Origin of the sequence: Spiroplasma phoeniceum P40 (genome assembly GCF_003339775.1) — a bacterium.
GTDB classification, from domain to species: domain Bacteria; phylum Bacillota_I; class Bacilli_A; order Mycoplasmatales; family Mycoplasmataceae; genus Spiroplasma; species Spiroplasma phoeniceum.
In genome coordinates, this window is record NZ_CP031088.1 from 115,344 (window position 1) to 173,014 (window position 57,671).

A 57,671-nucleotide genomic window follows, 5' to 3' on the forward strand; every position below is an offset into this window, starting at 1 on the left:
ATTACAACCACTTTCTAATTTATTTTTTATCATTATACTATAAATATGCTGTCACATAAAAAAGGATTAAATTTAATCTAATACACATTTATTCCAATTTAAGTTATAATTATATATAGATATTAAAGAGAAGCGGGGAGTTAGAATGGGAGTACCAACATTTTGTCCAATTCATTTAAAAATTCATGAATGTTCAAAAAATAGTAATAAAGCTATTTCAAGAGCAACTGAAAATAAGATTAAAGCAAAAATGAATCGAATGCTAAATCCAACTAAAACTAGTAATGAACCTATTAAACCAGCAGTAGTTGAAAAGGGAACAATTCAATATATTTTAGAAAATGCTAAAAAAAATAATGAAAACATTAAACACAAATTAAAAATTCCAAATGAAGATGGAAAAGCGATTGGTGTTGATGAAAATGATATTAAAGCAAAAATGGCTCGTTTACGTGCTGCAGTTACTAACCAACAAGAAGTAGGTGAAAGAAATAATAATAATTTATCTTCCCCTACTCGTACTAGTAAAGTTGAACCGACTATTATCTTAACTGCAACAGAAATTGAAGCTTTAATTGAAAAAGCTGTTGTTAAAGCAATCGCAAAAGAAAAAAATAATGAAAAGAAAAGGGGAATTAAATCTTTTTTTATTCTCCCCTTTTCTTTTCATTGTTATGATTGAATATATTTCGTTTGGCTATGTAATAAGTATTTTATTTCTTTTAATTTTTGATCATTTAATAACACATCTTGGTGGTATTTTTTATTAATTTCCTTAATTAATTTATTTGTTTTTATTTGTTGTAGTATCTGGTTGTTTAATATCTTCATAATCAATTAAGTCATATTCAAAATTTGTTTCATTACCAATTTGTTTTAATTGATTATGTTCAAAAGTTAGCTAAATCTTTAATCGTATGAATTCCAATTTCTTTTAAACGATGAGTTGCTTGTTTACCAATCCCAAATATTTTATTAACCGGTAATGGTTGAACTAAGTCAGTAACATCTTCTGGCCGAATTAACGTAATTCCCATTGGTTTTTTCATATCACTAGCAATTTTCTAGTGATTTATTATATGAAATACCAATACTATTTGGTAATCCAATATTTTAAATAAATATCAGTTACATCAATATAACACTCATCAATTGAAGCCACTTCAATTTTATCAGTATAATGCATACTAATAAAATCAAATAATTTTTGCGCAAAATCAACGTATAAACCAAAATCTTGCTTAACAATTTCAAGGTCCTGGCAAATTTCTTTTTCCTTATATAGCGGCATTGGATTATTAATGCCTAATTGTCGTGCTTCATAATTCGCTGTTGTTACAACTGCTCGCCGTGAAGAATTAGCAACAACAAGTGGTTTTCCTTGAAAGTGGGGATTAGCAACTTGATGACAACTAGCAAAAAACTATTCATATCAATATGAAAAATAACTTTCATTCTTTCTCTCCCCTATTTTAATTAACTGATCAAAAATTAGAAGAAATAAAATACTTATTACATAGCCAAACGAAATATATTCAATCATAATAATGAAAAGAAAAGGGGAATTAAATCTTTTTTTATTCTCCCCTTTTCTTTTCATTATTTTTTTCTTTTGCGATTGCTTTAACAACAGCTTTTTCAATTAAAGCTTCAATTTCTGTTGCAGTTAAGATAATAGTCGGTTCAACTTTACTAGTACGAGTAGGGGAAGATAAATTATTATTATTTCTTTCACCTACTTCTTGTTGGTTAGTAACTGCAGCACGTAAACGAGCCATTTTTGCTTTAATATCATTTTCATCAACACCAATCGCTTTTCCATCTTCATTTGGAATTCCTAATTTGTGTTTAATGTTTTCATTATTTTTTTTAGCATTTTCTAAAATATATTGAATTGTTCCCTTTTCAACTACTGCTGGTTTAATAGGTTCATTACTAGTTTTAGTTGGATTTAGCATTCGATTCATTTTTGCTTTAATCTTATTTTCAGTTGCTCTTAAAATAGCTTTATTACTATTTTTTGAACATTCATGAATTTTTAAATGAATTGGACAAAATGTTGGTACTCCCATTCTAACTCCCCGCTTCTCTTTAATATCTATATATAATTATAACTTAAATTGGAATAAATGTGTATTAGATTAAATTTAATCCTTTTTTATGTGACAGCATATTTATAGTATAATGATAAAAAATAAATTAGAAAGTGGTTGTAATTAATGAACATTTTTATTTTTCATCGTGATTTTAGAATTGAAGATAATCTTGGTCTTGCTCAGTTGGCTAATGAAGAAGATAAAATTTATTTATTATTTATTTTTACAAAAGAACAAATAAAAGCAAATAATTATTTTTCACCTCGTAGTTTTCAAGCAATGGTTCATTGTTTAAAACAATTAAGTAAAAAGGTTCATGTTAATTTTCTAAAAAGTGAAAATGAACAAACCGGAATTAAATTTTTATTAGACCAAGGTTATAAAATTAATAAAATATATACAAACCGTGATTATACAACATTTGCTCTTAACCGAAGTAAAGCAATGCGTCAGTTATCAAAAGAATATAATTTTATTTATCGTGAATTTGATGATTATGTATTAATAGAACCATTAACAATAAAAAGTACTCAAAATGGATATTATACTGTTTTTACACCATTTTGAAATAAATTAAAAGGACATTTTAACGATAATAAGATTGTTCCTTATAAGGTTAAATCCTTTTTGCCCCAACAATTAAAAAATATTGAGATTTTACAAGACATTACAAATGTTAAATCTAGTGATTTTAATTTACCATTAGTAGCTGAAAAACTTAAAACAGCAATTTTTCAGTTAGATCAAAACTATCATCAAACTCGTGATTTTGTTGATTTAGAAACTAGTACAGCAAAAATTAGTACTGCTTTAAAATTTGGTGTTATTTCAATTCGACAATGTTATCTTTGAAGCATTGAAAAATTTGGTGTTTTTGATAACGCTTTTGCGCGCCAATTAGCATGGCGAGATTTTTATTATCAAGTAACTTATAATGCGCAATTACATCAACAATGATCTTTTAGTGAAAATTGAAATAAAAAAATAACAATTGACTGGACAAATAATCCAGAATGATTACAAAAGTGGCAAAATGGTGAAACTGGTTATGATTTAATTGATGCTGGAATGAAAGAGTTAAAAGAAACAGGGTTATTACATAATCGAGCAAGAATGGTTTGTGCTTCGTTTTTAGTTAAGAATTTACAAATTGATTGACGTAAGGGCGAACAATATTTTGCTCAACAGTTAATAGATTATGACCCTATTATAAATCAATGCTCATGACAATGAGTAGCAGGGACGGGATTTGATGCTCAACCATTTTTTCGAATTTTTAATCCTGAGTTACAACAAAAAAAATATGATCCAACAGCAAAATATTGTAATAAGTTTTTAAAAAACCGCCCCACAATTAATAAAATTGTTGATTACAAAATGTCTGTTAAAAAAGCGTTAGAAATTTATAAAGGTAAATAACTAAAATTATGGAAAAATGCTAGCAAAGTTAATATTTTTATTTTGTATCGTGTATATTCAAGTTCCAAATTTATATCTCTTGTTAATCTGATGATAACATCATTTTTAACAAATGCAACTCTTTTTTTAAAAAAATAAAATATTTTATAAATATAACTTAATTTAACCATATTTAAGCACACTAAAAAAATAATTTATTAAATTTTATATTAATAAATTTATTTAATATTCTGTAAAAATACCTCCTTAGATGTTTTTCAATTTAAACACGGTTGGAGTTTATCATTTATTACATTATTAACTACTCAATCAATTTGTTTTTGACTAAAATTATTAAAATCAGCAATAGTTAAAGAACGATTACAAAAAGTTAAAACTTGGGAGATTGAATTAATTGAAGAAACAATTCTTACAAAAGATAACAATTAGAGTAAAAGGAAAAGAAAAAATATTTTTTAGCACAATAACCTATTAATGTTTACACTTTCAAGTTATAATATAAGGAGTATCAGTTTATTTTATTATTTAATAGTAGAGGATGATTACGATGATATTAGGAAATAGTGAAATAGCCTTTATTTTAATTGGATTTTTTATTGCGATTAATATTATTATATTAATTTTTTTAATTTTATCTTACCGAAATATTTTAGTTCCAATTCCAAATTTAAATAATGCTCCAAGTCAATCAATGATTTCATTAGAAGTAATTGATCGCTATTTAACGAAAAAGAAAATTACTGGTTTAAAAGTTGTTCGTAAACAGGTCCAAGTTTTAATTACACATTCTTATAAAAAGAAAACATTTTATATTAATGATTTACAATTATTTAATCAGTCTTATTTTTTATCAGGGATGGGATTAGATTATGTTTTAGGGCGAACATTTTTTGCAACCCAATTATATTTAAAAAATAAACATGTTCAAACAATGCATTTCTTATTATATTTGGCTCCACCATTATTATTGTTATTCTTTCTTATCGTCTCATTATTTACAATTATTTTTATTGCTATTCTAAAAACTAATCCCGCCTTGTTAGACCATAACAATTTCTTTTACTTTATTAATCGCTATGGAGTCTTAAATTTATTATTAATTTTTATTATTGCAGCATATTTAATTTTATTAAGTTTTAATGGCCATTTTAAGCAAAATTTAGAAAATTGATATGAAACAGAAATGCGACCATTTGTTAAAAAACAGTTTCCGGAGTTATATGATGATTGAATTATTGCTCGTAGTTATTCACGGAGTATTCAGTTTACATATATTTTTGGTTATAATTTTATTTTTAAAAAAATTTATAAATATACAGGACCCTTTGGCCTTTAGTAAACATCTTGGCGGTATTTTTTATTAATTTACTTAATTAATTTATTTGTTTTTATTTGTTGTAGTATCTGGTTGTTTAATATCTTCATAATCAATTAAGTCATATTCAAAATTTGTTTCATTACCAATTTGTTTTAATTGATTATGTTCAAAAGTTAGCTAAATCTTTAATCGTATGAATTCCAATTTCATTTAAACGATGAGTTGCTTGTTTACCAATCCCAAATATTTTATTAACCGGTAATGGTTGAACTAAGTCAGTAACATCTTCTGGCCGAATTAACGTAATTCCCATTGGTTTTTTCATATCACTAGCAATTTTCTAGTGATTTATTATATGAAATACCAATACTATTTGGTAATCCAATATTTTAAATAAATATCAGTTACATAAATATAACACTCATCAATTGAAGCCACTTCAATTTTGTAAGTATAATGCATACTAATAAAATCAAATAATTTTTGCGCAAAATCAACGTATAAACCAAAATCTTGCTTAACAATTTCAAGGTCCTGGCAAATTTCTTTTTCCTTATATAGCGGCATTGGACTATTAATGCCTAATTGTCGTGCTTCATAATTCGCTGTTGTTACAACTGCTCGCCGTGAAGAATTAGCAACAACAAGTGGTTTTCCTTGAAAGTGGGGATTAGCAACTTGATGACAACTAGCAAAAAAACTATTCATATCAATATGAAAAATAACTTTCATTCTTTCTCTCCCCTATTTTACTAAAGGCCAAAGGGTCCTGTATATTTATAAATTTTTTTAAAAATAAAATTATAACCAAAAATATATGTAAACTGAATACTCCGTGAATAACTACGAGCAATAATTCAATCATCATATAACTCCGGAAACTGTTTTTTAACAAATGGTCGCATTTCTGTTTCATATCAATTTTCTAAATTTTGCTTAAAATGGCCATTAAAACTTAATAAAATTAAATATGCTGCAATAATAAAAATTAATAATAAATTTAAGACTCCATAGCGATTAATAAAGTAAAAGAAATTGTTATGGTCTAACAAGGCGGGATTAGTTTTTAGAATAGCAATAAAAATAATTGTAAATAATGAGACAATAAGAAAGAATAACAATAATAATGGTGGAGCCAAATATAATAAGAAATGCATTGTTTGAACATGTTTATTTTTTAAATATAATTGGGTTGCAAAAAATGTTCGCCCTAAAACATAATCTAATCCCATCCCTGATAAAAAATAAGACTGATTAAATAATTGTAAATCATTAATATAAAATGTTTTCTTTTTATAAGAATGTGTAATTAAAACTTGGACCTGTTTACGAACAACTTTTAAACCAGTAATTTTCTTTTTCGTTAAATAGCGATCAATTACTTCTAATGAAATCATTGATTGACTTGGAGCATTATTTAAATTTGGAATTGGAACTAAAATATTTCGGTAAGATAAAATTAAAAAAATTAATATAATAATATTAATCGCAATAAAAAATCCAATTAAAATAAAGGCTATTTCACTATTTCCTAATATCATCGTAATCATCCTCTACTATTAAATAATAAAATAAACTGATACTCCTTATATTATAACTTGAAAGTGTAAGCATTAATAGGTTATTGTGCTAAAAAATATTTTTTCTTTTCCTTTTACTCTAATTGTTATCTTTTGTAAGAGTTGTTTCCTCAATTAATTCAATCTCCCCAGTTTTAACTTTTTGTAATCGTTCTTTAACTATTGCTGATAAGGATAGTAAACTACCATTATTTAATTTTATTTGTAACAATTTTTTTCGTTCTTCATTATTGGTGTCAGCTGCTAATTTTAATAAACGCAAACGTTGTTCATAATTTAAATTATTGGGATCTAGCACATCCTCATCTTTAATAAAGATTGCTTCTTTTTTACTTGCATCAATATTTATTTTAGCATTTTTTAAGATATTGCTCATTGTTAATGGTTCATTGTCTAAGATTTCATCTGAAATTAGCGGTATTCCATCATTACTATTAGATAAGTATAAATTATCATTATTTTTACCCTGTACTTTTGAAAGTAAAACTGTATTATTAAAATATTTTTGGTCAGGATAAACCTCATCACCGCCAACGCATGGAGTGGCATCTAGTACAACTTGAGCTGGTTTATTTAATAATTCTTCTAATGATTTAGGAGCATAAAAACTATATTTTCGGCGTCCTTCAATCCGTTGTTCTTGAACTCGGTTTCGTAGAACATCTAATTTACGCGTAATTAAATTAGCTTTTGATTTTTGCCAAAGATCATAAATTTGATTAAAATCAAGTGCTGGAGTAACCATATCATTTTCATTAAATGGAACAAATTGATTCTTATTATTTAAATTTAATTCATCTAAATCAGTTAATTCTGTTACTTGCTTAATTTCTGCCCCTTCTATTGGTTGAAATTCAGAATAATCTAATTTATCATAATTATCATTGTGATCAAAAACATCATTTTGAACATTATTTTGTTTAACATTAAATTTATTATTGTAATATGAATATGTCTCAAATTCATTTGTTAATCTAATAATTTTATCAACAGAATTTTGATTATTATTTAATATCGTTTTATCTTGCAAAATTGAAGTTGGTCGTTTTGCTGGATCAAATTCATTTGGGTCATAATCATCTCAATAATCAATTACTTTTTTATTATTTTCCATTATTAAAACCCCCATACTTTTTTTACCTATTTATTATACTATAAAATTAAGGTAAAAAAAGGGTTCAGATAGATCTCATTAATAAAATATCTGGTTTTTAAATAATCATTGATTAAGTCATTAATTAGTGCTATACTATGAATGTTATTAAACTTATATCAAATTATCAAAACTATATTAACAATGTTACTAGAAATACGAGTGTTAAATATTTATGTCTGTTACTGTTTTTTTACATACCAAATATCTTAAGTTGTTTAAATTCGAGTACTAACCACCTCTGTGCTTTATTTTCATTTTTTTATATCAAATATATTATACCACATACATTTTAAAGATTACAAGAAAATAACAAAAATAATAAAAAAGAAAACATTATTTTATTTTGCGGTCCTTAGTAATTAAATATGGAAAAGATAATGTTATTAATACTGTAAATAAAATAGTAATTAATAATGTAAAATAAAATGAATAAATTATCCGCGTAATTTATTAGCGGTAATTTATTCAATATTGTTTATTTTGAGCGTAGCGAACACGCAGAGCGTGACGCGATATTTAAAAATTTTGAAAGGAGATATATTATACCAACTTGATTAAAGACAATATTTAGTGTTGTTATTATATTGGGGATTTTTGCTTGAATTGGTTTATCAATTTATCAAAATATAGACAATTTTAAAATTGTATTGTAAAGATGCAATTAGGTCAATCAACCCTTATTAATTTGATAATATACCATTTATCAAAAAATGCAATATTTTTTCAAAAAAAAATTATTTTTTTAAATATAAGTTAATATTTAAGCACGACAAAAAGAAAAGTTTGCTACAAATATATAATTTATATTTAAAAAAATTAAATATTAATATTTTGTAAAAATACCTCTTTGGAGGATAATCAACCTAAACTCGGTCGCGGCTTTTCATTAATAATTTTCATAACTTTATTAATTTCTTTTTGAGTAACAGTATTAAAATCAGTTCCCTTAGGTAATTACACGGGCGATTACCGCTTACAGAACGATAACATAAAATATATTTATTCATTTTTATTATCTCCTTTATTATTTACAATATAATAATTAATAAAGTGCTGTACTCGTTGGTTATGTGTATATAATTTAGGTAATTCATTTCATATTTTTGCTTGTTCTTTATTTAAGTAAACATTAATATTTCTAATTACAACTTGATGATTTTTTGTTTTCATTTTTAAATAACCTTTTATAACAAACATAATGCATTACTTTATTATTTTTAGAAACAATATTACCATAATTAATATTTTTATTACATTCATTACATTTTATTTTAATAGAATAATGTTGGTTGAACATACTTTAATCGCTCCTTTGTTAATTTATAATATTTTTCATTAATTTCTATTCCAATTCAACGCCGATTTAATTGTTCACAAGCAACTGCTGTTGTACCACTTCCTAAAAAACAATCTAATACAATATCTCCAACTTTACTATGCTTATTTATTTGTAATTTAATTAAATTAATATCTTTAATAGTAGGGTGTTTTATATTTTCTATAAATTGATTATTACTATTAGTAATTTGATAAATAGTTTGCATATCTTGATTTCAAACATTACTATAACTAATTGGGTTTTTGTAAATATATAAACATAATTCTTTATCTTTACGATAGACACTATTACTAGGTGCATCATTTGTTTTTTTTTTGTAAATTATTAATTCAAACTTTAAATTATAATTTTCTATTTCAATTAAATAATTCTTTTAATTGTTGTTTTGATAAATAAATTATAAAATTTGGTTTTTTAATAATTCGTATTCACTCCTTAAAATATGATGGTATATCAAAACTACTAATAAACTCACCTTGTAAAAATTCAAGTTCTCTTTTACGGATTTGATATTGAATATTAGAACAATTAGGATCCTGTATTTTTTTTAAATTATATTTAATATGTTTTTCTTTATTTTCTAATTTTTTAGCAATATTAGGGTAAAGGTAAGGTGGAACAGTTAATATTAAATCAATACTTTTGTCAGATATTGTTTTTAATATTTCTAAACTATCACCGAAATATAACTGACCTAATTTAGTTTTCATAATTAGCAATAATAATCGCATCTCGTAAATAATTACTTATTTTTTGATTATTATATTTTCAACCTTTACCATATTGATAAGTTAAATTAGTATCTTTTTCAAATTTTCATAAACAACTATCATTATATTTACTTAAATTTTTAATATTTTTAACAACTGATTTAGTATATTTTGGTGATACTCAATTAATGTCACCTCAAAACTGTTTTTGTAAAACACCTAATAATCTCAATAAATCATCGCGGTCTTTTGAACCATTAGCACTTGTTGGTAAACAATCTTCAATATTAATAATCTCGCCTGATCGCTGATATTCTCAAATAATCTGGTAGTAAGAAAAAAGTTGAGTTTTTATAAAAAATATAAATAAAGTAATTAAATACAAATTAAAGTAATCGCTTATAAGAGCGATTTTTTTAATTGCATTATTCATTAGATAGTACCTTTAAAATTGTTGAATTATTTTTTCTAATTCAACAATTCTACTAGATAAATTTGTATTATCTATAATTAATTGATTTTTTGTTTTATTAGTTATTTCAATTAAAAATTAACCTATTTTCCCTACAAATTAGTTAATTTTTATAATTTCCTTTCTGTGATTTATTATATTTTTTCGGTTTATTAATAGAGATAATGAGATATTTAAACAACTAATAATATCATTTTTAATAAATGTACTATCTGATGAATAATGCAATACTAAAACTTAATATTTTGATGCTTAAAGATGGATAACTCATCTATGGTACGAAGCCTTAAAGAAAGTGTGAAAGCGATTGGATTTACTACTCCTATTTATTTATTTAATTCTCGGCGGAGTTAGTCGCCCGCGAAATGTCAGAGCGTGTGTTTTTGGCTTGTTTCATAAAAAGAGTGCTGTTAAACCGAAAAAAAACAATATCGGACACTAAAAAACAAGAGGGAGGAACTCCTCCAAAAGGTTATTTTCTTTATATAAAGTTGTGTAGGGATGGATGAAGCGTAATTAATAACTGGGTAAGATGTTTTTTTGTTTATTTCCGTGGGGGGTAAACTCTATCAAAATATCCTATCCGCCCCCGCTCACCCCCAAAGTGAAGCGGGCAGCGAAGTAATTAAATACTAAAATAAATTATCTACTAAATATCAAAATATTAACCAATAAAGGAATATTATGTTTTTTTACAGAAAGGAAAATATTTAATGAAAACATTACAAGATTTAATTAAAGATTTAACAGGAGTTACTGTTGAAAATTGAAAAATAAGAGAATATTTAAGAATTGAAACATTAGATTTAGAAGATACCAATTTAGAAGAGGCTAATTTAATTGATGCTGATTTAAAAGGTTCTAATTTATATAGGAGTGATTTACGATGTGCTGATTTATGAGTTGCTAATTTACGAGATGCTGATTTAAAAGATATTAAAATCACAAAAAAACAATTAGAGCAATTAATTGTTATTGATGAGGATGAATAATGAATATAACAGAATCAATTAAATTTGACAAACTAAAAGAAGAAAATTAAGCACTTAAAAAAGAACTTGATGAATTAAAACAACAAATATTATATAAAGAAGATTTTACAAATCAATGTTTAATGTGTTTTTATGATAGTTGTCTTAATAAAGGGCATGCCATATTTTGAAAATATTTATTAAAAGATACTTTTGAATATTACAAATTACCTAGTAAGGATGTGAAATATGAAAAAGTTAAATAAAAAAACTATTAACAAAATAAATGAATTAATGCTCAGAAGTTATCCAGTTTCAAAAGACAAAATTACTGATGAACACTGAACATTAGGTTTACGCAAAAAGAATTAAGGAGTATAGATAAAATGACAGAATATAAAAGTTTGTATATTAATAAAACTTGAAATGAAATAACAACATCATTTGATTGAGTTAATTGTCAACCTATTAATTGTCGTATTTCACATCATAAAAAACATTATGATTTGCAATGTTTAGAATGAGCAAAAATGTACTTAAATTTATTTAAAGACAAGTGAAATCTTATTGCTTCTTATATGGAACATTACAAAATTAACGATATTTTAGATTTAGCATCAGATGGATGAAAAATATTACAATTTGAGAAAAAAATAAATCAAGTAAATTAAAATATATTATTGCAATTGACCCTGCTGTAATTGGACAAACTGGTATTATTATTTATAATTTTTTGAAAAAGAAAATAATTAATAATATTACTTTTAATTATAATTCTGAAGAAGAAGCAATAAATAATATGTATTTAATATTAAATGATTTTAAAAATAAAATTTGTTCTTATTTAAGCAAAGTTATTGTAATAATTGAAGATTACCAACTTCATAAAGGTTTAAAAATAAAAAACCCATTATCTACTCCTAAATTTATTGGTGGTTTAAAAGTTTTATGTAAATATTTATTTAATTTAAATTATGTTTTACAATCGCCAGTTGTTAAGAAAAATTATATTTATAAAGGAAATATTAAAATGACAGAGCATGAATTATATGCTTGGAAACATTTACAATATTTTTTATTAAAAGGAGTTGATAAAAATGGCACAAACAAAAAGTAATTTATCTAAAAAATCAATAACTAATAAACCTAAAATAAAAAATAAAAAAGTTAATAAGTTAGAATTAACTGTTAAATTACATGAAAATCCTATTAAAACTAAAATTAAAGCACTTGTTGCTGGTGGCGTTGAAGTTGATGTTTGTTCGGCTAAATGTCAGTGAGACGGATTAAATTATTTCAACATTATCAATATATAACCCATCTGTTTTAACTGAATTTTTGAAATTAAAAAAAACTAAACGCTATTTTTTATCTTTTCGAGTAGATAGTTTTGAAATTATACAAAAAGCGATTAGAAAAAGAACAAATACAAATATTAAAAAATAGGAGGAAAAACAATGGCATTAAAAAATGTAAAATATGTTCTTATCAATGAAGAAAATGAACCAATTAAAAATGAAGATGGTAGTTTAGATATTAAAACTGCTGAAATTATTTTAGAAAATACTGCTGAAGTTGAAGAATTTAATGAAAGTAATTTAGAAAATAGTAATCAACAAATCAACGAATTACAAACAAAAAATACTGAATTAACTTCTCAAATTGAACAACAAACGCTGCAATTAAAACAAATTGAAGTAATTGACTTTATTAATTCTTTAACTGATAATGAAGAATTTAAAAATGTTTTATTAAAATCTTATGATATTAATGATGATATTGAAATCATCAAAACACAATTGCAAAGTGTTTATGATGAATTAATTAAGGTACAAACAGTTAATACTGGTGGAGTACCAAAAACAGAAGAAAAACAAAACAATATTTTAGATACAGACAATGTATTTAATAAATAGAAAGAAGGAATAAAATTATGGCACAAAGTGTTGCTATTCATTCTAAATTATCTTTAATTTGTTGATTAATAGTATTTATTTTGTTTTCTTGTTTTAGTTGTTGTAATTCATCTTCGTTATATTGTGGTATATTATTACAAGCAACTAAACTTGTTGTACTTGTTCGAATTAGAGTGATTGCTCCTAAAAGACTTAATATCTTTTTCATTATTATAATTCCTTTCGTTAAACCTTTTTATATAATTGTTTTAACATACTTGTATATATACAAAGCGTTATTTAAGTTTTTGAAAGGAAAATATTTAATTTATTATATGCAGAGGGGTCAATCTGGCCTCGCGGAAACTTTCTAGAATTTTGTGAAAAATAACTTATTTTTTTGATGGATAAGAACCATAAAACAAAGCATCGTATGGATCGTGGTACATTTTACTATCGGGTATATTTGTTTTGGTATCGCTAAATCTTAATTCACTAATACATTTATCTAAAAATGGTAAATTATCTAATATGCCATATATCTTGCCTTGAACAAACATTTTTCGTATTCATGTTACACGATTAATTATTCCCGCTTCTTTATTAAGTGATGTTTGATGTTTTTTAGCTTTAAACATTTTAATTTTATAACCTAAATACGGGTAAATATCTTCTTGTAATTTTTGCATAAAGTTGTGGGCATTAATGTCATAATGAAGTGTGGCATATTCAAAACCCTCAAATTTATCAAATGTATTAATTATTCATTGTCCGTAATGCTCTACTAATTCATTTAAATTCATTACATTTTTTGGTGTAATAACATTTTCTTCAATTAAATATTTATCATACTCGTTATTTTCATTAATTTTATATCCACTAAATAAAAATACGGTATGGTCTTCGCTTCCATTAGCATAATCAACACCAATTGAATAACTATCAAATTGATACTGTTTTGTATTAGAATTATAAAAATCTTTTAAATTATATTCTTTAATATATTTACGATAATTTCGTAAAACATAAATACTAGGGTCATTGTCGTTATATTCAAATCCGTAATATTCAAGTTCAAATAAGTCTGGTCTTTCTTCTTTGTTGGTTAAAACAAGTTTTTTATTGATATTAGGTATTTTACTTCAAACAGTCCCCATTGTTAATCGTAAATTAAAAACACCTAAACCGTTAAATGCTTGTTTATTTTCTGAGTATATTTGGTTATGTTCTTTTAAAATATTTTTAATTCTTTCATTTAAAGGTGTAGAAACCACACACATTTTGTATTTTTGGTTTTTACAGTTTTGGAAAGTAAATTTTTTTAATTTTTTTAATTGAGGAGTTGAAATTATGCAAACAAAGCAATATTTTATTTTGCAGTCGCTAGTGAAAAAGTATGGTAAAGATAATGTTATTAATACTGTTAATAAGATTGCAAAAGATATTGAAATTAAAAAGTAAAAGAATAAATTATTCCGAGTAATTTATTAGCGGATAATTTATTCAGTAGTGTTTTTAATGGAGAGAAGCGACAACGAGCGGAGCAAGTTTGCAAATTTCAATTTTTTAGTTTTTAGAAAGGAGATGTATTATGCCAACTTGATTAACGACAATATTTAGTGTTGTTATTATATTAGGGATTTTTGCTTGAATTGGTTTATCAATTTATCAAAAAATTAAACAAATTCGAGGAAAGAAAAAAGATAAAAAAGAAATTGAAAGAAAGGAGAGTAATAAATAATGTTAGGTATGTATTTAACAACAGCGTTTAATTTTTTAACAGCACCTACACCTAAAACTATGACTGAGGGTATGACTGGGATTTGAACGGGTTTGACTAGTGCATTATGAAAAGTTAAAGAAGGTATAACAAATATTTTACCTGAGATAATGGTTTTCTTAGGTGAAGCGTGAATTATATTAATTCCATTTGCTATATTTTGTATTATTAAAATCTTAAACTTTTTCCGTGTTATGGTTAAAGGATTTTAATATTTATTATAATCGATTATATCTTAGTTAAGGCACACTAGGAAGTTTTAGTGAAATAATTGTTTTAATTGGTGATACCATTCATGATAATCAAAAAATAGATGGTATCACATTTGTAAAAAATGAATTTATTAAATAGAAAAATGAACTTATTATATTTACTATTAAAGTTCTTAATAGTTATTTTCAGTGTGCCAATTTTTATTATTTTTATATTTAACAATGTTAATAAACAATGTTTATTAACATTGTTTATTAAACATTAAATAAACAATATATTAGCATTATGTATAACATTGTTAATAATCAGTGTTTATTGCAATAAATAAACATTATATAAACATTATTTATAACATTGTTTATTAAACAAATATTTAGTTAGGAGATGATAAAATTGAGTAATTTTGTTAAGAAAAATCAGAATGTAGAAAATTATTTTATTAGTAAGGAATTTATCCCTTTTACAACAGAAAAAGCAAGTTTTATAAATTTGCCTAATCATAATCGCCATATTGGGTTTTGATTGAGTAATAAGTTTATTTATTCGAGTGAAAAACATTCGGAACAAGTAGCAATCGGTTTGATTTATGATAATTCTTACCCTATTGTAAAATATGATGAAAATTTAAAGCGAAATATTTGAAAATATTTAACTGGAACAGAATTAATCAATTTATATAATCAATATAAACAAAATTATTTTACTAAAATGAAAAAAGCTTTATTTTTAAGTGAACCTAAAAAAGTAAAAGCAAATAATAACAATAATAATTTAACAAATTGAAGTGTTGAAAAAGAACAAGAATTAATTAATGATTTAGAAAGTTTAAATTAAATGAGTTTATATGATTATTGAGTTCAATTTGTTAGTTATATTATTGGTGCAAATGCCCCTGAGTTTTTATATGTTATATCGTTTGTGTTATTTATTGTTTTGTTTTTTGGAATGTTTTTTAAACTTATTCAAAAAATGTGGAGTTTTTAAAAATGCAAAATGATTGAATTAAATTAAAAGAGTTTTTTATTCATGTCTTTTTGTTTATAAATAAAACGAATGTTGAAAGTATTACAATGTGGAATTTAACGCAAAATGAATATTTAACTTTAATGGTTGGTGTTTGAATTGTGATTTTGTTTTTAATTTGGTTTTTCTTGTGAATGGTTTTTAAAATAGTTGGGTATTTTAAATAATGAAAAAATTTATATTTTTCTTTAAAAATTGTTGTTATATTAGTGGTTGTATTTATCAAAAGGATTAAAAGTAAATTGATTAGAATATGTTTTATGAAAATATGTTGTTATTGTTGTATATTGTTTTGTTATATTATCTCATTCTTTAAATGTCCAAGATAATTCTTTTATAGGAATAGGATTGTCTAAATTATATTGTTCATTATTATTTTCATCGGTGTATTTTTCATAAAATACTTTTAAACTTTTAGAACGAAACATTGAAACTCTTAAATTATTATATCTTTTATCTAATTCTTTATCAGTTAAGATTTCTTTTTCTTCGGCATGTATCATTTCATCAGTTCACGCTGTTATAATACCGCTACCTTTACCAACTTTACCCATAATTTTATTACCATTGGCATAACCAGCAAAAGCAATACGAACACCACTAGGAAAAACAATTTCTCCACCTTCTTTAACATTTTTAGGTCAAACAATGCCATTTTCATTGTCAGGTCCTAAATCAATACCATATTTATCATATAAGTAATTACATACGTTAATTGTATCTCCAAAAGTAGTATCTTCGTGGGTATTAGCATATCTTCGTAAAATATTAGATGAAGCATCAGTAAAATTACAAGCATAAAATAATTTTTCTGCTATATGATTTCATGTTTTATTAGTACCACGACCAGCAGAAACAAACTTAAAAAAACTTGGTGAAGTAAAATAACGGGCATAACTATCTCCGACAAAGTCTTTAAATACTTCTCAGTCAAAACCAAAATTATAGTCACTAAAATTTAAATCATATTTTTTATTTAAATGTTTATAACTAGTAATTTGTTTTTTATTATTAATTTTAGTAAAGTCTTGCATTTTTTAGATATCCTCGCTTTCAAATGATGGAGTTAAAACAAAATTTGTTAGGAAATTATAAAAAAAAATAAAACAATCGAAACACAAAATGAAGTTAAAAATTTATTAATTAATAGATATAATGAGATATTTAAATTATATCAACAAGGACAAATATTACAAGAATATAAGGTAGTATCAAAATTACCAAAAACAATCAAAACAGAATATGGAAATATTCCTATAAAAAGACGAAGATATGTTAAATATGATGAAAAAAATAAAAAATATATAAATCGTTATCCTTTAGATGAAGAATTAGGATTAAAAAAAATATGAAATAATTGAAAAAAATTTAAAAGATAAATGTATTTCTTTTATGGGTGATGGAAAACGATATAAAGATATTATGCACACAACATAAAATGCTAATATCAGTGAAAAAATAATATCTAATATCTTTAAAAAATCTGATTTAGAAAAAGTTGACTATATTAGAAACAAAAATAACAATAAAATTAAAATTCCAAATAATATTTTATACATTCAAATTGATGGTGCTTTTGAACCAATGTGAGAAAATAAAAAAAGAGTTGAAAATAAAATATTTCTTGCGACTATGCATGTTGGTGTTGATGAAGAAAAATCAACTAAAACAAGAAAAGTAATTAAAAAGAAAAAAGGTGTTTTTCAAATAATGGAAAAAAAATGTTACTAAAAATAAAAAATCTAGTTTTAAAAATTTTATTGACAAAATTTTTAAACTAATGGATACTTATAATATTAATGAAAATACTATAATATTAGTATTAAGTGATGGCGAAAAACAAATTAAAAAAATTTACAAAGTTATAAAAACAAAATATAAAAATAATACTGTATCATATAGTTTGGATAAATTTCATTTAGTAAAAAGATTTAAAAACTTATTTTCATATAGAAATAGAAACAAAATTCATAGATTAAAATATAAATTAGCAAAAATATATTTTTTTACTGGAAATTATGAAGCATTATTAGATTTTTTAATTTGTCATTTACCCCATGTTATTGACAACAAAAAGAAATTTTTATTAGAAACTATTGAATTAATTAAAAATAATAAAGATGGTATTGAAAATCAAGAATTAGAATATAATATTGGTTGTCATGTTGAAGGTGATGTTTCACATTATATTAAAGCTGTTAAGGAGCGTGGTGCAAAAATATATTGTAAAGAAACATTTAATAATATGTTAATTGCTTCGATGTTAAGATTTAATAGCAGAATTAATGAAGTTAAAATTAATAAAAATAAAGAAAAAATTGAATTTAATATTTTTAAATTAAATCAATCTCAAAATCAATTTTTATCTTTATAAATAAAAAACTTTTTAAAATTAGTAATAACTTTAAAAAGTACTTTTTAGTGTGTCAAAATTCATAATTTTATAAAATTATTTATAATATAATTTTTAAAAAAGTTGAATTTTTTATAAATTTTGTTTTCATTTATTCATAAGCGAGACATAATTTGTTTCTAATTACTTAATTTTATTAAAAACCTCAAAATAATATATACTACCAATAATCTCAATAATATAATTATCATGATATTTTCAATCTTTATTTGTAAAATCTAGTTTTTTAATTAATTTATTATCTTCATAAATAACAATAGCAGTAGTACCAGTTCCTGATGGGTCAATCCCTATTTTTATCAAGTTGCTCACTCATCATCATTATTAACTGCTGGTACTACATTTGAGATATCTTCTTCTTTAACTACATTATCGTTAGTGTCCGCTATTTCTGTATAAGATGCGGTATTTCTATTATTTAATAAGGGTTCATCGCTCATCTGCCCTTTATTTTTGGCGACATCAATATCTTTAAATGAAATATATTCAAAATTACCATCTTCTTTAATTTCTTTTTCATCTAAATCAATATCAGATATATCAATCCCAATTTCTAATGCTAATTTACGATATAATTTTGCTTCAACCATTTCTTTTGCTCATTTATTTCAAGGTGAATATTCACTATTTCCACTTGGACTACTATTTTTTAATCTTTCAATATCTGCTTTTCTTAATAAAATACATTGATAATTACCATTTTTATCTTTTGCAAAAGCATAAGCACCAATAATCTCATTATAATCACTCGTATTTGCATTAAAATTAATTTCATGTATTTTAGGACAAGAATTTATATCATCTCATTCAAACTTTTCACCTTTAAATATAATTGCTTTTCTTGGACTATACCCTACTTCTTCAATTCTTTTACAATAAACTTTACTATCAATAACAGTAGTTAATTTATTTTTAAATGGAATAATATTAAAATCTTTACCAAAAATTAATCCTTTATTACTTAATTTAATAATTCCTAATGCTGTTATTTTTGCATTATCAGCAGTATTAACTAATTGTAAATAACTATTACCATTTTTCATTTTTAATTCTTCAAGTGCTAATATATTTTCTTTTACATATTTATATCATTAACTTTTAATTTATATTTAATAATTACACCTTTAATATATTGTTGTAATTCATTTGTTATTTTATTTCACTCCTTTAATTTTTATATTTATTCCTTTAATACCAACTACTTTATTATCAGTATTTGTATCTCATTGTGCTTTAATTGTATTTTTAACTAACTTTTCATCAACAATTAAATATTTAATTAATTGATTTAATTCATATTGATTAGCATTTTCTAAAAAATCATTATCAATCCCTAATACTTCAATATCTTTTATTAATAATTTTTCTTTAATTAAATTAATACCAACTTTTTTTAATTGTATTGGTTCTAATGATTTATCAATTTGCTCAATTTGTTCCATTACACGAATTTGCTCATCTTGAATTTGGTCTATATCAATCCACATATCTGGTGTTAAACTATTTGCTTTTTCAAGTAATTCTTGTTTTTTTAATTCTTGTTCTTTTAAAAACTCTTGTTGTTTTTGTTTACGAGCTTGTGTTAAATTATTATTAATTTCAACTCTGTATCTTTCAATATAATTCCTATAATTAGTAATTATTTTACCAATTATATTATGTTCATCTAATAATTTTTGAATAGGTTCTAATCATTCTTTAAAAACAAAATTATTTTTAGTAATAGCACTTGGAATATCTTTTAAATGTACATCTTGATAACCATTTAATGCATAATGATTAAATATGTCTAAAAATATATTCAGTTAATTCTTATTTATTTTCTTCTTTAAATTTTTGAACATTATATGCTAAAATACTTTCATTTTTAAAATCATCTCCTTTTAAAGGAAATTGAAATGTAATTATTATTCATTATTCATGCTCCTTACTAGGTAATTTGTCATATTTAGAATTATCTTTTAAATCAATTATTTTTTTTCAACCACAAGTTAAGCACCGATTAAAAAAATAATCATCTCCACAATTCATACAATGAGCAAATTCTTTAAAATCTTCTTTATATAATATTTGTTGTTTTAATTCATCAAGTTCTTTTTTAAGTGCTTCATTTTCTGCTTTAAGTTTGTCAAATTTAATTGATTCTGTTATATTCATTATTCATCCTCCTCAATAACAGTTAATTGTTCTAATTGTTCTTTTGTAATTTTAATACCTTTTAAATTAGCACAAGATAAATTAGCATAACGTAAATCAGCACCTTTTAAATTAGCACCCTCTAATTCAGCACCAGCTAAAACAGTACGAGTTAAATTAGGGCAATTTAAAAAAGCATCTTGTAAATCTAATACTTGAATTCTTAAATATTCTCTTATTTTTCAATTTTCAACAGTAACTCCTGTTAAATCTTTTATCATTTCGTGTAATGTTTTCATTTTATAATTCCTCCAATTTTTTATTTTCAATTTCAATTTCATAACGATCCATAATATCCAAACCATAATCTTTATAGCAATCTGGATAGTTATCAAACATTTCATTTAATAAATCTTTTAAATTCATATTATTTATCTCTTTTAATTGTAATTCTTTGTATATTTCGTATTTTAAAAACTTTCTTTATTAATTTGATTAAAAATTTTTTCTAATTCAGCATAAATCATTTGTTTCATAGTATTTTGTCCATATCCATCAAATTCACCATCATTTATTGAAATTAATAATTTAGCAATATTTCTTTTTATTTTTTCCATATTATTTACTTTTTTCACTCAATATCTTTTAAATCAATAATTGCCGTTGATAAGCCATAATTATTATTTTCAATTTTTTCTCGTACTTTTGCTTCTTCTAGTGTGTAATAAGCATAAGTAGTTAAATATTCATTTTTAATAATTAATAAATATATTTTTTCTCTTTTTTCCATAATTTTATTCCTTCCTACTTTTAATCTTTTTAATTATTTTTTTAGTTTTAATGACTTGGATTATTCCATATATTGTAAAAGGTAATGACACTAAGCATGAAATAATATTTATTATGATTATTATTAATGTTCATATACTCATATTTAACTCCTCCTATTTTTTTTATTTAATGCTCAATGTTCATCAGTAATTTCATTGTGGGTAAGGATATATTTATTTTGTTTATCACATTTAAAGCAATAACCTCAATATCTTTTTTTAAGACAATATTTCTTTTTGATATTTACCTCCTGATTATTAATTTTGGTAATTGTTGGTATATTAACTACAATGTTCTACAATTTGTAGTTGTTTGTATAGTTAAAACGCCATATAATTACATTTCTTCATCCGCACCATTTCAGGTCAAAGCGTTCAGTTTTTAAAATAAATTCACTCGCACCTTGAAGAACCTAATGCTAATCGCAAATTTATTTATAAAGTGACCATCTCTATTTTTATTGTGGTTTGATGTTGACCTCGCACTTATCACCACTATCGCTTATTAAAGCGTCTATTATTTCCAGACTGATTACTGTTGGGTTAGACCACCAAAATATCTATTAAATTGTTAGATTGTTTTTCAAATAAAAAAACAACCCTTTAACAAGAGTTGTTTTGTCCTATTTCATCCTTTATTCTACAAATAGAAATATTAATCTTTTGGGTGGTGTTTCTAGTTGTGAAGAAAGAAATTTTAAAACATTAAACAATTTAAGTTTACGCTCCATTGGTCTTTCACAAACTGATACTGTTAATTTTAATGGTAGTTTAATATATGATTTAGCAAATATAGAAAAAAATAATATTAAAACATTATTTACTGGTTATACTAATAATTTAACAAAAGAATTGTATGAAAATACTTATGAAGTTTATGGTGCTACTTTATTATTTTTATTACAAATAACAGCTCTATATAATAAAGTTGATAATAAAATTAAAGAATTATATATACAAGCATGATACACTTCTGATTTTAAATTAAAAATTAGATTTACAAAAACAGTATTTTCAGAATTATCACTATCTTTTTTAAATCATAGTAGTATGAAGTTTTATAAATATTTTGGTAATGATAAAAATATAACAATAGATGTTAATTGTGCTGATGTATTAGGTATTAGAAATAATAGTATTAATCCTATTAGTATTACATTTATTCCACGAAATTAGGTTTTTTAATTGAATATATATATATATATATATATATATATATATATATATATATATATAATTATGATTGTAAGAAAATTTTAGCGAAAGGAATTATAATAATGAAAAAGATTTTAAGTTTATTAAGTGCAATTAGTTTAATAGGAACAATCACAACAAGTCTAATTAGTTGTAATACAAAAGAACAATATACACCTGATGAATTACAACAATTAAAAGCAGAAAACAAAATATGCACAAATTGCCAAGAAATAAAAGAAAACTTAGAATGAATTGCACCACAAGAAAAAGCATTTAATCAAGTTGATAATAAATGATATTATGTAGTATGACATAGTAATTCAACTGAAAATTGAAGAATTACAAAATTTAAAAATGACACCGAAATAAAAAATGGGAAACGAGTAATTGTTAATGAAAATGGAATAGAAAAATTATTTATTTTTATGGAAACAAAAGGTACTTTTAAATATGAAACAGTAAATTTTCCAAAAGACATAACAGTTTTTTGGAATGGTTCATTTAATTGAAAATTTTGTGAACCATTTAGTGAAAAAGTTTTTAAATCAGTATATCGTTGAAATTTAGATACACAAGAACCCGATTTAGTTATTGATAATGATGGTAATATAAAAGTTAATGGAGAATAAAATGGCAGTTATTAAGAAATCATTAAATTGTGAGATGCCTGATTGTAAAGATAAGGTATTAGCAAGATTTAAAAAAGATAAAAATAGTGATTTAGTAAGACAAATGCAAGGTAATTGACCTGTGCAGTTGTGTGTTAATCATTTTAAAGAATTTCAACTAAAACTTAAAGAAACAATGATATATATGGAAAAGCAAGATAAAGATTATAAAGATATGCTTAATACTATGACTATGGTTGTTAAAAAGAATTAAAAAAAAAAAAAAAAAAAAGAGATTTAATATCTCTTTTTTACTTATCTGCTAAGGATTTTAAACTTTCCATTAAATTTTTATTATTATAATTATCTTGTTCTCATTTATTAAATTTAGATTCCATTAATTTATAATCTATTTTTTTATTTATTTTTTTAATATTTTATCAACCCTTTCTTTTAACCCTCTTTTCTATTAGTTAAATTATAACATATACTATATTAGATAATATGTTATTATTAACTTAGTTAAATAAAAAACAGAATGAACCAACATTATTCTGACTGTATAAAAAAAAATAGGGTATAAAAATATAAAGAAATTAAATAAGAATAATTAAACCATTTACTAAAATGGTTTTTTTATTTGAAAAAACCTAAAATAACTAATTGATTCAAAACAAGGACAGCATCTTTATATATTTATAATTTTTAAAATAATAAAAAGTTGTTTCCTTTCTGAAAAAAACCATATTAAATTAAGAAATTAATAAATAATTCACTTACTTACTTAGTAAAGGTGTTGTCCTTGTTTTGTTTCACTTAGTTATATTAATAAATCAATCGTTAAATATTAGATTGGAGAAACTAAAAATGGAAAAAATCAACATTATGATTAAATGCAGTAAATGCGGAATGCCAAAGCGAATTCATAAAGTTAAACATCGCGGAAAAACAGAATGATTTGAAGATATTTATTATGGTTAATATTAAATTTGATTTATAAAAATGAAAATTATTAAACAACAAAAAATATGTGATGTTATTAATTGTTATAAATTATCATCATTTATCACCGAAGAATTTGAAACAAATAAAATTTTATGAACTTGTGAAAATCACAAAGTTTTATTAAATCAAATTAAGTATATAAACAAAGAAAAAATTTGACTTTATAATAATTTGGAAAATTCAAGGATAGAAGTTGATTGAAAAACTAGGTATTTAAAAATCTTTTTTAGTAAAATTAAATAATTCTAATATAACAAGATGAATAAATCATCTATGGCACACTAGTTATGTTATTTGATTTATTAATTTTAATTTTATATTTCTTTTATTAAACTTGTTAATAGTATTTTTAAGTGTGCCAATTTTTACTATTTTATATTTTTAATAATGTTAATAACAATGTTTATTAAACATTAAATAAACAATAGATAAACATTAAATATAACAATGTTTATTAAACATTAAATAAACAATAGATAAACATTAAATATAACAATGTTTATTAAACATTAAATAAACAATAGATAAACATTAAATATAACAATGTTTATTAAACATTAAATAAACAATAGATAAACATTAAATATAACAATGTTTATTAAACATTAAATAAACAATAGATAAACATTAAATATAACAATGTTTATTAAACATTAAATAAACAATAGATAAACATTAAATATAACAATGTTTATTAAACATTAAATATAACAATGTTTATTAAACATTAAATAAACAATAGATAAACATTAAATATAACAATGTTTATTAAACATTAAATAAACAATAGATAAACATTAAATATAACAATGTTTATTAAACATTAAATAAACAATAGATAAACATTAAATATAACAATGTTTATTACAAATTTTAAGGAGTGTGATTAATTATGTTAGGAATTTGAATATTTTTTATTAAACGTAAATGTCAAATTTGTCATTCTATTTTGAATAAAAAAATTGTTGGTAGTTTGTATTTTAAGTTAAATGTTTGCTCAATGCAGTGTAACCGAAAGCGAGTTGATTTGAGTAATGTATCAGAAACCAAGTTATAAGAAGAATATTAACATAGAAAATTACTTTATTCGAAGAGAATTTATAGTTTTTAGAACAGATAAAGCTTCATTTATAAATTTACCCAATCATAATCGTCATATTGGTTTTTGATTGAGTAATAAGTTTATTTATCCGAGTGAAAAAAATTGTAATCAAGTAGCAATCGGTTTGATTTATGATAATTATTATTCTATTGTAAAATATGATGAAAATTTAAAGCGTAATATTTGAAAGAATTTAACTGGAACGGAATTAATTAATTTATATAATCAATATAAACAAAATTACTCTACTAATATGAAAAAAGCGTTATTTTCAAGTGAACCTAAAAAAGTAAAAACAAATAAAAATAATTTAACAAATTTAAGTGTTGAAAAAAAAGAACAATTAATTAAAGACTTAAAAAGTTTAAATTAAAATATTCCCAAAAAAGTTTTAAATAATATACAAAGTTTTAAGATTATATATTAAATAGACATAACATAGAAAGCTCACTGTATATTTTAAAACACAATAGTATAGTGCCCGCGATCACCTTTAAAGTGAAGCGAAAGGCAAAGGGTGAAAAAAATGTTTAAAACAAATTTAGGAAAATTAATAAATGGAGATGCTTTGGAATTTATAAAGACATTAGAAAACGATAGTGTTGATTTAATATTAACTGATCCGCCCTATTTATATAATTTATCAAAAAGAGAAAACGAACAAATAAATGAAAAAAGCAATATAACCAAAAGCATAAATAAATATATTAATGCTATTTATGATAATAATTTGCATAATTCATTTGATATAAATACTTATTTAGATGAGTTTTATCGAATTTCAAAAAATAAATTTATGTTAATTTGAATGAATAGACAACAAATTATTGATTATTTAGATTGAGTTCGTAAAAAAGAAATGCTTTATGATTTTATTCTTTGAAACAAAACAAATCCAATGCCAACTAATAATCATATTTATCAAGATAAAGAATATTGTATGATAATTTATTCTAAAAAACATCGAATTCCGAATTATAAAAATGATTATGAAAGTAAAAAAACAATTTTTAATTATTCAATCGGAAAAAAATTAACGAGACACCCAACAGAAAAACCATTATATATATTTAATCGATTAATTAGTAAATATAGTAAAGAAAATGATTTAATTTTAGATTGTTTTATGGGAAGTGGCACAACCGCGTATGCTTGTGAACAATTAAAACGAAAGTGATTGGGTTGTGAAATAAATAATGAATATTACAAAATAATTAAAAAAAGATTAAAAGATATTCAGTTTAAATTTGAATTTTAAGAGAAAGGAAAGAAAAAATGAATATTGCTTCAATTTTGACTAAGTTAGAAAAAATAGAATTAGAACAAGAAAAACAAAAACTTTATTTAATTGCATTATCTAATTGTGGTTTGTCTGACTTACAAAAAACAGAATTATTAAACAACATTAATTTAATTGATGAAGAATATAAACAAAAACAAAAAGATAAACGACAAGCTAAAAAATTGGGCCTTAGTTATGCTAAATATAAAAAAATGCAAAAACAATAATTATTTTTTATTAATTAAAAACATAAATTATATAGCAGTTTTAATTGCGATGATGGTTGTATTATCCCAAGTAATGCGAATACAAATTATTTTAAGAACATCAATTCCATTATTTTTAATTCCAGTTTTTATTAGTACTTTTATTTTAAATTGATATTGATGTTTATTTATTGGTTTTGTTGGTCATTTATTAGTTGATTTATCATTATGAGGTTTTACGCTAGGATCATTATGTTGAAATTTAGGAACTGGTTTATTAGCAATTTTATTAAGGATTATTTATTTAATAAAATGTCATAATTTCTGAAAAATTATCCTACTATTATTAATAAATTTAATAATTTATTTTCCAATTGATTTTATACTTTTTTGATTAAATCTTGGAATTTTAAATATAGAACAAATAATAATCGGAGTTTTAATTGTAAACACAATATGCTTACCAACTTTTTATTTATTAAGTATCAAAATAATAAAAAAAATTAACCAAGAAAATTTAAGGAGGTAAAGATGAAAAAGTTAAATAAAAAAATTATCAACAAAATAAATGAATTAATGCTTAGAAATTATCTAGTTTCAAAAGATGAAATTACTGATGAACATTGAGCATTAGGTAAAGAAAATTAAGAGGAATTAAATTATGACTAAAAAATACTTATTAATTATTAAAAATGAATATTTAACTACTTATGCTTATTACACACTAGAAGAAGCAAAAGTGCGAGAAAAAATTGAAAATAATAATTATGGCTTATCAACGGCAATTATTGATTTAAAAGATATTGAATGAAAAAGGTAAATAATATGAAAAAATATGTTGCTAAAAAAGATATTGATAATTATTTAGATAAAAAATTAGAAGAAGCAAAATTTAAAACCAGCCAAACCGACATTGATACTATTTGAGAAAAAAGTGACGAAGATATTAAAAAAGCAATAGATGAAGTTGTAAATAATCCATTGTGAAATCAACTATTTAAGAATTTATCAAAAATGTAAAAAATGTGAATTACGAAAAAGAATAAATGAAATTTGTAAAGAGCATAAATAATATGTGAAAAGATGAAGATGGCAAAGTTTATACAGAAGAAGATTTATTTAATGAAGCATTAGAAGAATGTCATTCAGAAGAAAGTGCTTATGACTATATTGATACTTTAATTGCAGAAAAGAATTTGGAGGAAATTTAATAATGAGTAAGTTTATTTCACATTGTAATTATTGTGCTGGTTATTTTGATTTCTCAGATTATGATATCAAAAATAAACCATTAGAAACAATTAATAAATTTAAAATTAGAAATCATAAATATTACTTTAATAGTTATCAAGGAATTAAAAATATTAAAAATAAGGAGGAATTATAAAATGAAAACAATACAAACTTTAATTAAAGATTTAACAGGAATAACTGTTGAAGAACAAAAAATAAATGAATATTTAGAATATGAAGCATTAGATTTACAAGGTGCTTATTTACGAAGTGCTAATTTACAAGGTACTGATTTATGATGTGCTAATTTAGAATATGCTAATTTACGAAGTGCTAATTTAGAAAATGCTTGTTTAGTAGGTGCTAATTTAGAAAATGCTTGTTTATTAGGTGCTAGAATTACAAAAAAACAATTAGAACAATTAACTGTTATTAAGGAGGATGAATAATGGATATAACAGAATTAATTGATGTACTTAATAGCCGCATTCATTCAATTAAATGAGAAATTGATGTACTTAATATCAAAATACGAACACTTAAAGCAGAAAATGAAGCACTTAAAGAACAATTAGACCAATTAACTGTTATTAAGGAGGATGAATAATGGGAAAAAGAAAATATTGTGAAGATTGTCAAGAAGACGGATTTAATATTCCTTATGATGGTTATTATTGGTCTTTTTCAGATGAAAGATATACACAAAAAGAAATTGATTTTATTGTTAGCGAATGTTCTGCTAGAGAATTAAGACAAAATTTTAAAGCTAAATTGCATTATGTATGTGCTAATTGCCTTATTTCATATTGCTAGTGAGGAGGATAAATAATGGCAAAATATTGTAAAAAATGTCAATGCCCTGTTAATCAAATTAACTCTGATTATTGTTTATTTTGTGATAATGATGTACTTAAAGAAGAACTTACAGAATTAAATAAAGATTTAAATTGAAGTTTAAAAACTGAAGAAGTACTTAATAAAATGTTTGAAGACAAAATCGAAGAAAATGAATTACTTAAAAAAGAACTTGATGAATTAAAACAACAAATATTATATAAAGAAGATTTTAAAAAATAATTACTACTAGTTATAGTTCCACAGGGGGCATAAGTTTCACAACATGACAATTAAAAGATAATATTAAATATTACAAATTACCTAATAAGGAGGAAAAATAATGGATGTAATAAAAAGCGAAAATCAAATAAATCAAATTATTAAAACAAATAAAGATTTAGATGATTTTAAAAATAAAGATGAATTTATTATCTCAACATTAAAAAAATGTGTGGCAAATAATTTATTATTTTTAAAAAATATTGATAATGATTTAAAAAATTTGAATAATTTAATTAAAAATATTAACAATTTTCAAGTTAATAACAAAAGTGATGCAGATTATGGTACTGAATTAAAAATATTATTAAAATCTACAATTAAAAAAATAATAACTCCAATTGTTAATAATCGATCAGAACTTAAAATAATTGATAGTTTGTATAGATACATTACTAAATCTTTTGAAAAATTAGAAACAGATGTTATTCAAATTGAAATATTGACTAAACAAATTAATTGAATGAATGCGGCTGAAAATCAATTAAAAGAATTAAATAATAATAAAGAAAATAATTTAATTTCTGAAATTTTGAATAAAGAAGACATAAAAGTTAAAGGTTTAAAAACAAAATTAGATTTAAAAATAAATATTATTGATATTGAAAAAGTGCCAGAAAAATTTATTATTAAAACTATTGATGAAGAAGCGATTAAAAAAGCAATTAAAGAAAATAATAATGAAATTCCAAATATTAATGGTTTAGAAATATTATATGAAAAGAAACATCATTTTTAAAAATAATGCAATTTATTAGTAATAATATTAAATTAAAATATAATGTAAATTTTGAAAAAGATAATCATTCTTATTTTATAGATAATATTGTTTTCCCCAGCATTACCGCTATTATTAGTTATTTTAATAATACTGAAATTCAATATGATAAATTAATGAAAAATAATGAACTTTTTAAAAAAGCAACCGAAAGAGGAAAAATTATTCATGAGTTTATTTCACGGATTTTATATGATGCAATTTTCCAAACAGAAAATAGAAAAAATTATAAAACAATTATTAAAAATAGTAAAAAAATATCAACAATAAAAGAAAGTTTAAAAATAATTGAGTTATTCTATAATTTTTTTAATAGAATAAAAAACGATTTTATTAAATCAATTATTATGTTTGAAACACCCTTATCCGACGGAAAAGTGTGTGGCACTCCCGATTTAATTTATTATGAAAATAACAAAGCTATTGTTGTTGATTTTAAAACTTGAAAATACTTTAATGCTGAAAAAATTAACAAAGCAAAAATACAAATTACAGCATATAATTATTTACTTGAAAAAAATAATATTTTTACTAGTAATATTGGTGAAATTTGAATAATTAACGAAAATGGTGTTAATATAAATCGTTTCAATATTACCAATCAATTAAAGTTAGAATGACAAGAAATAATGCATACATTTTTAAAAAATAATTCTAATAAGGAGAAAAGAAACTATGAAAATTAAAAACTATTGTCCCAAATTAAAATATTGAGGTTATTGTTTTAAATGCAACAAAGAAAATAAAAAACCAAAACACTAGAAAGGAATATTAGTATGAATCAATTTATTGCCATTGGTAGAACAACAAAAGATATTGAAATTAAAAGAACACAAAATGGTAAAGAATATGCCATGTTTCAATTAGCAGTAACAAGACCACATTCAACCCAAAAAGAAACTGATTTTATTCCTTGTCAAGTTTGAAATAAACAAGCAAGTGTATTACAGCAATATTGTCAAAAAGGTAGTCAAATTGCAATTACAGGTATTTTACAATCTTTTAAAGACAAAGAAAATAAAACACAGTGAACGGTAAGAGTTTATAGTTGTCAATTTTTACAAACTAATAATAATTTAAAAAATAGCACACCGCCCATAACACCCACAAAAATAAATCAGACCCAATCAGCAACAAGAAATATTCGTTTAGAAGAAATAGAAGCAAATAAATCATTTGAAAATAATGATGATGCGATTTTATGAGATTAAATATGGAAACTAATAAATATATTTTATGTTATCGTTCTGAAAAAGGTAAACAACCATGTAAAACTTATTTTGGTGAATATATAACTGGTATTGATGTTGAAGATGTCAATATTAATTCAACTTGGGAATGAGAATATTTTAAAAAAAATTATGGTGAAAATAATTTAGTTATTTGTAAAGATGATAAGTTAGATCTAATTTTAGAAAGAAAAAAATATAATGAAAAAATGTAATAAATATCGTAATCATTTTTTAAAATGTAAAAATATAAAATTATGCTTTTTTACAAAATTACATAAATATAATTGCTATTTGTGTTATTTGTGAAAAATAAAAAAGGAGAAAAAATAAAATGAATAATAAAATTGAATTAATATTAAATAATTCAAAAGTTAATAATTGAATTAATGAAAAATTAACAAATCAGAAAGAAATTAATTTATTTCGTAAAAATATCTTAACAATTTATAATAATAATCCCAATTTATTTGATAAAGAAAAAATAAATTTAATGAGTGTTTTATCTGCTTGTGTAAAAGCAATGTTATTAGATTTACCGTTAGATCCTAACTTAGGATATGCCTATATTGTTCCATATAATGGAAAAGGACAGTTGCAAATTGGTTATAAGGGTTATATTCAGTTAGCAATCCGAACAGGAAAATATTTAACAATAAACGCAATAGAAGTAAAACAAGGTGAATTATTAAATTTTGATGAATTAGAACAAGAATACAATTTTAAATGAATAACCAACGAAAATGAGCGAACAAAAAAAGAAACAATCGGATATGTTGCGTTTTTTAAACTACTAAATGGTTATAAAAAAACTTTATATTGAAGTAAAGAAAAATGCGAAAATCATTTTAAAACATATTCTAAGAATTATCAAACTTACGGAAAATTTACGGCTGGAAGTTATGAGGGAATGGCACTTAAAGCAGTATTAACCCAACTTTTAAGAAAATGAGGTATTATGTCAGTTGAAATGCAAGAAGCCTATCAACATGATCAAGCAATAATTATTAATAACAGCAAAGAGTTTAGTGATAATCCTAACATAAAAAATAAAGAAGATAACAATGTTATTGAATTAAATAACAAAAAAGATGAATTAAATCTAAATTTAGAACAAGAATTTAGCAGTAATGAAATAAATGATGATGAAGAAATTGCTAAAGCTGTTAATGAAATGTTTTCTGATTAATAAAATGAAAAATAATTGAAAAGATTATGATAAAAATCGTCCAATTAGACATAAATTTTATCGCAATAAAAAATGAGTAAAAATAAGAAACGATTATTTTAATAGCAAAATGGGAATATGTGAACGATGTTATCAAAAAAGATATATAGTTAATGGCGTTATTGTTCATCACAAAGAATATATTACCGATCAAGATTTTATTAATTGAAACATTGATAAACTTTTTGCTTGAAAAAATTTAGAACTATTATGTATGAAATGCCACAATAAAGAACACAAAACCGAAAAAGGATATCGCGATAATGTCATAATTGACGAAAAAACTGGCAAAGTAAAAATAATCGATAAAGAAGAATAAAAAGAGGTTATTATGATTAAAGTAATAGAATTATTTGCTGGGATTGGAAGTCAAAGAAAAGCATTAGAAAATATTGAAATTAACCATAAGATAGTTGCTATTTGTGATAATGATAAATATGCTGAAAAATCATATCGATCAATTTTTAATGATTATGACACACCAAATTTAGGTGATATTACCAAATTAGAAACTTTACCGTATGCCGATTTAATAACTTGATCATTTCCATGTCAAGACATATCAAACGCCAATAATAATGGGCAAGGATTAAATGGTAATCGAAGTGGTTTAGCTTACAAAGTTGTTGATTTAATAAAAACAATGCCAATAAAACCTCAATATCTTTTAATGGAAAATGTGCCAAATTTATTAAGTAAAAAGTTTTTTGTTGGATTTGAAAATCTACAAAATCAACTTAATAAATTAGGATATCATAATCAATATTTTACAATGAATGCCAAGGATTATGGAATTCCCCAAAATAGAAAAAGATTGTTTATGATATCAACATTAAAGCAAGATTTTAAATTTCAATATCCCCAACCTTGTAATTTAAAATTTTTAGTAAAAGATATTTTAGAAAACAATGTAAATGAAAAATATTTTATTAGACAAGAATCAATGAAAAAAGCAATTGAAAACAATAAACTTAAAATCATTCAACAATGTTCTTATACAATTACAACAAAACAAATGCAATTAGGAAACGCAGGAATTATTGCAATTCCAACAATTAAGGATTATGGTAATTTTATTGTTTTACCACGAGCAAAAGATGGTTTGCTAATTAATGGATCATATAATCGGTTTTGAAAAACAGAAAATAATTATATAGGAACAATCGCAGCAAGTAATGTCAATAAAATTATGATTGATAATAAAATACAAAATCAATATACTAATAAAATATTATCTTTTTTAATTGATGAAAAAGAATACTTTTTAAGAATATTAACACCTCGTGAATGCTGATTATTAATGGGATTTAGTAATAAAGATTTTGATAAAGCAAGCAAAGTTGTTTCAGAAACACAACTTTATAAACAAGCTGGTAATAGCATTGTGATTGATGTATTAGAAAAGATTTTTATAAAAATGTTTAAAACAGAAAAGAAAAATTAACAAAGGAGAAAATACAAATGAAAAAAGTAAATAAAGAAATATCAGATGAAATAATGAAATATGTAATTAATTCTGATTTTGATAATTTAAGAAATATAACTAATGAATTATATATAAAAGGTAATTTTTCTAACGAAACTAAGGAAATGTTATTCAATATAATTAATAAATTTGATAAAACAACTATTAAAGAAAATAAACGAATTGTAATACCTGTAAAAAAAATCACTGATGAAAATAGTATTTTTTCAGTATCTCCGAAAAAGAAAAAGAAAATAATAAATATCGTTTTTGGAGGAAATAATAATGAATAATTATAAATTAATAATAGGATACTATAATAAAATTTGTTTTGTTTGTAATAAAGAAATTCCAATTATTTTTACCCAAGCAGGATTATTAAAAATTAATGAAAATGAAAATCAATTACTCTATAATGGTCATTTTAAATGTATCAAAAATAAGTATGATAGTATTAATTTATAAAAAAGAAAGGAAAATAAAAAAGCATGAATCTTTTTTTAAATGAAAAATTGGATGATTTTTTACAAATTTTAGAAAAAAATTTTAAAAACGAAATTAACGATTTTGAAGATAATTATATTTTAAATGTTGATCAAAATGAAATTATTAAATATTTAATAAATAAATATCAAATAGAAATTATTAAATTAGATTTTGATTGTATTAATTGAGAAGTATCAAATAACGACATAAAAATAAATATACCATATTCTGGCAACAAAGAATTGTTGCAAAAAAAACCATTTTGTAAATATATTTTAGGTTTTTATACTGAATTTGAGATAAATGATAATGAAATCGCTTGTTTTATAAAATATGAAAAAGAAAATCAAGAAATTTTATTAATTAAGATTGAAGAAATAAAAAAATATTTTAAACACAATATAAAAGAAATAATGGAACCGCATTAATTTATTTAATAGTGATTTAAAATATAAAATTGAAACAAATATTAATGAAAAAAAAGAAAATGTAAAAGAAAAATATAACTTTTTAAATAAATTAACCATACCTGTAAAAAAAACTACCGATCAAAATAGTGTTTTTTCAGTATCTCCGAAAAAGAAAAAGAAAAAAATAATTAAACCACCCCAAAAAACCATAGGGGGTTTTGAAAAAGATATTATAATAACAGAGAATGATTATTTTGAAATATTAAATACAATTCATGAATTAGGAAAAGGATTGGAAACATATCCTAATCTTTATCGTTATTCTGAAAATAATGAAATTAAAATTCATAATGAAAATACAATTAGAGATTTTATTTTACTAATTCTTTCTTTAAATTTTGAGGCATCTATAACTGCCGAATCATTTAATAGAGGCGGAAAAACAGATATAATGCTTAAATATAATAATGAAAATGTTTTTATAGCTGAATGTAAGTTTTGAAATGGAGAAAAAAAATTTTTAGAAGCAATAGATCAATTACAAGGTTATTTAACTTGAAGAGATACAAAAACGGCTTTAATTATTTTTGTAAAAGAAAATGATATATCATCAATTATAAATAAAATAAGAACTAAAATAATTCAAAAACATAAAAGTTTTATTAAAGAATGTAATTTTTTAAATGATTCTTGTATTATCTATGATTTTTCATTTAAACAAGATACAGAAAAGAAATTTAAATTAGCAGTTTTATTTTATCATTTAGTATAATAATAATTTAAAACAACAAAATTAATTGTTGTTTTTTATTTGACAAATAATTTTAATGACGGTATCATCACGGTGTAATTAGTTATATAAATATTAATTTTATTTTACTTATATACCCCCCTATAAGTCCTTTAAAATAAGGACTTTTCGGGTTCCGATGTGGTGGGGTTCCGTGTACACTTTTTTTAATTTTGAAAAAAACCGCACTTTTATACTAAAAATAATAAAAAAACCCGTAAATAAAGGAGTTTTTATAAATGAATGAGTTAAAAAATAGCAAAAAACAAGCAAAAAATAGCCAAAATTTAACAAAAAATTCCCCTTTTTTGACAAAAAATGAAAGCATTTTAACAAAAGAAAACAATAACTTAAACCAACACGAAAACCTTTTAAATTGAGAAAAAGATAAAGAAAAATTAATAAATAAATATAAACGATTTTTAAAAGAAAAAAATGTTATTTTAGATATTATTAAACTTGATTTTTTAGAAGAATTTTGTACCCTTAAATTAACTTTAAATAACATTAATAATGAAATACAAACCTTAATTAATGACGGTAAATTATTTTCTGAAACCGATAATAATCGTGGAAAACCAAAAGAAGTAAGACACCCCGCTTTAATTTCTTATGGACAAGCATATAAAGATTATAAAGCTGGATATGAAATAATAGAACAATGAATAAAAATAGCTAATCAAAAAGATAATTCCGATACTTTTAATTTTAATAATTTATATGATAATTCAGAGGAAAAATAAGAATGCAAGCAAATAATGAAAAAACAAATTTAGAAATATATTATGAATGAATAAATAAAAACTCCAATAAAAATAAAGTTGGAATAAAAATTAAAAAAATTGTTTCCACATTAGTAAAAGAATTAAAATCAAATAAAGATTATTATTTTAATCACAAAGAAGCAAATAAAACAATTAGCTTTATTGAAAAATCTTGTTTTCATACAACTGGAGAATATAATAAACAAAATTTTAAATTAGAATTATGGCAAAAAGCATTTTTAGAAGCATTATATGGTTTTTATGATAAAAAAACAAATTTAAGAAGATTTAAAGAAGCACTCTTAATTGTCGGAAGAGGAAATGGAAAAACCGCCCTTGCTTCTGCAATCGCTTTAAAAAGTTTAATTTTAGATAATGAAGCAAATGCCGAACTTTATTCTATTGCAACCAAACGAGATCAAGCAAAAAGAGTTTATGAAGAAATGCGACGAATGATTTTTATTAATCCTAACTTAAATAAAATTTTAAAAGTTAAGCGAGATAAAATAGAGTTTATACATAATAATTCTTTTTTTCAACCACTATCATCAGAAACAAAAACATTAGATGGTTTAAACCCCTATTTTGTTGTTTTAGATGAAGTAGCAATGATGGAAAAGCGTGACATTTATGATGTTATGCGAACAGCAACCGCAAAAAGAAAAGATTATTTAATGTTATTAATAACAACCAATGGATCTATTAGAGAAAATATTTTCGATGAAAGATATTCTTATGCTGAGAAAGTTTTAGAAAACACAATAAAAGATAATAAATTTTTACCTTGAATTTATGAACTTGATGAAAGAAATGAATGAAAAAATTTTAACAATCTTTATAAAGCTAATCCAAATTTGGGTATTTCTAAATATATTGATAATTTTAAAGCCGAATGACAAGAAGCATTAATTACACCAACTCAACAACCAAATTTTTTAATTAAACATTGTAATTTAAAGAGCAATTTAGATAGTGCCCTTTTTAGTCGATTAGATTTAGAAACTAAAAATAATAAAATTATTAATACCGATGAATACTTAATAAAAAATAGAATTTGTACTATTGGAATTGATTTATCAAAAACAAACGATCTAAGTGCAGTCGTATTTTTAATCCCAAATTTAGACACAAATGAATTTATATTATTATCACAATTTTTTATGCCAGAAGCAAGAATAATTGAAAAAACAACAGAAGATAAAATTCCATATAAACTTTACCAAGAACAAGGAATATTAACATTATGCAAAGGAGAAGAAATCAATATTAGTGAAATTGTTAATTATATTATAAATATAATGAAAAAATATAATTTAATTTGTTATGGTATAGGATATGATACTTTTAACTCATATCTTTTAAAACAACATTTAGATAATGCAGGATTTTATCTTATAAATAATTTAATTAGATTTGGAGTAAGAACAATTAGCCCAATTATAAAAGCCCTTAAATTAGAATTTGATGACAATAAATTTGTTTTTAATCAAAACCCTTTATTAAAATTACACTTTAATAATGTTGATGTTCTTATTGATGAAGAAAAAGAAAATATGATGCCAATTAAAAGATCAAAAAACAAACGAATTGACGGTTTTATTGCCCTTCTATTTGCTTATAAAATCTTTCGCGATAATAAAGACCGAATTTATATCGAATTATATAAAATATATTCTCAAAAATAAAAAAGAGATTTAATAATCTCTTTTTTTAGGTGGGGAAACAAACAATGCTCTTACCGATAGCGGACAAGTCCATACGGCCCACCTATAATTATAATTATATTATATACTAAATGCAGTTTTTTTGCTTGCATATCCAACAAATATCATATTTTTTATTAAATTTATTATCATTATAAATAACATGATTTAAATCCAAAAATAAAGGTTTTATAATTATTTTTTCTGTTGTATTTTCACAAAGAAAAAACATTCTTACTTGTCCTCAGACTTCTTTTTTATAAATTAAATTTTCATAAATTTCTTGCAACATCAATTCTTCATTAATTCCTAATTTTTCTAAAATATCATAAATTAATTGTCTGTGTTTAATATCATTATGTGAAACAAAATTAGAATTAAATTTATTTATATTTTTTCATTTTTTTATTCGGTTAATAAAATAATCAAATTCTTTACTAATTTTATTAACTATTTTATCATCAGTTTTAAAGGTAAATATTATTTTATTTTCATAATCTATTTCATAAAATATACATTTTTCTTTAAATAAACTTTTATCAATTATTACTTTCATTTTTAACAAATTTTTTCATATCTAAAAAATTTATTTTTTCTCTTGATGTTTCATGGTTATCTAATCCTTTTCTTGCATTAATTCAAGGTTCAGTATTATGAGTCTCCTCAACTAAAACAAAGGTATTTTTATATTTATATTTTTCTATTTTATCATCTATAAATTTTATTATTTTTTTATCTTCTAGGGGGATTATTTTAGTACAAGTATATTTATTTTCATCAAAATTTTCATACTCATCAAAATTTACTCCCACATATCTTAAATGATAATAAACTCTTCTTAATACTGGCCCATATACTCATGCTTCAAATTCATCTTCAAATAATTTTTCATCATATTGTTTTAAATAATCTAAATATAAAAAATATAAAATCTTTTGTAATTTTACTGGTTCAGTAATTTTATGATTATTAATTAAATAAGATACAATAGAAAATAATTTATCTTTTTTTTCTAAATTCATAATAATTCACCCTTTCCTTATTAGTTAAATTATATAAAAATATAAGTATTTGTAAATACCTTTATTACTTGTTTATAAATTGTTTTTTTATTTGACAAATAATTTTAATGACGGTATCATCACGATAATAAGTAATGATTATTACTTATTGAAAATTAAACAATAGTAATTATAATTATTAAAATTAAAAAAATTTGTATTTATTCAGTCGTATTATAGTAAATAAATAATGTTGAACTACTTGAATGAATTTAACTCATAACCGAGTTCCCCTAGACAACCACAAACAAGCAGACAAGAAGATTATTCACATAATATTTAAGGAATTTGTTACGACTGAATAAGTACAAATTTGTATATATTATAACATAAATTATTTTAAAGACAATATAAATTGTCTTTTTTTATTTGACAAATATTTTTAATGACGGTATCATCACGACGACAATAAATGATGGGGTTAATTATTATTGTTAAGGCTGGTGATTATGTTTTGATATAAAAAAAATAAAGAAAATAATAATGATGTAAATAAAACGCCTAAAAATTCTCAAGTTGATATTGTTAAGTTTGAATGAAAAGACTTTTTTACTAATTTTCAGAATAATTATCAAATTGATGTAATTAAAAGCACAATTAATCGGATTGCTACTGATATAGCACAAGTATCAGTTAATACATATCGCCAAAATGAAAAAATAAAAAAATCTAATTTTGATTATTTATTAAATTTGAGACCAAACAATTTAATGAGTAGTTATGATTTTTATTATAAGATAATTACTAATTTATTTTTGCAAGGGAATGTTTTTATTAAAATAGAAAAAGATATTAATGATAAAATCATTTCTTTAATTCCAATCGAATACAGTACTATTGAATTATTGTCTAAGGATGATGAATTATTTATAAGATTTTATCAAAATAATAATGCATTTGAGATATTACCGTATTCTCAAATAATTCATCTACGGAAATTTTATAATAAAAATTTCTTAGGGGATAATCCTAATAATTCGCTTGAACCAAGCAAAAGAATATTAGAAGAAATGACAAACTCTATTATTAACAATTTTAAAGAAACAAATTCTTTAATGGGGATAATTACCACAAATATGCCACTGGGGCCAACTGGTGCTCCTACGCAGTTTAACCAAGAGAGATCCCAAATGTTGCCAGTTTTACCAGTTGAAGATATTAATTTTAAAAATACCAATTTTAGTAATAAAAGAGTTGCGTATTTATCTTATGGACAAGATTTTAAAAAAATTGATAGTAATATATCAAAGTTTAGTAAAGAACAAAATGAATATTCTGAAAATTTAATTTATAAATTTTTTAATATAGCACCCGAGATTGTTAAAGGGACTTATAATTCAGAACAATTTTTAAGTTATTTATCTACTGTAATTCATCCAGTTTTAAGACAATTAGAAAAAGAATTTACCTTTAAAATTTTTACTAAAAAAGAATTAGAATTAGGGCAATATTTTGAGTTTGTATTAGATAGTAGATTAATAATATTAAACTTATCAAATAGTTTAAAAGGTGTTGAACTTGGTGCAGTAAACCCAAATGAAATAAGAAAATTATTATTTGGTTTAGATCCTTATGAGGGAGGAGATACCTTTTTAAATTGAAATTATGGAAAAGTAGATGATGAAAAAAATGGAGAAAACAATGGACAACAATAAAATTATTAATAATGAAATTACTAAAAAAATTGATTTTAATATAAAAAAAATAAAAGAAATAAAAGAAGATAAATTTAGTACAAACGAAATTATCGGAATAGCAAATAAATATGATGTAGTTGATTATCACAATGACATTACTGACTACAAAAGTTTTGAAAATGATTTAAAAAATGGTAAAACTGTGCCAGTGTTTTTATCTCATAATCACGAAAAAATTTTGGGTGTTGCAGATTTAGAAAACCGAAAAGACGGATTATGGGCAAAAATTAAAATATATACTAATACTAATTATGGAAAAGAAACTTACGAAATTGCTAAACAAATGCAAAAAGATAATAGACCAATGCAGTTAAGTATAGGATATCGTATTTTAAAATCAGAACCAACAGAAATAAACGGCCAAGTTGTTCGTTATTTAAAACAAATTGAAGTTGACGAAATTTCTTTGGTTCCATTAGGAGCAAATCCACAGAGTAAAATACAAGAAATTAAAAATATCAAAGGAGAAAAAAACATGGAAAAAGTGAATTTAAAAGAATTAAATGACAAAATTATTGATTCCAACAATGAATTAGAAGAAAAAAAAGAACAATTAGAAAATATGGAATTAAAGAAAAATAATTTATCTAATAAAGAATTACAAGAACAAAAAGAGTTATTAACTGCAATTAAAAAATTAAATGAAGAAATTACAGAAACTCAAAAAATAAGAAATGAATATTTAGAAAAAAATATTAAAAATATTGAAAACGGAAATAGCACAATTTTACAAACATTAAGGGGAACAGAACAAATGGAAATTAAAACTATCTATAATCAAAAAGATATTTTAGATACAAGAGAATATAAAAATGCATGATTAAAAAATATGCAAAGACAACAATTAACGCCACAAGAAACAAAATTCTTACAAGTTGGAACAAATCCAACTGGAAATGAAGATGCGAGTCCGCTTGTACCTACTACAATATGAAAAAACATCTTAAATGAAATTAAATTAACTTCTAATTTAATTAATGAAGTAACTATTTTAGAACACCGAGGAAAATTAGATATTGCGTATGAAAAAGATTCAACAGCAGCTAAATTTGTCACAGAGGGGCAAGAAGTAAAAGGAGAAACAGGCTTAGATAGTATTAAATTTGATGGCCACATTATTGCCACTTCGCTTGAATTTTCAGAAACTACAAGATTTATGACAATTGAAGATTTTGAAGCTTTTGTAATTAGAGTAATTACAAACAGAATTAAAGAGGGTATTGAACAATCAATCGCTACTGGAACTGGAAAAGGTCAACCAACTGGAATATTATCAGATACAAGCATTAAAAGTGTAAAAATTAAAGAATTAAATTACGATGCTATTATTGAAATGATTAAATCATTAAAATTAGGATACTCAAATGGTGCTAAATTTGTAATGAATAACGAAACATTCTGAACTATTCAAAATATTAAAGATAAAAATGATCGCCCTATTTGAAACCACAATATAAGTTCAGATGGAGTTACTAATAAAATCTTAGGTTATGATGTTGTTTTAACAGACACATATCCTACATTTTCTAAAACAAATAAAAATAATTGCATTTCTTTTGGAAAATTAAACACTTATTATGTAAATTTCCAAGAGCCTTTAACTCTAAGATATTCTGAACATATCGGAATTAAAAAACTTTTACATACTTATGTGGGAGCAGCCATTTTAGACGGGAAAGTTGTTGAAAAAAATGCTTTTGTAAATTTCCAACCTGAGTAATTTAAAAATAAAGGAGGATCAATATGGACTTATTAAATTTTGTTAAATTAAGTTTACGAATTCAGCATAATTTATTTGATGAAGAAATAAAAACTTTAATTCAATCATCAAAAAATATTTTAATAAATTCCGGTCTTCCTTTTCAAATTATTGAAGAAGCAAATGATGAACAAATAAAAAATATTATTTCTATTTATGTTAAGGAAAATTTAGGGCGAGAATTAATTGGAGAAAAATTTTATACTATTCTTAACTATAATATTCAACAATTAATGTATAAATATGCTAATTATCCACAAACAACTATATATCAATTGGAAAAAGAGCTCAAAGAATTAAAAAAGAAATTAAAAGATATTAAAAAACTAGAAAAAAATAAAAATGAAAGATAATTTAATTTTATTAAATGATTATGCTTTTCTAATTGATAAAGAAGATGACGAAAATCCATTAAGTCATAAAAAAATAACTAAAAATAAAAAACAAGTATTTTGTGATATTAAATCAATTTATGCTAATGATTTTTATACCGCTAGAATGGCAGGCATAAAATTAGAAATAAAATTACTTATAGATAAATATATGTATGATAATGAAAAATTTATTTTAATTGATTATAAATATCAAAATAATTGACAAGAATATGAAATTATTAGAACTTATGACAGACAAGATGGATTTTTAGAACTATTTTTAAGTTTAAGATAAGGTGTTAAAAATGAAAAAAAGTAATTCAGTAGTTGATATATTTGATTTTGTTGCAGACTCAATCCAACAATATACTTATGATATCCAAGAACAAATAAAAGCAGAAATTAAAAATGTAGGTGAAAAAATATTGGCAGAAATTAAAATTACTTGCCCTATTAGCAATAAACATTTAACAAAAAGAAGACATTTAAAAGATTATTTTGTTTTTAAAATAAAATTAACCAAAGATAAAATAATTGGTGTAATTTATGCCACTAAACAATATCAAATAATCCACTTATTAGAATATGGATATATCAATCATTGAAATAATGAAAAAATTAATCCTCGCCCATTTTTACGAAATGCTTATAATAAATATATTGATGAATATATTAAAAAAATAGAAACTATTTTAAAATATTAGTTAAGATGATTATTAATAATAAAAGAGAGCAAAATATTAATTTAATTATTGAATTATTAAAAAAACTTTATCCAACTAAAAAGATTAAATATACATTTTTTAATTTTAATGAAGATAATTTCAATAACATTGAAAATAATATAACTTTTTATAGAATTAATGATAATACCTTTTTTTCATCAGATAATATTAATAATTTTATAAGACAAACATTCCAAATTTGCTTTAATTTTAAAAATGAAATTAATTTTAATGAAATTGAAAAACTAGAAAATGAATTAATAAATAAAAAAATAAATTATCAATTAGCACAAGAGTTTTATTTATACGAACAAAATTTATATATCGTAATTTATGAAATATTTTTGTTGCTAAAAAGATAAAAGGAGAAAATACAAATGAATAACAACATTATTGAATTTGGACTAGAAAATGTTCATTATGCAAAATTAAAATACAATCAAACAACAAACAAAACAGAATATGCAATCCCACAAAAAATATTAGGAGCAGTAAATTTAAGTTTAAATGTTAGCGAAAACACTAATACCTTTTATGCTGATAATAAACCATACTATATTTCAAATTCTTTTCAAGGTTATAGTGGTAGTTTAACAATAGCAAAACCATCTGATGATTTTGAACAAGAAATTTTAGGAATTGAAAAAGATAAAAATGGAAATTATATTGAAAAATCAACTAGTTTAAAGAGTGAGATTGCTTTGGGGTTTGAAATCAAGGGTGATTTAGAAGAAAAAAGAATTTGGCTTTTAAGAGTTAATTTAAAACGCCCCAATCAAACTCATAACACTCAAACCGAAAATGTAAACCCAGATACTTATACTTTTGAATTAAACGCCTTACCACGAATTGAAGATAATGTTATTAAAATTAAAACAACAAAAAAAGCTAATGAAAATAATTATAATAACTACTTTTCCCAAGTTCCAAAATTAGAAAAAGAAGAAAAAAACGAAGATGAATAGATATTTAGAAAGTTTAAAATTAAAAGTTAATATAAGCACTTATGCATTAATTATTTATGAGGATTTATTTGGTTCATACGGAGAATTGTTAAATAAATTAGAAAAAGACAAATATGAATTTTCATTTATTTTAAAATTATTATTTTCTTTTGCGAAAGCAGCTGATGAAAATCAATTTAAAGATTTTAAGGAATTTTGTCAAAAAATTACATTTAAAGAAATTACCGAAAATGTTAATGAAATTAATAACTTAATAATGGAATTTGTAGGTGCTAGTGTTAATGACAAAAATTTACAGGAATACGGCGAATTAACAAAAAAGTAGATTATAAATTTAATAAATTTACTCCTAACTTATTACTATGACTTAGTCATTTAGGGTTTTCAATTATAGACAGCAAATATATTAAATTAAAAACATTAATAGAAATTATAGAAATTTATAACAATCAAAATAAAAGATTAGCAACACAACAAGATATTAATAAATTTTTTTAAAGGAATAGTTAATTATGGCAAAAGAAATTAAAGGAATGAGCATAACTCTTGATAGTAATGTTTTAGAATTAAATAACAATTTTAAAAAAATAGCCGATAACATAAAACTATCAGGATCTAAATTAAAAAATTTTGATAATAATTTAAAATTTAAAAACGGTGATGAAATTGATATTTTAAATGAAAAATTTAATGAATATAAAAATATCATTGATAATATTTCAGAAAAAAAAGAACTTTTAATTGAAAAATATAATCAATTAAATAAAACCATTTTAGAAACACAAGAAGCATTATCAAAAACAAGTGATACTGCTGAAAAAGAAAAATTAATACAAAAACAAAATAAATTAAATAAAGAATATGAATATACAAAAATAAATATTGATGCATCTAATCGCAGTCTAAACAACTTTAATGAGAAATTAAAAAATACTGCCCAAGAAATAAAAAATATTCCCTTTAAAAAATTTGAAGAATTTGGAACAAAGTGTCAAGAAATCGGAAAAAAATTAAGCACACATATTACAATACCCATTTTAGCAATCAAAGGAATTTTAACAAAAATAACTGTTGATACCGCCAAATATGCTGGTGAGCTTAAAAAAACATCAAAAGAAATTGGTATAACAGCAGAAAACTTACAAATATTTCGTTATATTGCAAAAAGAACTGGAATTACTAGCGAAGAATTAGAAAAGAGTTTTAAAAAATTACGACAAGGTATTAGTGCTATTTCTTATGGAATATCAAATGAAACAACAGAAGCTTTTAATAAATTAGGAATTAACATTAAAAATAATGAGGGATCTTTAAAAGATACAGGAACTATTTTTTTAGAATTAAAAAAATCATTAGAACAAATAAGTGATGAAACTGAAAAAAATAATTTAATAATGGATATTTTTGGTTCTAAGTTAGGAAAAAACCTTATTCCAATGCTTGCCTTATCAGATGAAGAAATTAAAAAAATGACAAACAACATTAAAGATTTAGGTATTGTTTCAAATGAAAATGTTGACAAAACAACAATATTAAATAAAAAATGAAATGAATTTAAACATGTTATTAATATTACAAAAATGAATTTAGCATCCGCCCTATTACCCGTGTTTGAGTCTTTGGTTTCTTTTTTAGAAGTCAGTTTAATACCAATTATTAAAGGAATAACAAATTTTTTTAATATGTTTAATGATACAACCAAAAAAACTATTTTTATTATTTTGGGAATATCAGCAAGTTTGGGGGCTGTTGTTTACACAATTGGAAAAATAATAAATGTTATTAGTTCATTAAAAACACTTTTATTAGGAATGGCAAAGCACCCAATTCTTTATGGTGTTTTAGTTAGTTTGTCTGCCTTAGCTGCTGGTGGGGTATGATTATATAATAAATTTAATAAATCACCACAAAACATTAACCAAGAAAGCCAAACTAATAACTATAATAAAATTGAAAATAAAAATGAATTTAAACCAACAATTATTATTGAAGGAGAAAATGATAAAGAACGAGCTGAAAAAATACTCGAATATATAGGGCAATGAAATAATAGAGTATAGGGAGAAAATATGTATAATTTACCATTTAGAACTTTTAAAATTAGTAATAGTAAAGATAATTTAATTAATTTATGTGATTTAGATAATATCATTATTTTATCATTTAATGGATTAAATATTAATTTTGATAATAATTATTTAAACATCGATAATAATTTTATTTTAAATAATAGTAAGCATTCTTTAAATCAAATAAATTTTAAATTATTATTTATAGACCCAAATCCCTATGGTAAATTTAATGATTTTATTAATAAATTAAATATTAATTTAGATAATAAATCTTCCCCCTTTTTATTATTTTATAGTTTTTGAATAAATGAAAAAACAAAATTGGAATATTATTGTGAGGTAATTATTAAAAGTATTATTAAAACAGAATTGAATAATAATAATGATTTAGAGGTTGATTTTATTTTAGAACAATTAACTAACTGAAAAAAAGAAGAAGATAAATTATTTGAAATTAAACCAAATAAAACAAGCGGAAAAAGATACAATGAACATAATAACAAATATTATTTTAAGTTAAATCGCATTAAATATACCAATCAATATAATGAAAAAATTAAAATTAGTAATAATAGTTATTTAGCATCAGATACTCTAATAACAATCAATGGTCCCACAAAAGACCCATATTTAAAATTAGAAAATATTAATGGTAAATTAATAAGTGAGCTTAAAATTAATGCTGAAATAAATGAAAATGAAAAAATAATAATAGATAGTAGAATAAAAACTCAAAGCATTATAAAAGTTGATTTAAAAAACGAAAAATCATACAACATATATCAATATCAAGATTTTAAATACACTAATTTTATTCAAATTCCACCAGGAAACTATCATATTTTATATTCTTCTAACCTTTCAAAAGACAAACAAGTTGGAAATATTAATATTAAAAAATTTGAAGAATATATTTTAATTTAGAAAAAGGAGAAATTAAATGGGTGTAGGAAGTTCAACAAAAAGACACTGAAGTGACGAAATAATTGCAATTAGAGAAGATAAAAAAGAAATTATTAATAAATTAAAAAACAATACTTTAAATGCAGAAATTGTAAAACAAATCCAAGAATTAAAAGAAGAAATATCAGAATTAACAAAAGAAATTAATGACGAAAAAATTAATTTTGATGAAGCTGTAAAATTAAATCCTCAACATGCCGAATGATTATTACAAATTCCTGATTATAAATTAATGATTGATTATCTTGATGAATTATCTAATATTGTGCTTGAAATTAATAAAGCACAACAAGAAGCAGAAGAAAAAGCAAGACAAAAAGCAAGAGATGAATTATTAAAATTAGAAATTAAAAAAGATAAAAATATTTATCAAGATAATAGAACTAAATTAATTATATTTGGAGTTGATTTTGAAAAAGGATCTTTATTTTATAAAGATAATTGTATTGTTGAAAATTATAAGATATTTTTAGATATTTATACCCCGCAACTATCAACTTTTAATGCTTATAATTATTATAATCTTAATGTTGAAATTGAAGACATTGTTTGTATTTTGAATAACGAAAATCAATTATATATTGGAATTATTACTCATATTGAAAAAAACAAAGATGAAAATTTATATACCTTTACTACTAAAAATATTGAATCTATTTTTGATTTTAAAATTTACAACATATATAAAAATAAAAGTTGATATATTTTTTTTACTTTAATAAAAATTATTTATAAAAATCTTCCCTTTATTAAACTTAATAGAAAAATTAATGATGAAAATAATAATAATCCTAAATTTTTTGAAGAAAATGAAGAAAAAGAATTTAATTGTTATCAATTTATTAACAAAATATTTAAAATAACAAATATATTTTTAAAATTTAATATTGATTTAAAAAATTTTATTTTAAATTGTGACATTTGCAAAGATGGACAAGAAGATATCAAATTAAATAATTATAAAGTAAAAGATAATATTAAATGTATTACAAATATAGAAATTGAAGAATTAAACCAAAAAAGTATCAACAGAATTGATTTTTACCAAAAAAATAACTCAAACAAATACACAAGAGCAAACTTATTAAAAAATAATACAATCTCTTATGATGAAAATAATAATAATAATTTACAAAATAATTTAATAAAAAATAAAATTTATGAATTAGAAGAAAAAGACTTTACCTTAGAAAATATTATAACTATTAGCAATCAAGAATTTAAGTTAAGTGAATACTCACACCTCATAAAATTTGATATCACAAAAGATAACAATATTTTAAATTTAAACAATTTACAACTAAGAGATAAATTTACCCTATTATTTAACAATAAAGAATATAACAGCATTTTATCTGGGATAATTTTAGAAAGCAATAAAAACACAATTACTCTAATATTCGGCCAAGTAAGATTATGAAGTAAGTTTTAACACTTATTAACTAATATGCCCCTTAAAACAAGTAATAAAGGTATTTACAAGCAATTATATTTTATATAATTAATGAGAAAAAATAGAAAGAATATAGGTAAACAATAAGATGATTTACTATAAATGAGGTTTTATAAATAAAAATGGCAAAGAAAATGACTAAAAAAGATTATGAATTATTGGAATCTAAATTTGATGAATGAGAACAAGATATTTATAATCATAAAGAATTAATGGAAGCTTTAAAAGCATTAGCAAATAAATAATAAAAATAATAAAAAAAGAGATATTAAATCTCTTTTTTATTTATAGTATCGCACAGACTATTGACTGGCAAGGTTTCTTTTCTTTATTTAAACTTGCAAGTAGAACCTAGAATAACTCGCAACATCACTTGCTATTTAATTATAGCATGTTTTAGGTTTTTATTATATAATTTAATTAATAAAGAAAAGGTGATTTAGATGAAAGAAACTATGTTATCAAAATATTTAAATGTATCTCCAATAGAAGCAAACAAAATAAAAATGGCAGTTTTATATTTATTAATTAATTGCAAAAAAAAATTTATTTTTAAAACATATATATATAAATTTATTGCATCTTTAGAAATAGAAGCAGCCAAAAAATATGTAAACCATTTCTTTAAAATGGATTTTGTAGCATGAGAAATGGGCCCTGTTCCTATTAGTTTTTTTAATTATGTAGAAAAATATAAAGGAAAATTTTTATATTTTAAATATTTAACAGAAGAAGAAACAAAAATTAAGTTTTATTTAGAAGATAAAAAAAATAATTGTAAAGAATTTAGTTGAGATTATTTTTCAGAAGAAGAAACAAAAATATTAAAATATATAACTACTATTTTTATTGAATATTTAGGCTTTCAAAAAACAAATGATGTTATTGAATATACTCATTATTCAAAATCTTGGCAAGATGCTTGAAAAAAAGCAGTCAAAGAAAGAAAAAAAACATATGATTTAGATTTTTCGTTAGATATAAACACCGATGAATTAGATGAATCAGAAAAAGATGAAATAATTAAATTATACAAGGAATTCAAATATGGTAATTAATTTTAATTTTTATATATTTGACAAATAATTTTAATGACTGTATCATCACGATAATAAGTAATAATTATTACTTATTGAAAAAAAAAGAAGTAATGTACATACTTTTTTGTTAATATCCATTTTAAAGTTAGTTTTTATCTGGAATAAAAACTAATTTTTTTATTTTTATTTGTTTTTTAAAATTAAAATAATAGTAATTATAATTATTATAATTTATATTGTCTTTTTTTATTTGACAAATAATTTTAATGACGGTATCATCACCACAAATAAGTTATGTTTCTAGTTGTAAGAATATCTATGGTGTTCTATTGCTTTTACTCGTAAACCAAAAGGGATTTTACTTATTTTTTAACCCTTAAATTAACTATTGAATGAAAACTAGATATAATAGTTATTAAAAAAAAGAGATTTAATATCTCTTTTTTTATTTGTTTATTTGACAAATAATTTTAATGACGGTATCATCACGATAATAAGTAATAATTATTACTTATTGAAAATAAAACAATAGTAATTATAATTATTAAAATTAAAAAAATTTGTATTTATTCAGTCGTATTATAGTAAATAAATAATGTTGAACTACTTGAATGAATTTAACTCATAACCGAGTTCCCCTAGACAACCACAAACAAGCAGACAAGAAGATTATTCACATAATATTTAAGGAATTTGTTACGACTGAATAAGTACAAATTTGTATATATTATAACATAAATTATTTTAAAGACAATATAAATTGTCTTTTTTTATTTGACAAATATTTTTAATGACGGTATCATCACGACAACAATAAATGATGGGGTTAATTATTATTGTTAAGGCTGGTGTTTTTTTATGTTAGATAATAATGAAAATAATAAGGTGGTTAAATTATGGCAATAGTTTTAAAAACATTTCCTAATTGTAATGTAGAAGCGTGTGATGATGGAATTATTCAAGATTTTTTTGCTAGTTTTTTTGTTAAAGATAAAAATATTATTTTTTTAAACGAAGAAAAAAAGTTAATAAAAAGACACCTTGGAAATAAAGTTGTTTTTAATCAAACATATATATTAATTTATGGGCGAATTATTGAAATTGAAGAAGATACAGAATATGAATTACAAGCAACCAGTGGAAATTCAATTAAAAAAATTATTTTTAATATTAATTTAAGAACAAAAAAGAACGAAATTAAAACACTAACAAACGAATTATTAAATGAAAGTAATTTATCATGAGAAGATATTAAAAACGAAGAATGAAGTTATGATATTGAATTATTTACCTATCAATTACAAAATAACACAATTTACAATATAAAAGAAAATCAAAAATATTGAGAAGACTTAAAACCACACACAAAACTAAACAACGATCTAAGCAATAATTTTAACAACATTGAAGAAACAATGAATAAAAAAATGATTGCTAATAACGCATTACATAGTGAATGAGATAAAACATCTAACAAATTAGAAAAAAAATATTTATAAAAGAGAGGTAAAAAAATGGCATTTAGATTTATAACATTTGACAATACAGAAGATTATTTAACAGACCGCGACCAAGCAATATATTACGATTTTTTATTAAGAAACCAAACAATCCCCTACTATGCTAATAAAGAATTAAGCAATAAAAACGCTATAAACTTATTAGGTAATAGCGATAATTATAACGAAGAAATGTTAAAACTATGTGATAACAATTCAACTGGTTTTTTATTTTACGGATTTGGCGAACAAGAAAACTTAGAAGCAGAATTCAAATATGAAGACAACGGAATTCAAGTAAAAATAAAAACAAAAAAAGGAAACAAAGAAATACCATTTTTTTATTTAAGCATTTGCGGAAGAATGATTAAAGTAGAAAACAACACCACAAACGATATCAACGACTTAATACCGTATGCAAAAAACCAAGCAGAAACAACAACAACAATATTTTTAACAATTAAAATAGATATGTCAAAAGCACCATTAGTATATCCAATCCCCGATATAGACAACCCAGATGAAAACTACCAATATATTAATAAAAATTTTATTGAAAGTTTAGGAGAAAACAAAAGCGAACAAATTGAAAAATTAACAGAATTATTAGAACAATGCCCCATTAACACTAAAATTGACGAAGTTGAACCAAGCGAAATTGACAATAAATTCTATTTTGAAAAAACCAACGAAGAAGAAAACAAACCATGAAAAAATATTAAAAGTGCCATGACTTGAAACGATAATTCAAAAACAATAGCAACAGGCATAATCGATAACATTAATCAAGTAAATGATTTTAAATACCAAGCAATTTATCAAAATAAATGTGCTAGCGAATATTTTGTATGAACAGACAAAGGAAGATTAACCCAAGATAACTTAAACACAAGACATAAAGACGGAATTTATGAATTCCCTATTCTTAGTTTTAATTTACCCTTAAAAGGCGAAAAAATAAAATCCTTTAATTGAGAATATACCGCACGCGTTCCCATTCGTTATCAATCAATCAAAGACCCTAACAATTTTATTAATTTTTTCGAATATGCCCAAGAAAAAAAGGAAGAATTCAATAAAAAATGAACCAAAGAAATGGAAAAAATGGATCAAAAAACAGCACAATTAGACAAAAGAATTAGAGAAATGCCCTACAAAATAGAAAGCAGTGCCAAATATGTCAAAAGCAGATTAAAAGAAATGACACCAGACGAACAACCATTTAATCAAGTTGATAATAAATGATATTATGTTGTGTGGCGTGGTGAAGAAAATGATGTTTGAGAAATTGTTAAATTTAATAATAATGAATTTCCAAAACAGAAAATACATTATAAAGGTAAAGAAAAAATAATAATTAATTATGGAAATTTTAGTGGCTTTCAAAGATTAAAAGATTTGTATTTTATTTCTAGAGATTCATTGACAATTAAATATTGGTCTGAAGACAGTGGAAAATATTTTAAAGCAGTTTATCGTTGAAATGGTGGAGAAGAATGATCACCGATATTAAAATATGATGGTGGGATGATTAAATTTTGAGTATGAAAAGATTTTAAAACATGAGATAAAGCACAGCGTGGTATTGTGTCAACAGCCGCTATTGGTTTGCTATCGTTTGGAAGTTGAGAACCATTAATTTGATAATATGGAGGATAAAAAAATGAATGAGACTATTTTAGAAATTATTGTTTTGGTTATATCACTTTTTACTGGTGGAACAACTGGCATAACGGCAACTATTTTGAGTAAAAAACAGCAAAAAATTAGAGATGAAAACAAAGAATTAAAAGAAAAAATAAACGATATTAAAATTGAAATTAATAATATTAATACGAAATTAGATGTTATTACAATTATAAACAATAAATTGGCTAATAACAACAAAATAAATATCAGACAAAAAAACAAGGATGGTAATAAAAATGAAAAAGAAAAAGACTAAGTTATTTTTTCTACGATTAGCATATTGAATAGTTCACGGTTTAACATTGGGATTGCCAATTTTATTCACTGAAATTAATAAACTAATGCTAAAATTAAAAGAAAAAATTAATAATGAATGTATTTTGCTAGATGAAAATAAAGAAGATAATATTAATGACATAATTAAAAAAGATGATGAAAAAGAAAATTAAATAAATTAAAAAAGCAATTTAGTAAAAATTGCTTTTTTTATTCACTATTAACTTTTACATTACCATTATTATCAACAATTAAATCAGGTAATTTTTGCTCATCACCATTTCAACGATAAACTGCTTTAAAATATTTTCCACTGTCTTCAGACCAATATTTAATTGTCAATGAATCTCTAGAAATAAAATACAAATCTTTTAATCTTTGAAAGCCACTAAAATTTCCATAATTAATTGTTATTTTTTCTTTACCTTTATAATGTATTTTCTGTTTTGGAAATTCATTATTATTAAATTTAACAATTTCTCAAACATCATTTTCATTGCCACGACAGATAACATAATATCATTTATTATCAACTGTATTAAATGGTTTTTCTTGAGGGCAAATTCATTCTAAGTTTTCTTTTATTTCTTGGCAATTTGTGTATATTTGGTTTTCTTGTTTTAGTTGTTGTAATTCTTCTTCGTTATATTGTGGTGTATTACAAGCAACTAGACTTGTTGTGCTTGTTCCTAGTAATGTAATTTCTCCTAAAAAACTTAATCATTTTTTCATAAAAAACCAGTCCTTTCTTGATATTTTATTTATATAAAAATTATATAATGAATTATACAAATTTAATGATTATTTATTAAAAATAATATTTATTTTGATAATATATTAACAAGTATCAAACAACAATTTTAATTTTAAGAAAGGAAGTTAATTATATATATGGCACCACAAGCAATTTTTGAACCCGAATCAGAACATTTTATGGATAAATTTAATATATACAAAGATGATGATAATGAAGAAAATGATAACGAAGAAGACGAAAAAAGTGGTTTTTTTAAAGATATTAATTGAAACCACAACATATTAGAACTTTTTGAAGAAATCAAAAAAATTAAGCAAGATATTTGAATACAAATTCTTACTGTTTATCTTGATAAAAATGATAATGTTTCAGGTATTGAATTTAAAATAACTCCTGAGGGAAGTTTTTATCATGACTATATATTTGTTAATTTTGATGAAAAAGGAAAAATAACTAATGATTTAAAAGAAAATATAGAAACATATAAGGAACAAGACAAAGATGATGATTTTTATTTAGATTTTAAAGTCGTTAAAAAATTTTATCAAACATTAATGAATTTACAAAATAAACAAAAAAATAATAATTAAGCAAGATTAAAAATCTTGTTTTTTTATTTTAAATTAAGATATAATATATTTGTTATCAAAAAATTATCAAAATTGTATTAAATAATATTAAAAAAATTAAATATTGGAAAAACAAGTTAAAAATAACTTGCTTTTTTTAGGTGTTTATTTTAATGTGTGTGATGATTTATTTTTAAATCAGGAAAGGAAACAACTTTAAAATGGATATTAATAATATTATTAATGGGGAAAACTTTTTTAATAAAATATATGAAGATTTGAATAGATATGCTGTTGGAGAAATTGCATATAGGTTAGAAAAGTACGATGATCTTATTTTTCAAAATTATCAAAAATATGATAAATTTAAACATTATCGAGTAAAAGAAATAAGAACAAAAACATTAATTACTTTAAAAGGTAAAATAACATTTCGCAGACGACGATATTATAAAATTAATCCAATAACAGGGAAAGAAAAATATATTTTTATTTTAGATAAATTTTTAGGAATTAAAAAATGACAAAGACTGGGGAGTGACGTCAAAGAAAGAATTTTATTGTTTTTAAGTGATGATAAAAAATACCGCGATATTTCAGATGCATTAGAACAAGCAAAAATTAGTTTAATGACAATTTCAAATACAATAAAAAACGCAACAACAAACGACAAATATTATATTAATGATACCAATATCAAAATAAATGTTCCGCATACTTTATATATTCAAGTGGATGGAACATACTTAAAAATGAAAGTGTGATATGAAGGAAAAAAGATTAAAAAACACACCTTAATTTCTACCGTTCACACTGGATATGATCAAGAAAAATCAACCGAAAAAAGACATGTAATTGCAAATAAGTTAGGTGTTTACGAAATAGATAATATTCCAATTTATATTTCTAAAAAAACAAAATTAACCCGTTTTGTTGTTAAATTAATACTTTTGATAATAAGTAATTATAATATTCAAGATGATACCGAAATTATGATTTTAGGTGATGGAGCAGATTGAATTAAAGGGGTTAAAAAAGTTATTGCAAATCGTTTTCCTAATAACAAAGTTCATTATACAATAGACAAATTTCATTTAGTAAAAAGATTTAAGGATTTATTACCCCACCGAAGAAAAATTAAAGAAAATAAAGAAACTTTTAAACAAGTTGTTGATTATTTTTATAATGGAAAATATTATGAATTATTACAATGTTTAAAAGAAAGTGAGTCATTTATTCCTAGTTCTAAAAAGTTTTTAAGAGAAACAATTAACTTAATTAAAAATAACGAAGAGGGTATTAAAAATCAAACATTATGAAATAATATTGGTTGTCATATGGAGGGTGATGTTTCCCATTATGGTAAGGGCATATTTTCTAAAAAAGGAATTTATAGCGAAAAAACTGTTAAAAATAAATTGAATACTAGTATGCTAAAATTAAGAAATAATATTAAGGATTTTAAACAACCAGAAAAACCACCAGAAAATAATAGTATTTTATATAATAATTTTAATAAAAATGAACAACAAAACTTACATCTTTATTAATTTTATTTTTAAATTAAATAATTTTAATAAAAATGCATTTTTTGCTGTGATTAAATTTAAAAAAATATAAAAATTTGTTGACAATAAAATTAAACATGGTATCTTTAAATTAAGTATGTGGATTATTTATTCCATAATTTCTTAAATATACTAAATACCCTTAAATAATTTATACAATCATTAACCATAATAAATATCTTCAAATCATTCTGTTTTTCCGCGATGTTTAACTTTATGAATTCGCTTTGGCATTCCGCATTTACTGCATTTAATCATAATGTTGAAATCTAATATTTAACGATTGATTTATTAATATAACTAAGTGAAACAAAACAAGGACAACACCTTTACTAAGTAAGTAAGTGAATTATTTATTAATTTCTTAATTTAATATGGTTTTTTTCAGAAAGGAAACAACTTTTTATTATTTTAAAAATTATAAATATATAAAGATGCTGTCCTTGTTTTGAATCAATTAGTTATTTTAGGTTTTTTCAAATAAAAAAACCATTTTAGTAAATGGTTTAATTATTCTTATTTAATTTCTTTATATTTTTATACCCTATTTTTTTTATACAGTCCATTGGTATGTCCCAAGTTGTCTGACAGTTCAACAACATATTTACCATTTGTTGTTGCTAACTGCGACCCATCAAGTTTTATCCCATTTGATGGGTCAATATTACTTGATTGTGATATTTTATTTCATTTATCATCACAACCATACACCATCACAGTTATCACACTACTTGCTGTTGGCTTTATCATTGTGATAACACTTTCACTATTTGCATAGTAGAATGTGTTAACTGGGTTTGTGAGATTACTTGTATCAATTTGACCAAGATAATCTTTTATTATCGTTGCGGTGGATGATGTTGGTGTTACATCAATTTTCAAATCAACGGTTGTTGCTGGCACAACATTATAAGTTACATCAACTGAACTCGTATAACTTTTGCTGTATTTTTTCGCGGTTAAAGTTGAAGAGTGATTATCTTTTTTTGTTATTTCAATTTGCGAAAAATCATCAATGACATTGCCGTTTTTCTGATTAACAGCAGAGAAAATAGTGTCATCATTGTTATTGATGATATTACCTAAATCAGTCGTTTTAATTAACTCACTTAGATTTTGTTGTACTGGCGTTGGTGTGGGGTCAATTTTCGCCTGCATAGAGACCGTATATATAATCTCATCAATATTCTTTTCGGTTATTTCAACGCTAATAAATAAGTTTTTTAAAACCGTTATAAATTGTGTTCTTTT

General features: G+C 22.7%; 88 protein-coding genes and 3 pseudogenes. 63 read left to right on the forward strand and 28 right to left on the reverse strand.

Annotated elements, in window-relative coordinates:
- The first annotated feature begins 145 nt into the window (after positions 1-145).
- On the forward strand, positions 146-841 hold the full coding sequence (locus SDAV_RS00775; protein WP_245938436.1) for a hypothetical protein: 696 nt from the start codon (positions 146-148) through the stop codon (positions 839-841).
- A 43-nt stretch (positions 842-884) separates the two neighbouring features.
- Here the strand turns inward: SDAV_RS00775 and SDAV_RS12775 are convergent, their stop codons facing one another.
- The 3 genes and pseudogenes from SDAV_RS12775 to SDAV_RS00785 all read right to left on the reverse strand — a co-directional run bounded on the left by SDAV_RS12775 (position 885) and on the right by SDAV_RS00785 (position 2,072).
- Positions 885-1,037, reverse strand: a complete 153-nt coding sequence (locus SDAV_RS12775) for a hypothetical protein (RefSeq protein WP_245938437.1) — start codon at positions 1,035-1,037, stop codon at positions 885-887.
- Between the two features lie 56 nt (positions 1,038-1,093).
- Positions 1,094-1,363 (reverse strand): annotated as a pseudogene (locus SDAV_RS12780) (Y-family DNA polymerase); the annotation flags it as partial.
- A gap of 214 nt (positions 1,364-1,577) precedes the next feature.
- On the reverse strand, positions 1,578-2,072 hold the full coding sequence (locus tag SDAV_RS00785) for a hypothetical protein (RefSeq protein WP_114564173.1): 495 nt from the start codon (positions 2,070-2,072) through the stop codon (positions 1,578-1,580).
- Between the two features lie 147 nt (positions 2,073-2,219).
- On the opposite strand from SDAV_RS00785, the gene SDAV_RS00790 reads away from it, so the two are divergent.
- Entirely contained in the window at positions 2,220-3,515 is a 1,296-nt protein-coding gene (locus SDAV_RS00790) for a cryptochrome/photolyase family protein (protein WP_114564174.1), read from the forward strand.
- Between the two features lie 218 nt (positions 3,516-3,733).
- Here SDAV_RS00790 and SDAV_RS12500 read toward each other — a convergent pair.
- Positions 3,734-3,856 (reverse strand): annotated as a pseudogene (locus tag SDAV_RS12500) (IS30 family transposase); the annotation flags it as partial.
- 206 nt (positions 3,857-4,062) lie between these two features.
- Here SDAV_RS12500 and SDAV_RS00800 point away from each other — a divergent pair.
- Positions 4,063-4,851, forward strand: coding sequence for a hypothetical protein (locus SDAV_RS00800; RefSeq protein ID WP_114564176.1), 789 nt, complete (start codon positions 4,063-4,065; stop codon positions 4,849-4,851).
- Between the two features lie 142 nt (positions 4,852-4,993).
- Here SDAV_RS00800 and SDAV_RS12785 read toward each other — a convergent pair whose 3' ends face one another.
- The 9 genes and pseudogenes from SDAV_RS12785 to SDAV_RS00835 all read right to left on the reverse strand — a co-directional run bounded on the left by SDAV_RS12785 (position 4,994) and on the right by SDAV_RS00835 (position 10,051).
- Positions 4,994-5,146, reverse strand: a complete 153-nt coding sequence (locus tag SDAV_RS12785; RefSeq protein ID WP_245938438.1) for a hypothetical protein — start codon at positions 5,144-5,146, stop codon at positions 4,994-4,996.
- Positions 5,147-5,202: 56 nt separating this feature from the next.
- On the reverse strand, positions 5,203-5,565 hold the full coding sequence (locus tag SDAV_RS12790; RefSeq protein WP_245938439.1) for a Y-family DNA polymerase: 363 nt from the start codon (positions 5,563-5,565) through the stop codon (positions 5,203-5,205).
- A 20-nt stretch (positions 5,566-5,585) separates the two neighbouring features.
- Positions 5,586-6,374, reverse strand: a complete 789-nt coding sequence (locus SDAV_RS00810) for a hypothetical protein (protein WP_114564176.1) — start codon at positions 6,372-6,374, stop codon at positions 5,586-5,588.
- 118 nt (positions 6,375-6,492) lie between these two features.
- Positions 6,493-7,527: a hypothetical protein gene (locus SDAV_RS00815; RefSeq protein ID WP_114565571.1), complete on the reverse strand. Its 1,035-nt coding sequence runs from the start codon at positions 7,525-7,527 to the stop codon at positions 6,493-6,495.
- Between the two features lie 858 nt (positions 7,528-8,385).
- Positions 8,386-8,520: pseudogene (locus SDAV_RS12795) on the reverse strand (IS30 family transposase); the annotation flags it as partial.
- Positions 8,521-8,568: 48 nt separating this feature from the next.
- Positions 8,569-8,739 carry a hypothetical protein gene (locus tag SDAV_RS11645; protein WP_186823420.1) on the reverse strand — a complete coding sequence of 57 codons (171 nt, stop codon included), beginning with the start codon at positions 8,737-8,739 and terminating at the stop codon, positions 8,569-8,571.
- A gap of 101 nt (positions 8,740-8,840) precedes the next feature.
- Positions 8,841-9,272 carry a DNA-methyltransferase gene (locus SDAV_RS12505; protein ID WP_222611607.1) on the reverse strand — a complete coding sequence of 144 codons (432 nt, stop codon included), beginning with the start codon at positions 9,270-9,272 and terminating at the stop codon, positions 8,841-8,843.
- A complete protein-coding gene (locus tag SDAV_RS00830) occupies positions 9,250-9,627 on the reverse strand; it encodes a hypothetical protein (RefSeq protein ID WP_151202488.1) in 378 nt (125 codons plus the stop codon). Before SDAV_RS00830 ends, SDAV_RS12505 begins: the two co-directional genes overlap by 23 nt.
- Positions 9,608-10,051, reverse strand: coding sequence for a hypothetical protein (locus SDAV_RS00835; RefSeq protein ID WP_114564179.1), 444 nt, complete (start codon positions 10,049-10,051; stop codon positions 9,608-9,610). The genes SDAV_RS00830 and SDAV_RS00835 overlap by 20 nt, the downstream gene beginning before the upstream one ends.
- Positions 10,052-10,803: 752 nt before the next feature.
- Between SDAV_RS00835 and SDAV_RS00840 the strand changes: the two genes are divergently transcribed.
- The 6 genes from SDAV_RS00840 to SDAV_RS00860 all read left to right on the forward strand — a co-directional run bounded on the left by SDAV_RS00840 (position 10,804) and on the right by SDAV_RS00860 (position 12,977).
- Positions 10,804-11,082 (forward strand): pentapeptide repeat-containing protein, encoded by a 279-nt coding sequence (locus SDAV_RS00840; protein ID WP_114564180.1) that lies wholly within the window; start codon positions 10,804-10,806, stop codon positions 11,080-11,082.
- Positions 11,083-11,310: 228 nt separating this feature from the next.
- Entirely contained in the window at positions 11,311-11,433 is a 123-nt protein-coding gene (locus SDAV_RS13835) for a hypothetical protein (RefSeq protein ID WP_281268808.1), read from the forward strand.
- Positions 11,434-11,447: 14 nt separating this feature from the next.
- Complete coding sequence (locus SDAV_RS00845; RefSeq protein ID WP_114564181.1) at positions 11,448-11,732, forward strand: hypothetical protein; 285 nt, start codon at positions 11,448-11,450, stop codon at positions 11,730-11,732.
- Complete coding sequence (locus tag SDAV_RS00850) at positions 11,687-12,178, forward strand: hypothetical protein (RefSeq protein ID WP_114564182.1); 492 nt, start codon at positions 11,687-11,689, stop codon at positions 12,176-12,178. The genes SDAV_RS00845 and SDAV_RS00850 overlap by 46 nt, the downstream gene beginning before the upstream one ends.
- On the forward strand, positions 12,159-12,377 hold the full coding sequence (locus SDAV_RS00855; RefSeq protein WP_114564183.1) for a hypothetical protein: 219 nt from the start codon (positions 12,159-12,161) through the stop codon (positions 12,375-12,377). Before SDAV_RS00850 ends, SDAV_RS00855 begins: the two co-directional genes overlap by 20 nt.
- A 141-nt stretch (positions 12,378-12,518) precedes the next feature.
- On the forward strand, positions 12,519-12,977 hold the full coding sequence (locus SDAV_RS00860; protein WP_114564184.1) for a hypothetical protein: 459 nt from the start codon (positions 12,519-12,521) through the stop codon (positions 12,975-12,977).
- On the opposite strand, the gene SDAV_RS00865 is transcribed toward SDAV_RS00860, so the two are convergent.
- A complete protein-coding gene (locus SDAV_RS00865; protein WP_114564185.1) occupies positions 12,967-13,185 on the reverse strand; it encodes a lipoprotein in 219 nt (72 codons plus the stop codon). The two genes, SDAV_RS00860 and SDAV_RS00865, sit on opposite strands and share 11 nt — an antisense overlap.
- 163 nt (positions 13,186-13,348) lie before the next feature.
- Entirely contained in the window at positions 13,349-14,236 is an 888-nt protein-coding gene (locus tag SDAV_RS00870) for a hypothetical protein (RefSeq protein ID WP_151202489.1), read from the reverse strand.
- A gap of 311 nt (positions 14,237-14,547) precedes the next feature.
- On the opposite strand from SDAV_RS00870, the gene SDAV_RS00880 reads away from it, so the two are divergent.
- The 4 genes from SDAV_RS00880 (at position 14,548) to SDAV_RS00895 (ending at position 16,139) form a co-directional block, all read left to right on the forward strand.
- Positions 14,548-14,697, forward strand: coding sequence for a hypothetical protein (locus tag SDAV_RS00880; protein ID WP_015967969.1), 150 nt, complete (start codon positions 14,548-14,550; stop codon positions 14,695-14,697).
- Positions 14,697-14,948 (forward strand): hypothetical protein, encoded by a 252-nt coding sequence (locus SDAV_RS00885; RefSeq protein WP_071937632.1) that lies wholly within the window; start codon positions 14,697-14,699, stop codon positions 14,946-14,948. The genes SDAV_RS00880 and SDAV_RS00885 overlap by 1 nt, the downstream gene beginning before the upstream one ends.
- A 385-nt stretch (positions 14,949-15,333) precedes the next feature.
- Positions 15,334-15,783: a DUF3627 domain-containing protein gene (locus tag SDAV_RS00890; protein ID WP_114564188.1), complete on the forward strand. Its 450-nt coding sequence runs from the start codon at positions 15,334-15,336 to the stop codon at positions 15,781-15,783.
- Between the two features lie 152 nt (positions 15,784-15,935).
- Positions 15,936-16,139, forward strand: coding sequence for a DUF2649 family protein (locus SDAV_RS00895; RefSeq protein ID WP_114564189.1), 204 nt, complete (start codon positions 15,936-15,938; stop codon positions 16,137-16,139).
- A gap of 39 nt (positions 16,140-16,178) precedes the next feature.
- On the opposite strand, the gene SDAV_RS00900 is transcribed toward SDAV_RS00895, so the two are convergent.
- On the reverse strand, positions 16,179-17,006 hold the full coding sequence (locus SDAV_RS00900) for a hypothetical protein (RefSeq protein ID WP_114564190.1): 828 nt from the start codon (positions 17,004-17,006) through the stop codon (positions 16,179-16,181).
- A gap of 550 nt (positions 17,007-17,556) precedes the next feature.
- On the opposite strand from SDAV_RS00900, the gene SDAV_RS11650 reads away from it, so the two are divergent.
- Together SDAV_RS11650 and SDAV_RS00905 are read left to right on the forward strand one after the other, a co-directional pair.
- Positions 17,557-17,703: a hypothetical protein gene (locus SDAV_RS11650; protein ID WP_186823421.1), complete on the forward strand. Its 147-nt coding sequence runs from the start codon at positions 17,557-17,559 to the stop codon at positions 17,701-17,703.
- 49 nt (positions 17,704-17,752) lie between these two features.
- On the forward strand, positions 17,753-18,346 hold the full coding sequence (locus SDAV_RS00905; protein ID WP_114564191.1) for a hypothetical protein: 594 nt from the start codon (positions 17,753-17,755) through the stop codon (positions 18,344-18,346).
- A gap of 162 nt (positions 18,347-18,508) precedes the next feature.
- Here SDAV_RS00905 and SDAV_RS00910 read toward each other — a convergent pair whose 3' ends face one another.
- The 8 genes from SDAV_RS00910 to SDAV_RS11660 form a co-directional block, all read right to left on the reverse strand.
- On the reverse strand, positions 18,509-18,697 hold the full coding sequence (locus SDAV_RS00910) for a hypothetical protein (RefSeq protein ID WP_186823422.1): 189 nt from the start codon (positions 18,695-18,697) through the stop codon (positions 18,509-18,511).
- The gene (locus tag SDAV_RS00915) at positions 18,682-19,428 is read right to left on the reverse strand and encodes a recombinase RecT (RefSeq protein ID WP_114564193.1); all 747 of its coding nucleotides are present in this window, start codon (positions 19,426-19,428) and stop codon (positions 18,682-18,684) included. Before SDAV_RS00915 ends, SDAV_RS00910 begins: the two co-directional genes overlap by 16 nt.
- 111 nt (positions 19,429-19,539) lie before the next feature.
- Positions 19,540-19,872 carry a hypothetical protein gene (locus SDAV_RS00920; protein ID WP_114564194.1) on the reverse strand — a complete coding sequence of 111 codons (333 nt, stop codon included), beginning with the start codon at positions 19,870-19,872 and terminating at the stop codon, positions 19,540-19,542.
- Positions 19,873-20,299: 427 nt separating this feature from the next.
- On the reverse strand, positions 20,300-20,542 hold the full coding sequence (locus SDAV_RS00925) for a hypothetical protein (RefSeq protein ID WP_114564195.1): 243 nt from the start codon (positions 20,540-20,542) through the stop codon (positions 20,300-20,302).
- Positions 20,542-20,820, reverse strand: coding sequence for a pentapeptide repeat-containing protein (locus SDAV_RS00930; RefSeq protein WP_222611557.1), 279 nt, complete (start codon positions 20,818-20,820; stop codon positions 20,542-20,544). Before SDAV_RS00930 ends, SDAV_RS00925 begins: the two co-directional genes overlap by 1 nt.
- Before the next feature lies 1 nt (position 20,821).
- Complete coding sequence (locus tag SDAV_RS13840) at positions 20,822-20,947, reverse strand: hypothetical protein (protein WP_281268817.1); 126 nt, start codon at positions 20,945-20,947, stop codon at positions 20,822-20,824.
- 44 nt (positions 20,948-20,991) lie between these two features.
- Entirely contained in the window at positions 20,992-21,156 is a 165-nt protein-coding gene (locus SDAV_RS11655; RefSeq protein ID WP_186823423.1) for a hypothetical protein, read from the reverse strand.
- Positions 21,144-21,311 carry a hypothetical protein gene (locus SDAV_RS11660; RefSeq protein ID WP_186823424.1) on the reverse strand — a complete coding sequence of 56 codons (168 nt, stop codon included), beginning with the start codon at positions 21,309-21,311 and terminating at the stop codon, positions 21,144-21,146. Before SDAV_RS11660 ends, SDAV_RS11655 begins: the two co-directional genes overlap by 13 nt.
- Before the next feature lie 703 nt (positions 21,312-22,014).
- Between SDAV_RS11660 and SDAV_RS00935 the strand changes: the two genes are divergently transcribed.
- From SDAV_RS00935 to SDAV_RS01055, 29 genes are all read left to right on the forward strand, one after another.
- The gene (locus SDAV_RS00935) at positions 22,015-22,527 is read left to right on the forward strand and encodes a hypothetical protein (RefSeq protein ID WP_114564197.1); all 513 of its coding nucleotides are present in this window, start codon (positions 22,015-22,017) and stop codon (positions 22,525-22,527) included.
- A 101-nt stretch (positions 22,528-22,628) separates the two neighbouring features.
- Positions 22,629-23,177, forward strand: coding sequence for a lipoprotein (locus SDAV_RS00940; protein ID WP_114564198.1), 549 nt, complete (start codon positions 22,629-22,631; stop codon positions 23,175-23,177).
- Position 23,178: 1 nt separating this feature from the next.
- Positions 23,179-23,430, forward strand: coding sequence for a hypothetical protein (locus SDAV_RS00945; RefSeq protein WP_151202490.1), 252 nt, complete (start codon positions 23,179-23,181; stop codon positions 23,428-23,430).
- 728 nt (positions 23,431-24,158) lie between these two features.
- Positions 24,159-24,404, forward strand: a complete 246-nt coding sequence (locus SDAV_RS00950) for a hypothetical protein (RefSeq protein ID WP_114564200.1) — start codon at positions 24,159-24,161, stop codon at positions 24,402-24,404.
- A 791-nt stretch (positions 24,405-25,195) separates the two neighbouring features.
- The gene (locus tag SDAV_RS00955; RefSeq protein WP_114564201.1) at positions 25,196-25,636 is read left to right on the forward strand and encodes a DUF3627 domain-containing protein; all 441 of its coding nucleotides are present in this window, start codon (positions 25,196-25,198) and stop codon (positions 25,634-25,636) included.
- A 153-nt stretch (positions 25,637-25,789) separates the two neighbouring features.
- Complete coding sequence (locus SDAV_RS00960; RefSeq protein WP_151202491.1) at positions 25,790-26,521, forward strand: DNA-methyltransferase; 732 nt, start codon at positions 25,790-25,792, stop codon at positions 26,519-26,521.
- A gap of 17 nt (positions 26,522-26,538) precedes the next feature.
- Entirely contained in the window at positions 26,539-26,772 is a 234-nt protein-coding gene (locus tag SDAV_RS00965; protein WP_114564122.1) for a hypothetical protein, read from the forward strand.
- On the forward strand, positions 26,741-27,280 hold the full coding sequence (locus SDAV_RS00970; RefSeq protein ID WP_114564203.1) for a hypothetical protein: 540 nt from the start codon (positions 26,741-26,743) through the stop codon (positions 27,278-27,280). Before SDAV_RS00965 ends, SDAV_RS00970 begins: the two co-directional genes overlap by 32 nt.
- A gap of 132 nt (positions 27,281-27,412) precedes the next feature.
- The gene (locus SDAV_RS11665) at positions 27,413-27,571 is read left to right on the forward strand and encodes a hypothetical protein (RefSeq protein ID WP_162475811.1); all 159 of its coding nucleotides are present in this window, start codon (positions 27,413-27,415) and stop codon (positions 27,569-27,571) included.
- Between the two features lie 5 nt (positions 27,572-27,576).
- Positions 27,577-27,771: a hypothetical protein gene (locus SDAV_RS00975; RefSeq protein WP_071937505.1), complete on the forward strand. Its 195-nt coding sequence runs from the start codon at positions 27,577-27,579 to the stop codon at positions 27,769-27,771.
- A gap of 53 nt (positions 27,772-27,824) precedes the next feature.
- The gene (locus tag SDAV_RS11670; RefSeq protein WP_162475858.1) at positions 27,825-27,962 is read left to right on the forward strand and encodes a hypothetical protein; all 138 of its coding nucleotides are present in this window, start codon (positions 27,825-27,827) and stop codon (positions 27,960-27,962) included.
- Between the two features lie 2 nt (positions 27,963-27,964).
- A complete protein-coding gene (locus SDAV_RS11675; protein WP_155522074.1) occupies positions 27,965-28,138 on the forward strand; it encodes a hypothetical protein in 174 nt (57 codons plus the stop codon).
- Position 28,139: 1 nt separating this feature from the next.
- Entirely contained in the window at positions 28,140-28,433 is a 294-nt protein-coding gene (locus tag SDAV_RS00980; RefSeq protein ID WP_114564204.1) for a pentapeptide repeat-containing protein, read from the forward strand.
- Positions 28,433-28,591 carry a hypothetical protein gene (locus tag SDAV_RS11680; RefSeq protein WP_186823425.1) on the forward strand — a complete coding sequence of 53 codons (159 nt, stop codon included), beginning with the start codon at positions 28,433-28,435 and terminating at the stop codon, positions 28,589-28,591. The genes SDAV_RS00980 and SDAV_RS11680 overlap by 1 nt, the downstream gene beginning before the upstream one ends.
- Positions 28,591-28,797, forward strand: a complete 207-nt coding sequence (locus tag SDAV_RS00985; RefSeq protein ID WP_105298404.1) for a hypothetical protein — start codon at positions 28,591-28,593, stop codon at positions 28,795-28,797. Before SDAV_RS11680 ends, SDAV_RS00985 begins: the two co-directional genes overlap by 1 nt.
- 15 nt (positions 28,798-28,812) lie before the next feature.
- Positions 28,813-29,061 carry a hypothetical protein gene (locus SDAV_RS00990; protein WP_114564205.1) on the forward strand — a complete coding sequence of 83 codons (249 nt, stop codon included), beginning with the start codon at positions 28,813-28,815 and terminating at the stop codon, positions 29,059-29,061.
- Positions 29,062-29,161: 100 nt separating this feature from the next.
- On the forward strand, positions 29,162-29,839 hold the full coding sequence (locus tag SDAV_RS00995; protein WP_114564115.1) for a hypothetical protein: 678 nt from the start codon (positions 29,162-29,164) through the stop codon (positions 29,837-29,839).
- 5 nt (positions 29,840-29,844) lie between these two features.
- Positions 29,845-30,564, forward strand: coding sequence for a PD-(D/E)XK nuclease family protein (locus SDAV_RS01000; protein ID WP_114564114.1), 720 nt, complete (start codon positions 29,845-29,847; stop codon positions 30,562-30,564).
- A 90-nt stretch (positions 30,565-30,654) separates the two neighbouring features.
- Positions 30,655-31,089 carry a single-stranded DNA-binding protein gene (locus SDAV_RS01005; protein ID WP_114564113.1) on the forward strand — a complete coding sequence of 145 codons (435 nt, stop codon included), beginning with the start codon at positions 30,655-30,657 and terminating at the stop codon, positions 31,087-31,089.
- On the forward strand, positions 31,080-31,322 hold the full coding sequence (locus SDAV_RS01010; protein WP_114564112.1) for a hypothetical protein: 243 nt from the start codon (positions 31,080-31,082) through the stop codon (positions 31,320-31,322). Before SDAV_RS01005 ends, SDAV_RS01010 begins: the two co-directional genes overlap by 10 nt.
- 119 nt (positions 31,323-31,441) lie before the next feature.
- Positions 31,442-32,296, forward strand: coding sequence for a recombinase RecT (locus SDAV_RS01015; RefSeq protein ID WP_114564206.1), 855 nt, complete (start codon positions 31,442-31,444; stop codon positions 32,294-32,296).
- Positions 32,297-32,300: 4 nt separating this feature from the next.
- The gene (locus SDAV_RS01020; protein WP_071937496.1) at positions 32,301-32,654 is read left to right on the forward strand and encodes an HNH endonuclease; all 354 of its coding nucleotides are present in this window, start codon (positions 32,301-32,303) and stop codon (positions 32,652-32,654) included.
- Positions 32,655-32,666: 12 nt separating this feature from the next.
- Positions 32,667-33,779: a DNA (cytosine-5-)-methyltransferase gene (gene dcm / locus SDAV_RS01025; RefSeq protein ID WP_114564207.1), complete on the forward strand. Its 1,113-nt coding sequence runs from the start codon at positions 32,667-32,669 to the stop codon at positions 33,777-33,779.
- Between the two features lie 17 nt (positions 33,780-33,796).
- On the forward strand, positions 33,797-34,093 hold the full coding sequence (locus SDAV_RS01030; protein ID WP_114564208.1) for a hypothetical protein: 297 nt from the start codon (positions 33,797-33,799) through the stop codon (positions 34,091-34,093).
- Entirely contained in the window at positions 34,086-34,265 is a 180-nt protein-coding gene (locus tag SDAV_RS01035; protein WP_114564209.1) for a hypothetical protein, read from the forward strand. Before SDAV_RS01030 ends, SDAV_RS01035 begins: the two co-directional genes overlap by 8 nt.
- A gap of 23 nt (positions 34,266-34,288) precedes the next feature.
- Positions 34,289-34,714 carry a hypothetical protein gene (locus SDAV_RS01040; RefSeq protein WP_114564210.1) on the forward strand — a complete coding sequence of 142 codons (426 nt, stop codon included), beginning with the start codon at positions 34,289-34,291 and terminating at the stop codon, positions 34,712-34,714.
- 274 nt (positions 34,715-34,988) lie between these two features.
- Positions 34,989-35,468 carry a hypothetical protein gene (locus SDAV_RS01045; RefSeq protein WP_114564211.1) on the forward strand — a complete coding sequence of 160 codons (480 nt, stop codon included), beginning with the start codon at positions 34,989-34,991 and terminating at the stop codon, positions 35,466-35,468.
- A gap of 257 nt (positions 35,469-35,725) precedes the next feature.
- Complete coding sequence (locus SDAV_RS01050) at positions 35,726-36,229, forward strand: hypothetical protein (RefSeq protein ID WP_114564106.1); 504 nt, start codon at positions 35,726-35,728, stop codon at positions 36,227-36,229.
- 2 nt (positions 36,230-36,231) lie between these two features.
- Positions 36,232-37,935, forward strand: coding sequence for a terminase large subunit (locus SDAV_RS01055; protein ID WP_114564105.1), 1,704 nt, complete (start codon positions 36,232-36,234; stop codon positions 37,933-37,935).
- A 106-nt stretch (positions 37,936-38,041) separates the two neighbouring features.
- On the opposite strand, the gene SDAV_RS01060 is transcribed toward SDAV_RS01055, so the two are convergent.
- Together SDAV_RS01060 and SDAV_RS01065 are read right to left on the reverse strand one after the other, a co-directional pair.
- Positions 38,042-38,509: a hypothetical protein gene (locus tag SDAV_RS01060; protein WP_151202492.1), complete on the reverse strand. Its 468-nt coding sequence runs from the start codon at positions 38,507-38,509 to the stop codon at positions 38,042-38,044.
- Positions 38,490-38,975: a Panacea domain-containing protein gene (locus tag SDAV_RS01065; RefSeq protein ID WP_114564213.1), complete on the reverse strand. Its 486-nt coding sequence runs from the start codon at positions 38,973-38,975 to the stop codon at positions 38,490-38,492. The genes SDAV_RS01060 and SDAV_RS01065 overlap by 20 nt, the downstream gene beginning before the upstream one ends.
- Before the next feature lie 488 nt (positions 38,976-39,463).
- Between SDAV_RS01065 and SDAV_RS01070 the strand changes: the two genes are divergently transcribed.
- The 17 genes from SDAV_RS01070 (at position 39,464) to SDAV_RS01145 (ending at position 53,699) form a co-directional block, all read left to right on the forward strand.
- Positions 39,464-40,669 (forward strand): phage portal protein, encoded by a 1,206-nt coding sequence (locus SDAV_RS01070; protein ID WP_114564214.1) that lies wholly within the window; start codon positions 39,464-39,466, stop codon positions 40,667-40,669.
- Positions 40,644-42,431, forward strand: a complete 1,788-nt coding sequence (locus SDAV_RS01075; RefSeq protein WP_186823426.1) for a phage major capsid protein — start codon at positions 40,644-40,646, stop codon at positions 42,429-42,431. The genes SDAV_RS01070 and SDAV_RS01075 overlap by 26 nt, the downstream gene beginning before the upstream one ends.
- A 23-nt stretch (positions 42,432-42,454) precedes the next feature.
- Positions 42,455-42,823 (forward strand): phage head-tail connector protein, encoded by a 369-nt coding sequence (locus tag SDAV_RS01080; protein ID WP_114564216.1) that lies wholly within the window; start codon positions 42,455-42,457, stop codon positions 42,821-42,823.
- Complete coding sequence (locus tag SDAV_RS01085; RefSeq protein ID WP_071937189.1) at positions 42,813-43,139, forward strand: hypothetical protein; 327 nt, start codon at positions 42,813-42,815, stop codon at positions 43,137-43,139. Before SDAV_RS01080 ends, SDAV_RS01085 begins: the two co-directional genes overlap by 11 nt.
- Before the next feature lie 10 nt (positions 43,140-43,149).
- The gene (locus SDAV_RS01090) at positions 43,150-43,548 is read left to right on the forward strand and encodes an HK97 gp10 family phage protein (protein ID WP_071937188.1); all 399 of its coding nucleotides are present in this window, start codon (positions 43,150-43,152) and stop codon (positions 43,546-43,548) included.
- Positions 43,549-43,553: 5 nt separating this feature from the next.
- Positions 43,554-43,931 carry a hypothetical protein gene (locus SDAV_RS01095; RefSeq protein ID WP_071937187.1) on the forward strand — a complete coding sequence of 126 codons (378 nt, stop codon included), beginning with the start codon at positions 43,554-43,556 and terminating at the stop codon, positions 43,929-43,931.
- Positions 43,932-43,946: 15 nt separating this feature from the next.
- Positions 43,947-44,534, forward strand: coding sequence for a major tail protein (locus SDAV_RS01100; protein ID WP_114564217.1), 588 nt, complete (start codon positions 43,947-43,949; stop codon positions 44,532-44,534).
- On the forward strand, positions 44,527-44,859 hold the full coding sequence (locus tag SDAV_RS01105; protein ID WP_114564099.1) for a hypothetical protein: 333 nt from the start codon (positions 44,527-44,529) through the stop codon (positions 44,857-44,859). Before SDAV_RS01100 ends, SDAV_RS01105 begins: the two co-directional genes overlap by 8 nt.
- 187 nt (positions 44,860-45,046) lie before the next feature.
- The gene (locus SDAV_RS01110) at positions 45,047-46,594 is read left to right on the forward strand and encodes a phage tail tape measure protein (protein ID WP_114564218.1); all 1,548 of its coding nucleotides are present in this window, start codon (positions 45,047-45,049) and stop codon (positions 46,592-46,594) included.
- Positions 46,595-46,603: 9 nt separating this feature from the next.
- Positions 46,604-47,530 (forward strand): phage distal tail protein domain-containing protein, encoded by a 927-nt coding sequence (locus SDAV_RS01115; RefSeq protein WP_114564219.1) that lies wholly within the window; start codon positions 46,604-46,606, stop codon positions 47,528-47,530.
- A gap of 16 nt (positions 47,531-47,546) precedes the next feature.
- Positions 47,547-49,001: a hypothetical protein gene (locus tag SDAV_RS01120; RefSeq protein WP_114564220.1), complete on the forward strand. Its 1,455-nt coding sequence runs from the start codon at positions 47,547-47,549 to the stop codon at positions 48,999-49,001.
- Between the two features lie 143 nt (positions 49,002-49,144).
- Positions 49,145-49,267 (forward strand): hypothetical protein, encoded by a 123-nt coding sequence (locus SDAV_RS13845; RefSeq protein WP_257785689.1) that lies wholly within the window; start codon positions 49,145-49,147, stop codon positions 49,265-49,267.
- Positions 49,268-49,465: 198 nt separating this feature from the next.
- Complete coding sequence (locus SDAV_RS01125; RefSeq protein WP_114564221.1) at positions 49,466-50,080, forward strand: type II toxin-antitoxin system antitoxin SocA domain-containing protein; 615 nt, start codon at positions 49,466-49,468, stop codon at positions 50,078-50,080.
- A gap of 878 nt (positions 50,081-50,958) precedes the next feature.
- Positions 50,959-51,561 carry a hypothetical protein gene (locus tag SDAV_RS01130; protein ID WP_114564222.1) on the forward strand — a complete coding sequence of 201 codons (603 nt, stop codon included), beginning with the start codon at positions 50,959-50,961 and terminating at the stop codon, positions 51,559-51,561.
- 15 nt (positions 51,562-51,576) lie between these two features.
- Positions 51,577-53,208: a hypothetical protein gene (locus tag SDAV_RS01135; protein WP_114564223.1), complete on the forward strand. Its 1,632-nt coding sequence runs from the start codon at positions 51,577-51,579 to the stop codon at positions 53,206-53,208.
- Between the two features lie 16 nt (positions 53,209-53,224).
- Complete coding sequence (locus SDAV_RS01140) at positions 53,225-53,506, forward strand: hypothetical protein (RefSeq protein WP_114564224.1); 282 nt, start codon at positions 53,225-53,227, stop codon at positions 53,504-53,506.
- Entirely contained in the window at positions 53,487-53,699 is a 213-nt protein-coding gene (locus SDAV_RS01145; protein WP_114564225.1) for a hypothetical protein, read from the forward strand. The genes SDAV_RS01140 and SDAV_RS01145 overlap by 20 nt, the downstream gene beginning before the upstream one ends.
- Before the next feature lie 37 nt (positions 53,700-53,736).
- Here SDAV_RS01145 and SDAV_RS01150 read toward each other — a convergent pair whose 3' ends face one another.
- Positions 53,737-54,258 (reverse strand): lipoprotein, encoded by a 522-nt coding sequence (locus SDAV_RS01150; RefSeq protein ID WP_114564226.1) that lies wholly within the window; start codon positions 54,256-54,258, stop codon positions 53,737-53,739.
- A gap of 159 nt (positions 54,259-54,417) precedes the next feature.
- Between SDAV_RS01150 and SDAV_RS01155 the strand changes: the two genes are divergently transcribed.
- The gene (locus SDAV_RS01155) at positions 54,418-54,873 is read left to right on the forward strand and encodes a hypothetical protein (protein ID WP_114564089.1); all 456 of its coding nucleotides are present in this window, start codon (positions 54,418-54,420) and stop codon (positions 54,871-54,873) included.
- Positions 54,874-55,073: 200 nt separating this feature from the next.
- On the forward strand, positions 55,074-56,402 hold the full coding sequence (locus SDAV_RS01160; protein WP_114564227.1) for an Mbov_0401 family ICE element transposase-like protein: 1,329 nt from the start codon (positions 55,074-55,076) through the stop codon (positions 56,400-56,402).
- Positions 56,403-56,957: 555 nt separating this feature from the next.
- Here the strand turns inward: SDAV_RS01160 and SDAV_RS01165 are convergent.
- Positions 56,958-57,578 (reverse strand): hypothetical protein, encoded by a 621-nt coding sequence (locus tag SDAV_RS01165; RefSeq protein ID WP_245938440.1) that lies wholly within the window; start codon positions 57,576-57,578, stop codon positions 56,958-56,960.
- Positions 57,579-57,671 lie beyond the last annotated feature (93 nt).